Source organism: Blautia sp. AF17-9LB (assembly GCF_003479185.1).
GTDB lineage: Bacteria > Bacillota > Clostridia > Lachnospirales > Lachnospiraceae > Fusicatenibacter > Fusicatenibacter saccharivorans.
The window spans coordinates 1-57,671 of record NZ_QUGU01000022.1 but is presented as its reverse complement, the minus strand read 5'-3'; the positions used below and the strand labels follow the sequence as shown (position 1 = coordinate 57,671).

41 protein-coding genes, 1 pseudogene, 1 riboswitch and 1 other annotated feature (1 of these 44 running past the window's edge) are annotated in these 57,671 nt (G+C 48.3%); of the genes and pseudogenes, 32 read left to right on the top strand and 10 right to left on the bottom strand.

The genetic code is table 11. The annotated features are described in order from the left end of the window. From DWX00_RS17820 to DWX00_RS17780, 9 genes and pseudogenes are all read left to right on the top strand, one after another. Positions 1-923: the 3' portion of an ABC transporter permease gene (locus DWX00_RS17820; protein WP_118595919.1), read on the top strand. The gene continues 16 nt to the left of window position 1, outside the view; 923 of the gene's 939 nt are visible here — the last part of the coding sequence; its start codon lies beyond the left edge, outside the window; the stop codon is at positions 921-923. 12 nt (positions 924-935) lie between these two features. After that, positions 936-1,838, top strand: a complete 903-nt coding sequence (locus tag DWX00_RS17815) for a carbohydrate ABC transporter permease (RefSeq protein ID WP_118595918.1) — start codon at positions 936-938, stop codon at positions 1,836-1,838. A 191-nt stretch (positions 1,839-2,029) separates the two neighbouring features. Then, positions 2,030-3,772, top strand: coding sequence for a sensor histidine kinase (locus DWX00_RS17810; protein ID WP_118595934.1), 1,743 nt, complete (start codon positions 2,030-2,032; stop codon positions 3,770-3,772). Then, positions 3,750-5,345 (top strand): response regulator transcription factor, encoded by a 1,596-nt coding sequence (locus DWX00_RS17805; RefSeq protein WP_118595917.1) that lies wholly within the window; start codon positions 3,750-3,752, stop codon positions 5,343-5,345. The genes DWX00_RS17810 and DWX00_RS17805 overlap by 23 nt, the downstream gene beginning before the upstream one ends. A gap of 247 nt (positions 5,346-5,592) precedes the next feature. Then, entirely contained in the window at positions 5,593-7,812 is a 2,220-nt protein-coding gene (gene bglX / locus DWX00_RS17800; RefSeq protein ID WP_118595916.1) for a beta-glucosidase BglX, read from the top strand. A 200-nt stretch (positions 7,813-8,012) separates the two neighbouring features. Next, positions 8,013-9,367 (top strand): annotated as a pseudogene (locus DWX00_RS17795) (MATE family efflux transporter). A 117-nt stretch (positions 9,368-9,484) separates the two neighbouring features. Beyond that, entirely contained in the window at positions 9,485-10,792 is a 1,308-nt protein-coding gene (locus DWX00_RS17790; protein ID WP_117510370.1) for an alpha-L-fucosidase, read from the top strand. A 380-nt stretch (positions 10,793-11,172) separates the two neighbouring features. Further along, the gene (locus DWX00_RS17785) at positions 11,173-11,898 is read left to right on the top strand and encodes an ABC transporter ATP-binding protein (protein ID WP_055221955.1); all 726 of its coding nucleotides are present in this window, start codon (positions 11,173-11,175) and stop codon (positions 11,896-11,898) included. Next, positions 11,891-13,612 (top strand): putative ABC transporter permease subunit, encoded by a 1,722-nt coding sequence (locus tag DWX00_RS17780; protein ID WP_117761457.1) that lies wholly within the window; start codon positions 11,891-11,893, stop codon positions 13,610-13,612. The genes DWX00_RS17785 and DWX00_RS17780 overlap by 8 nt, the downstream gene beginning before the upstream one ends. A 288-nt stretch (positions 13,613-13,900) precedes the next feature. Here DWX00_RS17780 and DWX00_RS17770 read toward each other — a convergent pair whose 3' ends face one another. From DWX00_RS17770 to DWX00_RS17750, 5 genes are all read right to left on the bottom strand, one after another. Then, a complete protein-coding gene (locus DWX00_RS17770) occupies positions 13,901-14,542 on the bottom strand; it encodes an ECF transporter S component (RefSeq protein WP_022461231.1) in 642 nt (213 codons plus the stop codon). Positions 14,543-14,754: 212 nt separating this feature from the next. After that, a riboswitch (FMN riboswitch) is annotated at positions 14,755-14,883 on the bottom strand. A gap of 78 nt (positions 14,884-14,961) precedes the next feature. Then, the gene (locus tag DWX00_RS17765) at positions 14,962-17,925 is read right to left on the bottom strand and encodes a beta-glucosidase (RefSeq protein WP_118595915.1); all 2,964 of its coding nucleotides are present in this window, start codon (positions 17,923-17,925) and stop codon (positions 14,962-14,964) included. Positions 17,926-18,128: 203 nt separating this feature from the next. Continuing rightward, positions 18,129-19,847: an extracellular solute-binding protein gene (locus tag DWX00_RS17760; RefSeq protein ID WP_117804646.1), complete on the bottom strand. Its 1,719-nt coding sequence runs from the start codon at positions 19,845-19,847 to the stop codon at positions 18,129-18,131. A gap of 102 nt (positions 19,848-19,949) precedes the next feature. After that, complete coding sequence (locus DWX00_RS17755) at positions 19,950-20,813, bottom strand: carbohydrate ABC transporter permease (RefSeq protein WP_117510366.1); 864 nt, start codon at positions 20,811-20,813, stop codon at positions 19,950-19,952. Positions 20,814-20,825: 12 nt separating this feature from the next. Further along, positions 20,826-21,761, bottom strand: coding sequence for an ABC transporter permease (locus DWX00_RS17750; RefSeq protein WP_118595914.1), 936 nt, complete (start codon positions 21,759-21,761; stop codon positions 20,826-20,828). A 364-nt stretch (positions 21,762-22,125) separates the two neighbouring features. Here DWX00_RS17750 and DWX00_RS17745 point away from each other — a divergent pair, with 364 nt between their 5' ends. From DWX00_RS17745 to DWX00_RS17730, 4 genes are all read left to right on the top strand, one after another. Further along, complete coding sequence (locus DWX00_RS17745) at positions 22,126-22,839, top strand: response regulator transcription factor (RefSeq protein ID WP_118595913.1); 714 nt, start codon at positions 22,126-22,128, stop codon at positions 22,837-22,839. Further along, positions 22,805-24,565 (top strand): sensor histidine kinase, encoded by a 1,761-nt coding sequence (locus DWX00_RS17740; RefSeq protein WP_118595912.1) that lies wholly within the window; start codon positions 22,805-22,807, stop codon positions 24,563-24,565. Before DWX00_RS17745 ends, DWX00_RS17740 begins: the two co-directional genes overlap by 35 nt. Positions 24,566-24,655: 90 nt before the next feature. Next, entirely contained in the window at positions 24,656-25,747 is a 1,092-nt protein-coding gene (locus DWX00_RS17735; RefSeq protein ID WP_118595911.1) for a glycosyltransferase family 2 protein, read from the top strand. Then, entirely contained in the window at positions 25,744-28,764 is a 3,021-nt protein-coding gene (locus DWX00_RS17730; RefSeq protein WP_118595910.1) for a YfhO family protein, read from the top strand. Before DWX00_RS17735 ends, DWX00_RS17730 begins: the two co-directional genes overlap by 4 nt. A gap of 39 nt (positions 28,765-28,803) precedes the next feature. Here the strand turns inward: DWX00_RS17730 and DWX00_RS20625 are convergent, their stop codons facing one another. Next, positions 28,804-29,016, bottom strand: coding sequence for a DUF6783 domain-containing protein (locus tag DWX00_RS20625; protein ID WP_334294805.1), 213 nt, complete (start codon positions 29,014-29,016; stop codon positions 28,804-28,806). On the opposite strand from DWX00_RS20625, the gene DWX00_RS20620 reads away from it, so the two are divergent. The 4 genes from DWX00_RS20620 (at position 28,936) to DWX00_RS17710 (ending at position 31,255) form a co-directional block, all read left to right on the top strand. Beyond that, a complete protein-coding gene (locus tag DWX00_RS20620) occupies positions 28,936-29,109 on the top strand; it encodes a DUF6783 domain-containing protein (protein ID WP_308054139.1) in 174 nt (57 codons plus the stop codon). The two genes, DWX00_RS20625 and DWX00_RS20620, sit on opposite strands and share 81 nt — an antisense overlap. Further along, positions 29,100-29,492, top strand: a complete 393-nt coding sequence (locus DWX00_RS17720) for a VOC family protein (RefSeq protein ID WP_055227805.1) — start codon at positions 29,100-29,102, stop codon at positions 29,490-29,492. Before DWX00_RS20620 ends, DWX00_RS17720 begins: the two co-directional genes overlap by 10 nt. Before the next feature lie 358 nt (positions 29,493-29,850). Continuing rightward, positions 29,851-30,129, top strand: a complete 279-nt coding sequence (locus DWX00_RS17715) for a helix-turn-helix domain-containing protein (protein ID WP_055227803.1) — start codon at positions 29,851-29,853, stop codon at positions 30,127-30,129. After that, entirely contained in the window at positions 30,116-31,255 is a 1,140-nt protein-coding gene (locus tag DWX00_RS17710) for a type II toxin-antitoxin system HipA family toxin (protein ID WP_117812988.1), read from the top strand. Before DWX00_RS17715 ends, DWX00_RS17710 begins: the two co-directional genes overlap by 14 nt. A 209-nt stretch (positions 31,256-31,464) precedes the next feature. Here DWX00_RS17710 and DWX00_RS17705 read toward each other — a convergent pair whose 3' ends face one another. Continuing rightward, the gene (locus DWX00_RS17705; RefSeq protein WP_118595909.1) at positions 31,465-33,288 is read right to left on the bottom strand and encodes a S8 family peptidase; all 1,824 of its coding nucleotides are present in this window, start codon (positions 33,286-33,288) and stop codon (positions 31,465-31,467) included. A gap of 114 nt (positions 33,289-33,402) precedes the next feature. Here DWX00_RS17705 and trkA point away from each other — a divergent pair, with 114 nt between their 5' ends. From trkA to DWX00_RS17670, 7 genes are all read left to right on the top strand, one after another. Continuing rightward, positions 33,403-34,833: a Trk system potassium transporter TrkA gene (trkA, locus tag DWX00_RS17700; protein ID WP_256372476.1), complete on the top strand. Its 1,431-nt coding sequence runs from the start codon at positions 33,403-33,405 to the stop codon at positions 34,831-34,833. A 15-nt stretch (positions 34,834-34,848) separates the two neighbouring features. Next, positions 34,849-36,291 (top strand): TrkH family potassium uptake protein, encoded by a 1,443-nt coding sequence (locus DWX00_RS17695; RefSeq protein WP_118595908.1) that lies wholly within the window; start codon positions 34,849-34,851, stop codon positions 36,289-36,291. A 160-nt stretch (positions 36,292-36,451) separates the two neighbouring features. Next, the gene (gene hisC / locus DWX00_RS17690; protein WP_118595907.1) at positions 36,452-37,531 is read left to right on the top strand and encodes a histidinol-phosphate transaminase; all 1,080 of its coding nucleotides are present in this window, start codon (positions 36,452-36,454) and stop codon (positions 37,529-37,531) included. A gap of 160 nt (positions 37,532-37,691) precedes the next feature. Continuing rightward, complete coding sequence (locus DWX00_RS17685; protein ID WP_117510359.1) at positions 37,692-39,068, top strand: MATE family efflux transporter; 1,377 nt, start codon at positions 37,692-37,694, stop codon at positions 39,066-39,068. Between the two features lie 175 nt (positions 39,069-39,243). Next, positions 39,244-39,528 (top strand): HPr family phosphocarrier protein, encoded by a 285-nt coding sequence (locus tag DWX00_RS17680; protein ID WP_055227790.1) that lies wholly within the window; start codon positions 39,244-39,246, stop codon positions 39,526-39,528. A 302-nt stretch (positions 39,529-39,830) separates the two neighbouring features. Beyond that, positions 39,831-40,043 (top strand): small, acid-soluble spore protein, alpha/beta type, encoded by a 213-nt coding sequence (locus DWX00_RS17675; RefSeq protein ID WP_055220834.1) that lies wholly within the window; start codon positions 39,831-39,833, stop codon positions 40,041-40,043. Positions 40,044-40,238: 195 nt separating this feature from the next. Then, positions 40,239-42,026 carry a glycoside hydrolase family 2 protein gene (locus DWX00_RS17670; RefSeq protein ID WP_117510357.1) on the top strand — a complete coding sequence of 596 codons (1,788 nt, stop codon included), beginning with the start codon at positions 40,239-40,241 and terminating at the stop codon, positions 42,024-42,026. 187 nt (positions 42,027-42,213) lie between these two features. Here the strand turns inward: DWX00_RS17670 and DWX00_RS17665 are convergent, their stop codons facing one another. Then, positions 42,214-43,485 carry a prolyl oligopeptidase family serine peptidase gene (locus DWX00_RS17665; protein ID WP_118595906.1) on the bottom strand — a complete coding sequence of 424 codons (1,272 nt, stop codon included), beginning with the start codon at positions 43,483-43,485 and terminating at the stop codon, positions 42,214-42,216. A 390-nt stretch (positions 43,486-43,875) separates the two neighbouring features. On the opposite strand from DWX00_RS17665, the gene DWX00_RS17660 reads away from it, so the two are divergent. The 5 genes from DWX00_RS17660 (at position 43,876) to DWX00_RS17640 (ending at position 50,761) form a co-directional block, all read left to right on the top strand. Next, the gene (locus DWX00_RS17660) at positions 43,876-45,339 is read left to right on the top strand and encodes an alpha/beta hydrolase domain-containing protein (protein ID WP_118595933.1); all 1,464 of its coding nucleotides are present in this window, start codon (positions 43,876-43,878) and stop codon (positions 45,337-45,339) included. A gap of 97 nt (positions 45,340-45,436) precedes the next feature. Continuing rightward, complete coding sequence (locus DWX00_RS17655; RefSeq protein WP_118595905.1) at positions 45,437-47,050, top strand: apiosidase-like domain-containing protein; 1,614 nt, start codon at positions 45,437-45,439, stop codon at positions 47,048-47,050. Between the two features lie 175 nt (positions 47,051-47,225). Beyond that, complete coding sequence (locus DWX00_RS17650; protein ID WP_158578903.1) at positions 47,226-48,776, top strand: ABC transporter substrate-binding protein; 1,551 nt, start codon at positions 47,226-47,228, stop codon at positions 48,774-48,776. 127 nt (positions 48,777-48,903) lie between these two features. Beyond that, on the top strand, positions 48,904-49,851 hold the full coding sequence (locus tag DWX00_RS17645) for an ABC transporter permease (protein WP_118595903.1): 948 nt from the start codon (positions 48,904-48,906) through the stop codon (positions 49,849-49,851). A 10-nt stretch (positions 49,852-49,861) separates the two neighbouring features. Continuing rightward, positions 49,862-50,761: a carbohydrate ABC transporter permease gene (locus DWX00_RS17640; protein ID WP_118595902.1), complete on the top strand. Its 900-nt coding sequence runs from the start codon at positions 49,862-49,864 to the stop codon at positions 50,759-50,761. A gap of 63 nt (positions 50,762-50,824) precedes the next feature. Here DWX00_RS17640 and DWX00_RS17635 read toward each other — a convergent pair whose 3' ends face one another. Both DWX00_RS17635 and DWX00_RS17630 read right to left on the bottom strand, forming a co-directional pair. Further along, positions 50,825-52,405, bottom strand: coding sequence for a response regulator transcription factor (locus DWX00_RS17635; RefSeq protein ID WP_055266925.1), 1,581 nt, complete (start codon positions 52,403-52,405; stop codon positions 50,825-50,827). A 35-nt stretch (positions 52,406-52,440) separates the two neighbouring features. After that, complete coding sequence (locus tag DWX00_RS17630) at positions 52,441-54,156, bottom strand: sensor histidine kinase (RefSeq protein WP_055266927.1); 1,716 nt, start codon at positions 54,154-54,156, stop codon at positions 52,441-52,443. Between the two features lie 298 nt (positions 54,157-54,454). Between DWX00_RS17630 and DWX00_RS17620 the strand changes: the two genes are divergently transcribed. The 3 genes from DWX00_RS17620 (at position 54,455) to rplL (ending at position 57,564) form a co-directional block, all read left to right on the top strand. Further along, positions 54,455-56,011, top strand: a complete 1,557-nt coding sequence (locus tag DWX00_RS17620; protein WP_117801328.1) for a DUF5605 domain-containing protein — start codon at positions 54,455-54,457, stop codon at positions 56,009-56,011. A 415-nt stretch (positions 56,012-56,426) separates the two neighbouring features. Next, positions 56,427-56,571, top strand: a sequence feature (ribosomal protein L10 leader region). A 37-nt stretch (positions 56,572-56,608) separates the two neighbouring features. Then, positions 56,609-57,118 (top strand): 50S ribosomal protein L10, encoded by a 510-nt coding sequence (rplJ, locus tag DWX00_RS17615; RefSeq protein WP_055227784.1) that lies wholly within the window; start codon positions 56,609-56,611, stop codon positions 57,116-57,118. Positions 57,119-57,189: 71 nt separating this feature from the next. After that, positions 57,190-57,564, top strand: a complete 375-nt coding sequence (gene rplL / locus DWX00_RS17610; protein WP_022462823.1) for a 50S ribosomal protein L7/L12 — start codon at positions 57,190-57,192, stop codon at positions 57,562-57,564. Positions 57,565-57,671: the final 107 nt, after the last annotated feature.

Below are 57,671 nucleotides of genomic sequence, written 5' to 3'. Positions count from 1 at the left end.
TTAAAAAAGAGAAAAAGAAAAACGTGCTGAAGGAATATTGGCCGCTTTATCTGATGATGCTTCCGGCACTTCTGTATCTGCTGATCAATAACTATATCCCGATGGCAGGTATGGTGATTGCGTTTAAAAAACTGAACTTTGCAAAAGGTATCTGGGCAAGCCCATGGGCAGGACTCGACAACTTTAAGTTCCTGTTTTCCTCGAAGGATGCATGGATCATTACAAGAAACACGCTGCTGTATAACGTTGCATTTATTCTTATAAACATGGTAGTCGGAATTGCCATTGCGATTCTGATTACGGAGGTAAGAAACACAAAGCTCAAAAAAGTGTACCAGAGTGCAATTCTTCTTCCGTTCCTGATGTCCATGGTTATCTTAAGCTACATCGTATATGCGCTTCTGAGTGCAGAAAATGGTCTTGTCAACAACTCCATCCTTCCGTTGTTCCACATTGACCCGATTCAGTGGTACCAGAAACCGAAATACTGGCCGGCGATCCTGATTATCGCGAACTGCTGGAAGGGCGTAGGATACGGATGCCTGATTTACATCGCATCCCTGATCGGTATCGATCCTTCCTTCTATGAGGCTGCAAGACTGGACGGTGCAAGCAAATGGCAGGAGATCACGAAAATCACACTGCCGAGTCTCGTTCCGACCATCATCACCCTGCTGCTCCTCAGCATCGGAAGAATTTTCTATTCCGATTTCGGTCTGTTCTATCAGGTACCAATGAACTCCGGTGTTCTGTTCCCGACCACAAACGTTATCGATACCTATGTATACCGTGCCCTGATTGAACAGGGAAATATCAGTATGTCATCTGCAGCCGGTGTATACCAGTCTCTGGTAGGCTTCTGTGTCGTAATGTTGAGCAACTGGATTGTCCGCAAAGTAGACAAAGACCAGGCATTATTCTAGGAGGATGGAAGTATGACAAATTCAAAAAAAGCAAAACGTTTCCAGTTCTGGATTAATGTAGTACTCATTCTGATTACGTTATCCATTATACTGCCGTTTGTACTCGTATTTATTTCCTCGCTGACCGATGAAAACACACTGATCCGCAACGGATATTCGTTCTTCCCGGAGAAATTCAGCTTCTATGCTTACTCCTATATCATTCGCCAGGGCGAGAAAATCCTGAGAGCATACGGAATTACCATTTTTGTAACCATCATCGGTACCGTTGCAAACCTTGCGATGTCCGCTCTGTTGGCATATCCGCTTTCGATTAAAAAGCTGCCGTACCGCAGAGCAATTACCTTTTTCGTATTCTTCACGATGCTGTTCAACGGCGGACTGGTGCCGACCTACTTGATGTATGTAAAGTATTTTCACATCAAAAACACGATCTGGGCATTGATTGTTCCGGGCTTCCTGTTAAGCGCAAACAACGTGCTGATGATCCGAAGCTACTTTAGCACCAGTATCCCGGACGCGCTGTTCGAGGCAGCCAAAATCGATGGCGCCGGACACATGAAAATTTTTACCAGCATCACCCTTCCGCTTGGAAAACCGATTCTGGTAACAATGGGACTGTTTTCCGCACTTGGCTATTGGAATGACTGGACAAATGGTTTATACTATTTATCAGGAAATGACGGTCAGAAGCTTTACAGCATCCAGAACCTGCTGAACCAGATGATCACCGATATTCAGTATCTGGCAAGTGGAAAAGTAACCGGAAATATCGGCGCGGAGGTGGCAAAGCTGCCGACAACCTCGATCCGTATGGCAATCGCATTTATCGCCATGCTGCCGCTGTTTATCATCTATCCGTTCCTTCAGAAATACTTCGCAGAAGGTATCACACTTGGCGCGGTAAAGGGATGATTTTCCATGCAGGAATAAAAAAGAGAAACATTTCGGTGTTTCCGACATAAATCAGAAAAACAGTACAGACTCATGGAAACATGAGGTGTACTGTTTTTCTGCTGTATTATATTCAGAAAAAAAGATCAGTTCGTAAAATCAAACACGGAAAAATTTCGAGCGTACCGGAACAGAAAAAAGGAGGAAATATCATGCGTATTTCAAAACAGACGAAAAAAACAACACTGGCGCAGCAGGGGCGTTATCTTTTGATCTGCCTGCTGAGTATGCTGCTGCTTTTTCTGGCTGGGAGCATGCTTATTCTGAACCGGACGCAGCAGCAGGTATATGAGCAGCTGGAGGAGGTTTCAAAGCTGTATACGGATGAGCTGGACAACCGTTTTTTTCGAATCAGCCGAAATCTGTTTTCGACCGTAATGGACAGCTCCAACCCGGATTCTGCTTTCTGGAAATACATGGATCTGATGGAGAAGGATCAGTATGAGGAATATGTCATCACACAGCTGCGAAGGAACTATGTATCTGCAGCGTGGGATTTCGGAACGGATTACAATGTTTTTCTCTATACGCAGAAGGATGAGAGCTTATATCAGCTGAGCATTTCCTCCGACGGGCGTTATTCCATTGATCCGTATCTGCAGGAAGCGCTGAAGCGCCGGATCAGGAGTCTGTCCCAGCAGACGTATGCAGTCAAGAAAAAATGGACCGTGATGCGCCAGGGCAATGAGGTTTATATGCTCAAGGTAGCACAGAGTCAGGGTGTCGGATTCGGCTGCTACGTCAATCTGAAGACGATTTTGGAACCGTTCTCTGAGCTGTCTCTTGGGAAGAGCGGCTATGTCAGTCTCGTTGACCAGAACGGAAAAAGCATCGGAACACTGACGGAAAAAGGAATTGTAACGGATGGTTTGAAGCTTGATACCGGCAATTATACGTTCCGGCAGGAGCTTTCACAGGCACCGTTTGAAATTCGTACAAAAATCTCCTGGACGGGAGTCTTAAATCTGATGACGGGAAGTGTGTTTGCTCTTCTCGGCGTTGCATTTCTGATGGTGATTGCCGGTTCCGTGCTGCTGTTCCATCTGAAGACAAAAATCCTGAAGCCGGTCGCTATGTTTACGGAAAATCTTCAAAAATATGACAATGGGGATCTCACCTATCAGATGTCGGAAGGAAATCTGGTAGAGCTGGAGCAGATTGACGATAAATTCCGAAACATGATTCATCAGATCCGACGTCTGAAGATCACGCTGTATGAGCAGGAGCTGGAAAAACAGAAAATCGAGATGGACTACCTGAAAATCCAGATCCGCCCGCATTTTTATATGAACTGTCTGAACTTTATCTACAGCATGATCGACTTCGGTCAGTACGACCATGCAAAGTCGATGAGCCGTATTACGTCCGATTATCTTGCGTATATTTTCCGGAATACGAGCGAGATGGTGCCGGTAACGGCGGAGACGAACCACTGTGAAAATTACCTCAAAATTCTGCTGCTGCGCTATCCGGAAAAATTCACCTATTATTTTGAAGTCCATGAAGAAGTGAAAGACGCGGTAATCTTCCCGTTTCTGATTCAGGTGTTTGTAGAGAATGCGGCAAAACATGCTCTGACGCTGGAGACGGTTCCGCTGATTTCCGTGACGGTTTACCCGGAGGACCGCGGCGAAGAAAAGTATGTCAACATTTATATTTCGGACACCGGAAACGGCTTCCCGGAGGAGACGCTGCAAAGGCTGAAAGCAGGGGAAGATATTTCCGAGCATGGAAAGCATATCGGGATTGAAAACTGCCTGAAACGATTCCGTTATTATTATGGTGATACAGGAGAGATTCATTTCGATAACAGCCCGCTCGGCGGAGCAATTGTAGATATCCATATTCCATACAAGACAGGGGGAGAAGAACATGAAACTATTGCTCGTGGATGATGAAGAGTACGTGATTGAAAGTATCAAAAGAAACCTCGATCTTACAGAGACCGGGGTGAACGAGGTGTATACCGCGTTTTCCGTACAGCAGGCGAAGAACATCATGGGAATGGTGGACATTGATATTGTAATCAGCGATATCGTGATGCCGGGCGGAACGGGATTCGACTTTGTGGAGTGGGTCAGGAAAGAGGAGCTGAAGGTCCAGGTCATCTTCCTGACAAGCTATGCGGAGTTTGACTATGCCAGAAGAGCGATACAGCTGAACAGTGTCGATTATCTGCTGAAGCCCATTGATTTTGAAAAGCTGAAGGAGGCCGTACAGCGTGCGGCGGAATCCGTTGCGAAAGAAAAGAAAATACAGGATCTCAGGCAGGAAAGCATCAAGTGGAACCGGAACAGAAAAATTCTGCAGCAGGATATCTGGAAAAATGTGCTGAAAGACGGCTTCTCTGAGAAAAAATTCTGCGAAACGGCGGCACAGCGTCAGTTGCCATACGGACCGGGACACTATTTCCGGCTGATTTGTCTGATGCCGGAAATAAAGAGCAATAAGCGGGAGATGTGGGATACCGCGACCATGGAATTTGTGATCGAAAATGTGCTGTCGGAACTGTATGAGGAAACGGATATTGCGGTAGATACTGTTTTTTACCAGGAACCGGGCAGCTACTGGATTGTTACACAGTCAAAGGAAAAAGCATTCCCGCAGGACGGTGGACGGGATTGTGAAATTCTGCGGCAGTTTGTTGCGTGGATGAATGAAAAAATCTATCCGGAGCTGTGGTGTGGTGCCGGACAGTGGGAATCTGTGCGGGGGATGCAAAAGCAGAGCCGGAATCTTCAGAAAATGCGGGAGGGAAGCCTTTCCGTGCGAAACGAGGTGCTGTTTCTGAACGAATTTCAGGCTCCGCAGACCAGCTACGAAAATAGGGAGCTGGATGTATGGAAAGCTCTGCTTTCGGAGGAAAAACCGGAGGAGCTGCTGGAGCGGCTGCAGAAATACCTTGACCGGACGGAGCGGGAAGGAATGATTACCAGGGAGCTTCTGGTAGCACTCCGTACCGATCTGACGCAGGTGGTGTATGCATGGCTTTCGGAACGGGAGATCAAGGCGTATGCACTGTTTGCAGATGCGGACATGGAAAACCTGCATCGGAATTCCCTTTATGGCAGAGAAGAGATGATGGAATATGCCGGGGTACTGGTTCGGAAAGCAGTTCAGTACAGACAGTACATCAACAAATCAGATTCGGTTACGAGCCAGGTATGCGCTTATATCGATGCACATTACCGGGAGGAGATTCACCGGGAGGAGCTTGGGGAGCTTGTCTTTTTGAATACGGATTATCTGTCCCGGATTTTTAAAAAAGAAAAGGGTATTTCGATCAGTAATTATATCATCCAAAAGCGGGTGGAGGAGGCAAAAAAGCTTCTGACACAGAGCACGCTGCCGATCAATACGGTGTCGCTGTATGTGGGGTACAGCAATTTCTCGTACTTTACGAAGATGTTTAAGGACAATACGGGATACGCACCGCTGGAATACCGAAGAAGCTTTAGTGAAAAATAGCGGAAAGCCACCCTTCACATGTCCGGGAAATAACAGAGGATTTTATCACTTTCTTACGCACCGGAACAGCAGCAAACAGGTCGGAATAGTGAAAGAAAAAGGTCGGATCAGGGGATATTTTTTTCAGGTCAGATGTGGTAAAATTTCAATATAAGATTCAGAAAAAACGGAAAAGCGATATTTTTCTGACATTTTAGGGGTTTCTGAAGAAGCAGATACAGCAAAAACGAGGTATGGAGGAGAAAAAATGACCGAGCAGAAATTAAAAGAGCTTCTGGCCGACATGACGCTGGAAGAAAAAGTAAACCAGATGAGCCAGGTGGTGGGTGCCTTTTTCAATAAAGATATGGACATCACGGCGATGGGACCGATGGCAGATAAAGGCTTTACGCCGGAAAATGTAGCGCTTTCCGGTTCCATCCTGGGTTCCATGGGCGCAGAAACATTAAAGAAAATCCAGAAGGATTTCGTGGAGCAGCACCCGCATCATATCCCGATGCTGTTCATGCTGGATGTCATCAACGGCTTCAAGACCATTTTCCCGATTCCGCTGGGACAGGGCGCAACGTTTGAACCGGAGCTGTCCGAAAAGTGTGCGGCAGTTGCTGCAAAAGAGGCAGCCGTTTCCGGCCTTCACGTAACCTTCGCACCGATGACCGACCTGGTCCGCGATGCAAGATGGGGCCGTGTCATGGAGTCTACCGGTGAGGATCCGTATCTGAACGGTCTGTTCTGTGCCGGAATGGTACGCGGATTCCAGGGAGACGATCTGAAGGAGCCGTACAAGATTGCTTCCTGTGTGAAGCATTTCGCAGGCTATGGTGCTCCGACAGCAGGAAGAGACTACAATACGGTAGAGCTTTCCGAGCATACCTTCCGTGACTTCTATCTGCCGTCCTACAAAGCCGGCATCGATGCAGGCGCAGCGATGGTAATGACTTCCTTCAACATGGTAAACGGTGTTCCGGCAACCGGAAACAAGAAACTGATGCGCGGCATTCTGCGTGACGAGATGGGATTTGACGGCGTTCTGATTTCCGACTGGGCGGCAATCGAGGAGATTATTTACCACGGCTACTGCGCAGACCGTGAGGAGGCAGCTGTCCGCTCCGCCGAGGCAGGCGTTGACATTGATATGATGACCGGTATTTACTGCGAGAACCTGTGCCGCCTTGTAAGAGAGGGCAAGATTTCCGAGGATCTGATCAATGAGTCCTGTATGCGTATTCTGGAACTGAAAAACAAACTGGGACTGTTTGAAAATCCGTATAAAGACGCAGATGAGACGAAAGAAAAAGAGGTCATTCTCTGCAAAGAGCACCGCGCCCTGGCAAGAGAAGCCGCAAGAAAATCGTTTGTCCTGCTGAAAAACGAAGAGAAAATCCTGCCGCTTGGCAAGGAGAAAAAAATTGCCTGGGTCGGACCGTATGTCCACAGCAGAAACCTGATGGGCGCCTGGTCCTTCATCGGAGATGCAAAGGATGTGACAAATCTGGAAGAGGCCGTAAAAGCGCAGGCAGATACGACAAACATGAGCTTCCATGCAGGTTCCCCGATGCTCGGCTCCGACATCCGTCTGGAGGGCTTCGGTGAAGCGATGGAGCAGTCCCACACACCGGAGGAAGAGGAGGCAATGCTTCTTGAGGCTGTAAACGCAGCAAAGGAGGCCGAGGTTGTCGTTCTTGCGATCGGTGAGGACCGTCTGCAGTCCGGCGAGGCAACCAGTAACGCGAACATTCGCATTCCGGAAATCCAGCAGAGACTGCTTGAGCGCGTTTCGGAGGTCAATGAAAACATTGTCGTTGTTCTCTTCAACGGCCGTCCGCTCGACCTGCGCGATGTCGTATCGAAAGCAAAAGCCGTTCTTGAAGTATGGATGCCGGGTACCGAAGGTGCCAATGCAATCGCAGACGTTGTTTTCGGTGCATACGCTCCAAGCGGCAAGCTGACCATGAGCTTCCCGTATTCTGTAGGCCAGGTGCCGGTTCACTACAACGAGTATTCCACCGGAAGACCGCATGTGCCGGGCAAGGACAAAGACCGTTTCCGTTCCAAATACCTCGATATCCCGAACGCACCACTGTTCCCGTTCGGATATGGCCTTGGCTACACCAGCTTTGCAATTTCAGATGTGAAACTGGACAAGGCAGAGCTTGGCATGGAAGATGAGATTAAAGCCTCCGTAATCGTGAAAAACACCGGCGATACAAAGGGAACCGAGACCGTACAGCTTTACATCCACGACGTAGCCGCATCCGTGGTACGCCCGGTGAAAGAGCTGAAAGATTTCTGCAAGGTAACCCTTCAGCCGGGAGAAGAAACCGAAGTCATCTTCAAAATCACAGAAGAAGAGCTTCGCTTCCTGACAGAAAATGAGCGTGTAGAAAGTGAAAACGGTGCTTTCGAAGTCTTCATCGGAAGCGACAGCACGACAGAGAATAAGGCAGAATTTGTGCTGAAAAAATAAGAAGCAATACTGGGATGTAGCGTAAGCGGAATCAAGATGGGGGTCTGAATCGCTACGGAAAGATAAAAGAAAAGCCAGCCACAAAAAGCGAAAAGAATTTTGCTTTTGCGGCTGGCTTTTTTCTGCCGGTACCGTATTGACCCTTCTGTTAAAACAAAGTAAAATAGAAATTGGTATTGGGACGAAAGAGAGGAAAAGAAATGGGGTACTTAGGAAACAAGTTACAGGGGAAATACCACAAAGACACATTCCAGACCGCCGTCAACATGGCGTGGCCGGCGATCGTGGAGTCGTTTTTTATTGCATTTGCGGGTCTTGTGGATTCGCTGATGGTAAGCTCGCTTGGCTCTTACGCAGTTGCCGCGGTCGGCCTGACGACACAGCCGAAGCTGCTTGGCCTGGCGTTTTTCTTTGCACTGAATGTGTCGATTTCCGCCCTTGTTGCGCGGCGGCGAGGGGAACAAAGACAGAGTGCGGCGAATGAGACTCTGGTAACTGCGCTTGTATTTATTATCCTTGCGGCAGCTGCATTCAGTGTTGGATTTGTGGCGTTTGCAAGTCCGATCATCCATCTGTGCGGCTCAACGGCGCAGTAACATATTTCCGTATCATCATGGGCGGTATGATTTTTAACTGTATCCAGATGGGGATCAACTCGGCACAGCGCGGTGCGGGCAATACAAAAATCACGATGCGCACAAATGTAACATCAAATACGATTAATATTATTCTGAATTATCTTCTGATCAACGGCCATTTCGGGTTCCCGGCACTCGGCATTCAGGGTGCGGCACTGGCAACCGTCACAGGAACGGTTGTCGGATGTGTGATGAGCATCCTTTCCATCACAAAGCAAGACGGATTCCTGAATCTTGGCTATATTCTGAAGAACAAAATTAAACCGACGATTGCAGCGTTCATCAGCCTGGTCAGGGTCGGGTACAGTGTGTTTTTCGAGCAGGTTTTCATGCGGATCGGCTTTATGATGACGGCGATCATGGCGGCCAAACAGGGAACCGATGCGATGGCGGCACACCAGGTCGGCATGAATATTATGTCGCTTTCGTTTGCGTTCGGCGATGGCCTCCAGTCCGCAGCGGTTGCACTGATCGGCCGGAGCCTTGGCGCAAAAAAGCCGGATCTTGCGAAAGAGTACGGCAGAACGTGCCGTCTGATCGGCGCGGGCATCGCAGTATGCCTCGTTGCCATTTATCTTTTCGGCGGAAGATGGCTGTACAGCCTGTTTTTTGAAGAACAGCATATCATTGAAATCGGTGTCAGCATCATCCATGTCATTATTTTCGTCGTCATTTTCCAGATCTGTCAGGTTATTTACATGGGATGCCTGCGCGGTGCTGGAGATACGCTTTATACGGCAGTTGCATCTATGATCAGCGTTACATTTATTCGTACGATCGTTTCGTATCTCGGCGGTTACACGCTGGGGCTTGGCATCGTCGGAATCTGGTTCGGCGTGCTGGCGGATCAGATGTCACGGTTTATCTTTGCGACGATCCGATTTAAACAGGGAAAATGGGTGAAAATTAAGATTTAATCGAATCAAGCAGCGAAGCGGATTGCGAATATCCGCTTGACGTAACGATTCAGAGCCATGCGAAATGGTACTCTGAATCATTACCAATATAAAACTAAAACAGGAGGAAGCAAAACGATGTACAAATTTGACAGAGAAGCTTATGACAGGCGGATGGAGTGGTACCGCGACGCCCGTTTCGGCATGTTTATCCACTGGGGGCTTTACGCCATCCCGGCGCGCGGAGAATGGGTGCGGAGTACCGAGCAGATTCCAAAAGAAGATTACATGAAATATTTTGAGGAGTTCAATCCTGTTGATTTCGAGCCGCGGAAATGGGCCAAGGCGGCGAAAGAGGCCGGTATGAAATACGTGGTTCTGACTGCCAAGCATCACGATGGATTCTGCCTGTTTGACAGCCAGTATACCGATTTCAAATCCACCAACACGAAATGCGGCCGCGACCTCGTTGCAGAGTACGTTGATGCCGTCCGCGCAGAAGGACTGAAGGTCGGTTTGTATTTCTCCCTGCTCGACTGGTTCCACGACGATTTCCCACATTACGGCGACCGGAACCACCCGATGCGGAACAACCCGGCATACAAAAACGATGACCGCGATTTCGACCGCTACCTGACCTACATGCACAATCAGGTACGCGAGATCTGCACAAACTACGGAAAGCTCGATGTGCTGTGGTTTGACTTTTCCTACGATACGCTGCGCGGCGAAGCATGGAAAGCGACGGAGCTGATCAATATGGTGCGGAAGCTCCAGCCGGATGTCATCATCGACAACCGTCTCGAGGTGAGCGGAGAGGGCTACGGTTCTCTGGCGGCCGGAAATCCGACCCCGTACCACGGCGACTTTGTGAGCCCGGAGCAGATGATTCCGCCGAATGGCATCCAGGATGTAAATGGAAACGATATCGCCTGGGAATCCTGCGTTACGATGAACAATCACTGGGGCTATTGTGCCAACGACCACTTCTTCAAACCGGCACCGATGCTGATCAAAAAGCTGGTCGAGTGCGTATCGAAGGGTGGAAACCTGCTTTTGAATGTCGGCCCGGACGCCAGGGGAAATATCCCGGAGGAGTCGATCGAACGGCTGGCTGAGATTGGAAAGTGGATGAAGAAAAACGGAGAGAGCATTTACGGCTGCGGAAAAGCCGGTATTGAGAAACCGGACTTTGGCCGTGTGACGCGCCACGGAAACCATCTGTATTTTCATGTCTATGAAAATACCGTTGGGCCGCTGCCGCTGCCCGGCGTGAAAAAAGAAGAAATTCAGGCGATCCGCTACGTCGCAACCGGCGCGGAAATCCCGGTTTCCACAAGCTGGGTACACAGCGATTATCCGACCATGGCATTCGCCGATCTCGGCGAAGACCCGGTATTGCCGGATGGAGTCGATACAGTCATTGATGTGATTCTGAAAAAGTAGAGGGTAAAATCGGATTTGATCCTGGAGCGTGTCTGAAAAAGCATTTCCGCAATCTGCAGGCTTCACTTTGCGGTATCTTTTTTTTCAGACACGCTCTAAAAGTCTTACAAGTTCTTACAAAATTCTGTATTTTTCGTTCCGCTGATTGACAGTTCTGGCAGAAGAATGCATACTGAAAAAAACACAAGATCACAGCCCGTGCTTCGAAATTTAACCGAATCAAGCAAGTAGCGAAGCGGATTGCGAATATCCGCCTGACTCCTTTTCCTGCGCAGGGAAGGATAAGAGCTTTCGGAGTGAGAAAAGGGCAGTCTGTTTTTAGAAACGAAGCAAGAGAGTCACAGTTTCGTTTTACAAGAAAAAAAGAGGGGGAATAAAACATGATTCGTCTGAACCACGTCAGCAAAATTTACGGCGATGGAAGCAAAAAAGCCGTCGATGATCTTTCCTGGGATATCGAAGATGGAAAGATCACCGGATTTATCGGCCCAAACGGAGCCGGGAAAACGACAACATTAAAAATGATCACCGGCATCCTGGCACCGTCCGAGGGAACGATTGAAATCAATGGAAAAGATATCCAGAAGGATCCGCTCGAAGCCAAGCGCCAGTTCGGTTTTGTGCCCGACGACCCGGATGCGTTTCTTCGCGTCAGGGGAATTGAATATCTGAATTTTATGGCAGATATCTACGGTGTCGGAACGGAAGAACGTCAGCGTTTTATCGAAGAAACCGCAAAACGCTTTGAGATGGAAGAGAACCTTTCGAGCCGTATCATGAGCTACTCGCATGGCATGCGTCAGAAAATCATGGTGATGGGCGCACTGATCCACAAGCCGCCGGTCTGGATTCTCGATGAGCCGCTGACCGGCCTTGACCCGCGCTCCGCGCACGAGCTCAAACAGATGATGCGTGAACACGCCGATGCCGGAAACGCCGTGTTGTTTTCCACCCATGTGCTGGAAGTAGCGGAAAAACTCTGCGACCGCATCGCCATCATCCATCACGGCCGCCAGGTATACCTGGGTACCCTGGAAGAATTAAAAGCGGCCTATCCGGATCAGACACTTGAAAATATCTTTCTGGAGATCACCGAACATGCGTAACTTATGGATTCTCACCCGTTTCCTTCTGAAAAGCGGACCAGGAAAAAGCAATCAGAAGAGCGGAAAAAAGAAAGCATTTTCGGACGGAGGACGTATCGTTGTATACCTTCTGCTTGGTGTCTGCCTCCTTCCCGTGTCGGTCTTACTGTTTCTTCTGGGATATTCCGGCTATACCTTCCTGCAGCCGCTCGGGCTGGAAACCCTGCTGATCGAGTTCGTCTGTGCCATCGGCATGATGGTCATTTTCTTCTATGGCCTGCCGCTGTTTCTGAGCGAGTATTACATGGACTCTGACCTCGTAAAGCTTTTGCCGCTGCCGTTTACCCCGGCGCAGATTGTCGGTGCGAAAGGCTTCTGCTGTCTGCTGAACGAATACTATCTTATTGTACTGCTGTTCTTTCCGTTTCTGTTAGGGTACGGGATCAGCGCCAAAATGGGCATTTTTTACTGGATCAATATGATCCTCGCCTGCCTTATTTTCCCGGTTGTGCCGCTCGTCTACGCCGCAGTTTTGACGATGCTCGTGATGCGTCTTTTCAAAAATATCCGAAACAAGGATTTCTTAAGCTACCTCGGGTTCGCCGCATCCCTGATTTTTGCGATCGGCATCAACGTATTTTCGCGCAGTATCGGAAATTTTGAAATGCAGGATATCATGAACCTGATGGAAAGCCAGAAGGGCACTCTGCGCGCCTTCCGGACCATTTTTCCGAACCTGCCCCTGATGACCGGAAGCCTTGCAGATGCATCCTTTCTCAAAATGATACTCTACATCGCTACAACAGCCGTCATCCTTGCTGTCTTTTTCGCTCTCGCCTGGAAAATCTACCTCCCGGCTGTCCTCGGCATGAGCGAGACCACCAGCGAAAAACGCATTTTATCCAAAGAAGAAGTGACCCGAACCGTCAAAAGCAAAAATCCGGTCCGCACCTATGCGATGATTGAATGGAAAAAACTGTACCGCACACCGGCCTGGTTCATGAATTGTGTTCTGATGCCTCTCATCTGGCCGGTCTTCATGCTTGGTATTGCCCTCATTTCAATCATTTCCAGCCTTGGCATGGCTAAAACCACCGGCCTTTGGACCCGGCTTGTCGCCGATGGCACCATATTCCGCCTCCTGAAAGGGGAACTGCCCGTCGCAGTTGCCGTCCTTACCGCCGCCGGAATCGCCGTCATGATGTCCATGTTCTGCGTAATCTCCGCCACAGCGATGTCCCGAAAGGGCAGCGAATACATCTATATGAAATGCATTCCGATGAGCTATCACGACCAGATCCGTGCCATGCTGGTAAGCGGCATCCTGATCAGTCTCCTTGGCACCTTGCCGTACGCTCTGGTCTTCAACATGATTGCTGTCGTCTTCGGTCTGCACCCGGCGACCCTTCTTTACACCACGGTGATCACGGTTTTATTTACCCTGTTCGTCAACTATGAACAGCTCCTTTTTGACCTTGCATTTCCGAAATTAAACTGGGAAAACGAAACCGCCGCCATAAAATCCAACAACCGCTCCCTGATCTCCGTCCTCATCGACCTCACCGTCGGCGCAATCCTGATCGGAGCCGGCTACCTGCTGTACGGAAAACTTCACCTCAACATCCACATCACCACGAGCGTGATGATTCTGCTTACCGCAGTCCTGACCTTCGCCATGCGAACCGCCCTTTTTAAATGGGGCGTTCAAGTGATGGAACATCTGGAAAGCGCTTAACAGTTTCGAGACATAATAACAATATTAAAATGTGATAGAAAAGAGATTTCAGCCAATGTGCGGATCTCTTTTTTTTGCGCTCCTTTCCAATTTCGCTGCGTATTTTCTTTTATCGATTATGCTTCATTGTACTACTAAAAGACCTGTGTGGGCAATCCATTGCCGCCATTCCCCGAAAATTTTAAAAGACGGACAAAAAACAGAGGATTTCTCTCTGCATTTTGTCCGTCTCTCTACAACGTATTTATTGGATTCTCCGTTTACGGAAATGATTTCGGAAATGATGAACTAATTCATCGCCTCACCCTTCAGCAGTCTGCTGATGTGCTTGTACAGAAGCATGGTTACCAGTGATACCACAACACCTTTGATGATATTAAACGGTACAACGGCAAACAGAACAAAGGTCGGAAGGCTTGTAATTGCTTTGTTGACTGCAGATCCCATTCCCACAAGGGCATCCATCGGCATTCCAAAGGCTGCTGCATAAGCCGGAAGCAGTACAAAAGCGTTCAGAAGACCGCCGGCTGCTGCCAGAAATACGGTTCCGACTGCCATACCGATCATGGCATTTTTCTTGGTTTTTTGTGTTTTGTAGATCCATGCGGCCGGCATAACATACGCACAGCCAATCAGGAAGTTTGCTACTTCGCCAACACCTGCGGTGGTACTTCCTTTCATGACAAGGTTCAGCAGAATCTTAATCAGCTCAATCGCAGCTCCGGCAAGAGGTCCCATCGCAAAGGCTCCGATCAGCACCGGAACTTCGCTTAAATCAATCTTGTAGAAACTCGGGGCAAACGGAAGCGGGATGTCAAAAAACATCAATACGACTGCGGCGGCGCCGAGCATTGCCACCTGTACCATGTAACGGGTTTTTCCGATTTGCGACATCTTTGATGTCTGTTTTGCTGTTGTCTGTGCATTCATAACTGCATTTCTCCTTTTTTCTGGAGATCTTGACCGGTTCTGCCGGAAGTAACGAGTCCAAATACGCTCCACGAATTTGAACTCGTTTTCGCGGCAGTCGCCAAGGTCTCGTGCAAGCACGGACTTTGGCTCGTTGCCCGCGAAAAAAAGTGCCCTGAATTCCTTTTCTTGAATTCAGGGCACCAAAAATATTTCCATGCAAATAAATTTTATTTCATCTTCTTTCATCCAGACTTTAACTGTTGGTCCCGGAGTTGCACCGAGTCAGCCGCTGTTTGATATCGCAGCGGGTCGCGGACTATACCGCCAGTAGGGAATCACACCCTGCCCTGAAGATCTCCGTATTTTGTTTTTACAAGAACATTTTATTCATATTCACACAATTTGTCAATACTTTTTTCAGACAATACGTTATCTGGTTAGTTTGCTACGCCCATCTGAATTTTTCCTGTGCTCTTATTTTTCAGCACACGCAGATAGCAGATCCGCATATCTCCCTTCAGGACGAGACGGATCTCAGATGCGCCGTCCGTCTGCGGTCTGTCTGCGAGGGAAATTTCAACATCCTCATAAACCGGCTCGCGGTACCGGTTGCGCTCTTTTACTTCTTCCTCCGCATAGCGGTCCAGTTTCGGGGCGCTGCGGAACTCACAGGTTCTTGTGTCACCGGTAAAGCTTCCCATCGAAACACCGTCCACAAAGGCTTCCACACTGCCGCCGCGTTCACTCTTCACATGAAGCGCCAGAACAGCAGCATCGGAAAGATCACAGTCACGGTAAACGAGAACGCCGTCTTTCGTCTCATCCTGTACGCGGACTGCCTTGAAATTGAAGTGGCCCTCCGTCAGATACATGTTCTCGTAATCATCGTAGTGGTCTGCCGCGGTAAATGCACTCAGATCGCGTACTCCCCTTTTTCCGCCCGGAATAAAGATTTCTGCGGAAACGGCTTTATCCTTGCAGGATGCGCCCGCATAGATTTCATACGTTCCTTCTTCTACCATCAGTCTGCGGCTGATGACATCGTAGAAGCGAAGCTCCTCCACCGGGATTTCCAGTGCGATGTGTCTCGTCTCGCCCGGGGCAATGTTTTTCACACGGACAAAATCAAGCAGCTGGCAGATTGGTTTCTTTACGCAGGATTCCAAAGCGGAACCGTAGATCTGGACGACCTCGTCGCTTGCGGTATCGCCCGTATTTCTCACATCGAGAGAGATCTGCAGCAGACGGTCATCTTTTAAGGAAATCTTATAGTTCTCATACGCAAATGTGGTATACGTCAGGCCATAGCCGAATGGATACAATTCCTTCCCGTCGAAATAGCGGTACGTTCTTTTTCCTTTGATGATGTCGTAATCGTCAATGTCCGGCAGCTGATCGATACTCTCATACCAGGTCATATTCAGACGGCCGGCCGGTGCATAGATTCCAAGCACAGCCTCTGCCATTGCGCTTCCCATATCCTGGCTTCCCGTTGCAGACATGATGATCGCCGGCAGTTTTTCCATCGCTTTCTGAAGTGTGTACGGATAATTCGTAAACAGCACCAGAACGGTATTCGGATTGACCTCTGCGATCCGGTCAAGCAGCATCTCCTGCTCCTCTGGCAGCTCCAGTGTGTTGCGGTCGATCTCCTCTTTCGCATTGATCACGGAGTTACAGCCGAGCGCAAGTAAAACCTGCTTTTTGCCCCGGACTGCAGCAACTGCTTTTTCAATTCCGTTTTCGACAACCTCCATCGTAATCGGAATTCCCTCTGTCTGCTCGAAGGAGAAAAATCCCTCTGCATCCTTATAAACCGGGTAATGGAAACGGTTGGTCAGCACAACGCTGCCATCCTCCTGTGGCTCCACGTGGAAAATCTCCATCACGAACCAGTCGAAGGCTTCCTCCCGGTCTGCCGCAATCTGTCCCATTTTCGGCTTTTCTCCCTGCGACTCTGAGAGTCTTGCGCCGAGGTATTTTCCGGTACGGACACTCTTGAACGTATAGCTTCCCTCACCCCAGTATTCCTTGATAAACACATCTGGCTCATCTGCCATCTGAAGTGTTCCGTCTTCTGCTACGGCAAGACTTTTTCCATCACAGCGGAAAACAACGCGATCCAGACCATCCGCGAATGTAATGTTCTCCTGCTTCAGTACTTCCATCCCCTGCAGGAAGGTTGTGCGGTATGGTGCCGTTCCGCCGTACCAGTCCTGATACCATGCATCACCAAGCGGTCCGACAATGGCAATATCTTCTGCTTTCAGGGCTTTGTCAAGTGGCAGCGCTCCGTTCTCATTTTTCAGAAGTACGATCGATTCGCGGCTCAGCTCTTTACAGATTTCACGTGCCTTCGGGGAATCGATATCGTCCTCGGTCACACGGTCATACGGATTCAGATTTTCCCGATCATAAACGCCGAGACGAAGCTTCGTCTCCATCATACAGCGAATAGAGCGGTCCATATCCTCTTCTTTCAGAATGCCAAGCTCATATGCCTCGCGTGCCGCCTGCTCTACCATACGCGGATCGTCAGACATGGCATCCACACCGGCTTTCAGCGCCGTTGCGATCGTCTCCGCATGCTGTCCGAAATAGTGATGCAGATTCACGACAAGTCCCATCGCACCGCCGTCGCTGACAACGTGACGGAGACCGTACTGTTTTTTCAGAATATCGGTCACTTCCGGATTCAGGATACCGATCGTTCCGTTGATCTTGTTATATGCCGTCATAATGCCCTCTGCGCCGCCGTCCTCAATACATCTGCGGAATGGCTCCAGATACAGCTCATATTTGTTCCGCGGGTCAATGGAAGAATTTTTCCATCCGCGGCCGACCTCCGTGTTGTTTCCATAGAAATGCTTTAAGGTCGCTGCACAGCGCAGATACTTCAGATCATCGCCCTGCATTCCCCGGATATAAGCACCGGCCATCTTTCCGGTCAGCACAGGATCCTCTCCGTAACCTTCTTCGTTTCTTCCCCATCTCGGATCGCGCTCAAGATCAACGGTCGGAGCCCATCTGCTGAGTCCATGGCCCTCATGGCGGTGCCATACGACGCGCGCCTCGGTTCCTGTTATTTCACCGGCCTGTCTGATCAGCTCCGGATCCCAGGATGCACTCATACCGATCGGCTGTGGGAAGGATGTTGTCACATCCGGTTTTCCAAGACCGTTCTGATCGTTTCTGCCCTCAACGCCGTGTGCCGCCTCACCGCCCACAGAGACACCCGGAATGCCAAGGCGCGGCAGATCCGGGGAAGAGCTGGCGAGGTATCCCAGTTTTTCTTCGACCGTCATTTCTTTTAACAGCCAGTCGATTCTTTCCTGATCCGTCAGTGATGCATCCCAGAACGGTGTGTTTTTGTTTACCTGAAACTCCTTCTTTTCTGTCATTTTCCAAAAACCTCCCGATGATTTTGTCTCATGAAATTGTTTGCAGATTTTCCATATACTGTTATCTTTTTACAATGTTTCACATTTCCCATTACTGTCGCTGTATTTTAAAACATGGCCTGACATTTAATAATATCAGACCATGTTTTTGTGCCGCCTTCCGTTCAACGGCAAAACCTTATGTTTTTATGTTTTTGCTTTACTTACTCTACATCAACAAGTTTGGTAGCAAGGAACTCTGTCATAGCTTCTTCTGCATCTGCCAGACCATTGTCTGTCAGCTCCTGTACCATGCTCTCCCAGTTTGCATCAAACTCATCTTCTGTACCAGTTACGCACTTAACCAGTCCTGGCCATGCAATTTCATCCAGAATAGTCTGTTTCTCAGCCAGTTCCTGTGGCTGCTGATATGCCCACAGTGCAGAGTATGGAAGAAGGTCAAACTCCTCCGGCTGTGCAAACATGTCGGTCAGCATTTCAAATCCCATCGCTTCGCATCCTTCTTTTTCTGCTGTATTGTAGTTTGCAATAACAGACTCTTTGGTAGTTGGAGTGTATGGGAATCCGTCTTCAGAGTAGGAACCTGTTCCGTAGATCGGGAATCCAGTGTAGTTGTCAATACCGGTGTTCTTTGCATAATCCGGATCAGACTGAGCTTTTGCTACTTCTTCGTCAGTACGATATGGCTGTCCATCATCATCAAGGAAGTAGTTCTCGCCTTCGATACCCCAGTGATACAGGATCTGTCCTTCATCGGAGCACAGATAGTCAAGGAATTTGATGGCACGAACCGGATCTTCACAGCTCTTGGTAATTCCAATACCCCAGCCAACGGTAGTTCCCTGATACAGAAGGGCTTTTTCTACCTGATCTTCTCTTAAGGTTACAGGAAGTCCAACATAAGTCTGATCTACTTTTCCATCTGCTACCAGAGTAGCTTCGCACTGGCTGTAATGCCACTCAGCATCGGTGATGGCAACAACACGGCCGCTGGCAACTTTTGCAATATAGTCATCATCTGTCTGCGTTGCAAAGTTCGGATCCAGGATACCTTCGTTGTACATACGGCACAGCCATTTGAAGTATTCTTTCTCTTCATCTGTTACATGTTTGTAATGTACGTTGTACTCGTCGTCAATGATCCACTGTCCATTATCCGGGGATGCATCAGCGATCAGTCCTGCCGGGTTTCCAAGGGTAATCATCCAGTGCCAGTCAGAAGCACTCATGGTGATACCGATCATATCCAGACCATCTTCTGTTTTTGGATGTGCTGCAAGATAGCTCTTGATCATTTTTTCATACTCATCCAGTGTCTTCGGATATTTATAATCGTTCTCTTTTAATGCAGCCCACTGAATCTGGCAGCTTCCGCCTGTTGTCAGGGTTTTCTGGTTTACACCTGCGTAGGAAAGCTGATAGATTCCAGGATCATCCTGGCTCCATTTCAGTTTTTCCATCTCTGCTCCGTACATTTTTTTGATGTTTGGACCATATTTTTCAATCAGGTCTGTCATATCAATCAGCGCGCCTGCCTGATACAAATCCGTTGCTGAGCCTTTTGCATAAATCATGTCCGGATACTCATCATTTGCGATCATCAGCGCAATATCTTCTTTTGCATCACCCTGGGATGCTACCGGATAGGAAACATCAAGTGTAACGCCTGTTGCCTCTGTGATTGCTTTTGCTACCGGGTTATCCCAGTTGCCGTTTTTACCATCAGCGTTAAAATACTCAAAGGTAATCGGAGATTTGTCATCTGCATCATCTGCTGTCTCGCCTGAAGAACTTGCCTCTGCCGCTGATCCAGTCTCTGTGCTGGATCCTCCCTTGCTGCTGCCACTGTCGGAACCGCATCCTGCGAGCATTCCGGCCACCATAGCAGATACTAACATGAGTGATACTACTTTTCTTTTCATAAAAGCCCTCCTTAAAATGGTTTATGTCATCCTGCACTCTTGCTTTCGCCTGGCAGGAATAAACATCATCTTTTTCTAAAAATTTTTTAATACTGTTTTTTATCAGTCTTTAACAGAACCAAGTGTCATACCGCCGATAAAGTATTTCTGAAGGAACGGATATACAATAACGATCGGCACAGTTGCTACAATCGTTACGGCCATACGTACGGACATTGGTGTTACGGCCGTCTGTACATTGGTTCCTGCATGAACGTCCATTTTCATGGTCGCCTGGTTCATAATCTCATACAGTTTGTACTGCAGAGTCGGGAGTTTTTTCGCATACAGGTAAGTATCCATGAAGGAGTTCCACTGACCTACTGCATAGTACAGACCTACGGTTGCGATAACCGGTTTACAAAGCGGCATAACGACTTTATACCAGATCTGAAAATCGTTTGCTCCGTCGAGCTTTGCTGCCTCCTGCAGAGCCATCGGCAGTCCGTCGATATAAGAGCGGACCAGAATCATATTATAAACCCACATCAGACCAGGCAGAATGTATACCATGAAGTTATTGCCCAGCTTTAAGGTACGGATAATCAGAAGGTATTCCGGAATCATTCCGCCACCGACATACATGGTAACAACGAACAGAAGCTGGAATGGTTTGCGGAGTACGAAGTCTCTGCGGCTTAATGTGTAAGCAACCATCGAGGTACATACAATACCTACGATTGTTCCGATGATGGTTCTTGTTACAGAAATCACAGCCGGCATTGCAATGCCGCCGTCTTTAAATACATATTTATAGTTGCTTAATGTAAACTTTCTCGGAATGATGAAGTTTACATTCTTAATGGTATCCGTAGAATCGTTGAACGAAATCGCCAGTACGTTCAGGAACGGATAAATGGTGATGATGACGAGGAATACGAAGATTACCGCCAGTACGTAGTCAAATTTTTTTGCTTTCTTGTTCATATTCGCGTCCTCCTACATAAGTTTATCTTCGCCTACCAGACCGGCAATCTTATTGGCGATCAGCAGCAGGGTAACGCTGACTGCAGACTGGAATACACCGATTGCGGTACCAAGACCGTAGTTGCTGTTTCCGATACCTCTCTTATAAGAGAACCAGGAAAGTACCATCGTGTGATCCTCAACCAGCGGGTTACTAAGAAGCATCTGACGCTCCATACCTACGTTCAGGGCGCCACCGATACTCATAATCAGCAGTACGATGATGGTCGGTCGGATACCCGGCAGAGTGATGTGCCAGATCTTCTGCAGACGGCTTGCACCGTCCATATCAGCGGCCTCGTAAAGACCAGGATCAATACCTGCCATGGCGGACAGATAAATAATTGCGTTCCAGCCAACCTCTTTCCAGCAGTTAATCAGGATAATGGTTACCCAGATAAGTGGTGAGTTGGAACTCATCAGGTGCAGGTTCTTGCCGAAGATACTGTCAACAACACCGCCGTCGTTGAAAATATTCTTTGCAATACTTGCAATAATAACCCAGGATACAAAGTGCGGCAGATAAGAAATGGTCTGCGTTACTTTTTTGAACTTCATAAAGAACATCTCGTTCAGAAGAACCGCAAATGCGATTGCTGCGATCGTTCCAACCGCGATGTCAAGGAAGCTTACTCCCAATGTGTTGATTAATGTCTGTGTGAACAGACGGTCTTTGAATGCATCTGTAAAATTTTGAAATCCAACCCAGGTTCTCTCCCAGATCGGAAGTGCAAATGTCGCAGGTTTTACCTCCTGAAATGCCATGGTCCATCCCCACAGTGGAATGTACTTGAAGATAATCAGCCAGACTACAAATGGTACTGACATCACAAGCAGCCAACGCTGTTTCCACAAGATTGCAGGGGTAATTTTCTCTCCTTTTTTCTTTTTCATTTTTTCCTTCGCCATACTCCCCATCCTTTCCGTTGTTTTGTGCGTTTTTATTACGCATTTTCTTTGATTATTTGTGATGTTTACACTATATCAAATAAAATCCCCGTTTGATATTGTGTATTTTGTCCACTTATATTGACTTTTTTTATCTTTTTCCACATTTTCAGTTGCTATGGCAGGCATTTTTACTAATTTATATGCGTTTGTTTTTATTTTTTACACCAGCTTACAATTCTACCAATCAGTGTTTTTTTTTGTAAAAAAAGCAGGAAAACGTAATGGGGGATTACATTTTAAGAAAAATGTCAGTTTTTTATCCAAATAATCTCCGTTTTCTCTGCTATGATAAACACCATAGAACCAAGAGGGGAAAAACGAGATGAGCCAATACAACATATTAGTCGTAGACGACGACCGGGAAATCGTAAGATCTCTCGGCAAACTATTAGAACTGGAAGGCTACAGGGTAAAAAAAGCCTACAACGGCATGGAGGCACTCGACATCCTCATGACCGAACAGATCCATCTGATCCTGCTCGATGTCATGATGCCCAAAATGAACGGCCTTTCCGCCCTGATGAAAATAAGAGAAAAAAACAACATCCCGATTATCATGCTTTCCGCGAAAACCGAAGAGAGCGATAAAGTCATCGGACTTTCGATGGGCGCCGATGATTACGTGACAAAGCCGTATAATACCGCCGAACTCATGGCCCGTGTTAAATCCCAGCTCCGCCGTTACTTCTCCTTAGGCGCCGCAAACGGAACCACACAAAGCCAGGATATCCTGAAAAACGGCGGTCTGCTGCTGAACCGGAACACCAAAGAACTCCTGGTGGACGGTGAACCTGTTCGCCTGACCGCAACCGAGTACAAAATTATGGAGCTTCTGATGGAGCATCCCGGCTATGTATTCTCAGCCGAAGAAATCTACAGCCAGGTCTGGCAGGAGGATGCTTACAGCGTAGAAAATACCGTCATGGTTCATATCCGGCGCATTCGTGAGAAAATCGAAATTACGCCGAAAAATCCAAAATATTTAAAGGTGGTGTGGGGAATTGGATACAAAATTGAAAAAATTAACGGAGACTGAAAAACGCATCCTGCTGTGGATGCTTCTCGATCTTGCTATGGTACTGATTTTGTGCGGAAGGCTTCTGCGGAAATGGGCCAGTGAATTCGAATGGGGAATGTGGCGCAACATCGAATGGGGTATCGGCATTGGAGTGACGGTAGTCGGCGTTTTGGGCATAGCCGCAGCCTTGTATCTGGTATGGAAATTCCGAAAAAATACCGGGAACTCGAAAATGACTGCTTTTGCCGGCAGCGAACCGGAAAAAGCGGGAAAAACAGCAAAAAGCAGCGAAGGGGCAGCCGCAGATAAGTCCGAGACAGATGAAATAGAAAAATCCCGGCAGATGCAGTTTGAGGCAAGAGCCGCTGCGGAAGCAGAGAAAGAGCAGCTGTTTCTGAAAAAATCCGAAAAGGTGCCAAATGAGCTTCTGGTTCTTGTCGGAGGATTTGCTTTTTTCGGATGGCTTCAGCCGCTCCGGCACAGCTATGCCAGATACCGCATTGTTGCCGAATGGGGTACTGTAATAGAGTGTGTGCAGACAGGTCTTCTGTTTTTTGGAATCTGTGGCGTTTTCCTTCTCAGTGCCGGCATTCTTGTCTGTCGCTATGAAAAGAAACAACTGAGAGAAATGTCCTTTTTTTGCAGAGAAAGGAAGCGTTACAGAGATCGGACCAGCCTGGAACGGCAGCTTGCCGGTCAGAGTAAATGGCCGTTCCGTGTGGCACTGATTGCGGAACTTCTAATCGTGATTACCATGATCACCGGACTGATAAACGGAATGGATGGCGAGGTGCTGTTTGTCATTCTTCTCGGGCTGACCACGCTGATTTTAATTCTGTTTGCCTGGAAAACATACCGCAGTCGCCTGAACCGGGAGATGGGCCTTTTGATGGAACAGATCCATACGATGGCAGAAGGCAGCATGGAAAGCCGGATCCATGAAATATCCGAAAAATCCCTGCTGTATCCGGCGTTTGCAGAGCTGGAAAATATTGAGAGCGCTATGCAGAAGAGCGTAGAAAAACAGATGCAGGCGGAGCGTCTCAAAATTGACCTGATTACCAATGTATCGCACGATCTGAAAACACCGCTCACCTCGATGGTCGGCTATACGGATCTTCTGAAAAAAGAGGATCTGACACCGGCGGCACAGGATTACGTCGAAGTGATTTCTGTGAAACAGGAACAGCTAAAGGAGATGATCCAAAGCCTCTTCGAGCTCTCCAAATCGACAAGCGGAACCGAAAAATTCCAGATGGAAAAAATGGATATGAAACGGTTGATCGAGCAGACCCTCGCCGATATGGACGATGCGATTGCGCAGAGCAATCTGTCGTTCCGCACGGCGCTCGGAGATGAGCCACTGCCGTTCCTTGGGGATAATGGGAAAATGTACCGCGTGATACAAAACCTCGTGGAAAATATCCTGAAATACAGCCTGGGCGGAACGAGAGTTTACATTGACGCAGGGAAGGAAAAAGGGGAGATTTTCGTGACGATGAAAAACATTTCCGCCTATGAGATGAATTTTGAAGCGGAGGAAATGATGGAACGCTTTGTGCGCGGCGACGAATCACGGACGAGCGAGGGGCACGGCCTTGGCCTTGCGATTGCATCAAGCTACACGGCCAACATGGGCGGCCGCATGGAGCTTGCGGCAGACGGCGATCTGTTTAAAGTCATCCTGCGTTTCCCGGAGGCAGGCGAGGATTCTGCAGCGGGAGAAACAGCCACAAAAACCTGACTTGCATAAGAATGAGACAGAAGCGGGATTGCAGCAGGAAGGATCTGCAGAAGGATTCTGAGAGAGTATGTAATCCCCGGGAGGAAAAAAATGGAGACAATCAGTATTATCATACCATGCTACAACGAAGAGGAAGCAATTCCGGTTTACTACGAGACGATGGTACGTCAGATGGATGAGATGGAAGAACAGCAGAAGGTTCAGTTCGAGCTGATCTTTGTTGACGACGGCTCGAAGGATCACAGCCTGTTTGAGATGCGCCGGCTTGCGCAGAAGGATATGCGCTGCCGTTACCTCTCGTTTTCGAGAAATTTCGGAAAAGAGGCAGCCATGTACGCCGGACTGCAGGCGGCCAAAGGCGATTACGTAACGGTGATGGATGTCGACCTTCAGGATCCGCCGTCCCTTCTTCCGAAAATGTACGCGATGCTGCAGAGCGGCACCTGTGACTGTGTAGCGGCACGCCGCAGTTCACGGGAGGGCGAGGGAAAAATCAAATCCTTCTTATCAAATGCCTTCTACGGTGTGATCAACCGCCTTTCCAGAACAGAGATTGTAAGCGGTGCACGGGACTACCGTCTGATGAGCCGCAAAATGGTGGATGCCGTGCTGGAAATGAGTGAGTACAACCGCTTTTCCAAAGGGATTTTCGGATGGGTCGGTTTTCACACAGAATGGCTGGAATTTGAGCACGAGGACCGCTGCGCCGGAACATCAAAGTGGCCACTTCGAAAGCTCCTTGCGTACTCAATCGACGGCATCACAGGTTTTTCCGTAGCCCCGCTGTCACTTGCATCTGTCATGGGCGTGCTTTTTTTCCTGATTTCTATGATTCTGATCGTGTTCATCATCGGAAGAACGCTGCTGTTTGGCGATCCCGTTGCGGGCTGGCCGTCGATGGCATGCATCCTTTTTCTGGTGAGCGGTGTACAGCTTTTCTGCACGGGCATTGTAGGCATTTATCTTTCCAAGACATATCTTGAAACAAAGCACCGTCCGATCTATCTCTTAAAGGAGACGAGTGAAGAGACGGTCAAGATGCACAGTGTGCAGCCGGTGAAAAAGCAGGAGAGTGCTGCAAAGAGAAGAAAAGATACCCATACGGCAGAAAAGAAAAACGTGTATTTTCCAGAGTATGCCGACAAACGCCATGCGTCTGAAAGAGGAGAAATCCGGGCATGAAAAAGGAAATCTTAAAGGAAATAAGAGAGCCGGGAAAATCACGGAAAAAGAAAGGCCAGCCGAAAGGACGGCGGAACGGCTTCTTGGAAGGTCTTACCGGAAAGGATTTTACGGCGGCTGGTCTGTTTTTCTTTTCTTTGCTTTTGTGCCGGCTGTTCGTCCTGCAATACGGCGTATTCGGCTCCTCGATTGACTGGATTAGCCAGCACAGCACCCTTGCCGATTACTTCCGGAAGCGGTTTTACGCGACCGGAAACCTCTTCCCGGATTTCGCATGGAATCTGGGAGGAGGTCAGAATATTTACCATTTTGCCTACTACGGACTGCTGAGTCCGACCATGCTGTTATCCTACCTTTTCCCGTTCATCCCGATGGACCTGTGGGTGATGGGTTCCTCCGCGCTGCTGTATGCGGCGGATGCAGTGCTTTTTTATCAATGGATCAGCAAAAAGGGTCTGCATTACGGCAACTGTCTTTTTACATCACTTTTCTTTACGTGTTCTACCGCACTTCTATATCATTCCTATAATCAGCTTATGTTTGTCAATTATATGCCGTTTCTGCTGCTGGCTCTGCTGGGCGTGGACCGCCATTTTCAGAAGAGAAAGAGCGGTCTTCTGATTCTTTCCGTTCTTGGGATGATTCTGACCAGCTTTTATTTTTCTGTCGGCGGGCTGCTTGCGCTCACGGCGTATGCGGTGACGGAGTATTTGAAATGCGGTACAGAAAATGCTGCGTATGAAGCGGAACAGGAGAATCGAAAAGTGTCGCGGAATCAAAAGGCCGGGGTAGAGAAAAAGCAGATGGCAGGTGAAAAATCTTCAGGAACAGTTGAAGCTTTGGCGGGTTTGCGGAGCTTTTTTGGCGCAGCAATCCGCTTTGCACTTCCGGTCCTCGCAGGAATCCTTCTTTCCGGTATTCTTCTGATCCCATCGGCTGCAGCCTTGTTCGGCGGCAGCGGCGGGGGCGGACGCGGCACTGCAGCGGGCGGCATCGCAGGACTTTTTACCGATCCGGCGATGTGGAAACCGCAGTTTCTGATCCTGCGTCTCTGCTACACGCCGTATGGTATTGGCCTCTCCGCATTTGCGGGGGTGGCGCTTTTTGGCAGGGTGATCGGAAAAAGTCGGTTGCGTGAGAAACTGTTGTCCTTCCTTTTGCTGGTATTTTTTTGTATTCCCCTGTTCGGCTATCTGCTGAACGGCGGCCTGTACAGCAAAGATAAAGTATTCATCCCGTTTCTTCCGGTCCTCTGTGCAGAAGTCGGGCTTTATGTGGAAAACCAGCTTATCCGGAAGCGGGAGTGTGGAAAAAATCAAAGCACCGGGAATTTCAAGGGGAAAGCCATGACAGAGTTGCGCGAATTACTTCCGTATCTCATAGTCCTGATTCTGATATGGAATGCAAAGCAAGAGACGTACTTTGAACAATACTGGCATCTCGGCATACTGGATGTGTTCTGTGTGACAACATGTTATCTGGCATGGCGGTGGTTTCCGGTAAAAAAACGGCTGCGGGGCAGAGAGCTTCCGTTTCTGCCGCTCGTCTTTAGTGCTGTGATTCTTGTATTCGCCGGAAAAGCAATCAATCAGGAAAAGAATGTGATGATCCCGCGCAAAACGTATGAAGCTCTGACAGACAGCAAAATTGCAGCGGCTATTCGCGAGATCCGTGCGGAAGATCCCGGCTGGTATCGCATGGAGCAATATGGAGACGGCGGACAAAACCTTGCGAACGTCAACCGGATCTGGGATATCGGGCAGAATGTTTCAACGATTTATTCCTCGGCATACAATGCAGAATATAAGAGATTCCGGGACGAGACGTATGGGATTAATGAAGCCTTCCGCAACCGCATGATGCAGACGGTTTCTGATGATCCGCTGTTCTGGCAGTTCATGGGCGTGAAATATGTTCTGGCAGAAACACGGCCGGAAGGGTATGAACTGTACCGGGATTACGGGGACTTTCAGGTTTATCGTGCCATATCCGCAGCGCCGGTTGCCTACGTGACAGACCAGGTGGTTTCCGAGACGGAATACAAATCGTTACCTTATCCACAGAACCAGGAAATACTGGAGACGGCAGCCGTGATCCCGGATCAGGAAATGCGGAAGACAACAGCGGCAATCCCGGATCAGGAAAAATCGGCGGAATCTGTGGATAATTTCAGAGCCGCTGCAGATTCAGATACAAAGAATGGTTCTGTAGGACCCCTGTTTCACAGTTGTTTTCAGAAAGTGAACCTTGAAATTCCAGAGACCGATCAGGAAGATCTGCGCATTCAGAAGACAGCGGACGGATATGAGATTGAGACGAAAAAATCCGTGACCGTCTCAGCAACGCTGCCGGGTGCCGCAGAGGGAGCGACGCTGCTCGCCGTTTCTTTCGAGGTGGAGAATCAGAAAGCGAGTCATGATATGTTCATCCGCATCAACGGCCAGACCAACCGCCTGACCGGCATCAACCATACGTATGCCAATGGGAATACACAGTTTAACTATCTTGTAACGATGAAAGAAGATGGAACTGCATTCATTCGGATGGGAAAAGGCCATTATATCCTGAAAAATTTTGAGACATGGACTGGTATGGCACAGCCGTTGGAAAAAACGGAGCAGTTGTACAGTCAGGCGGTTACCCTGATTGGCGGAACAACAGCAACATACGGCGGCGACGGCATCACAGGTGTGGTTTCCGCGGAAAGAGACGGATACCTCATCACCAGCATTCCATACGATGAAAATTTTGTGCTGAAAGTGGATGGGAAAGAAACAATGCTGTTCCGCGCAAACACGGCATTTCTCGGCGCAAAAATCCCATCAGGCGAGCACAAAATTGTTCTTGTGTACCATGCGCCCGGACGGGCGGCTGGCAGTTGGTGCAGCCTGATGGGAGGAATGCTGGCACTCATCCTTGTGATCTGTGAAAAAAAGAAACAGCAAAACGGCAGCGAACGGGCAGGAGAGAGCAAAATGTTGCAAAAACAGCGGAAATATTATATCATCAGAGTGTAAAAATAGTTGTAGTGACACTTGGTGGAATGGAGCATATCTTTACAGCCGCAGGAAGAACTGGCAGCGTTTGCCCGGTTTGGAAACGCCGTTGCAAGCCTTTGTGTGGAGAAAAAAGGTGCTAGAGCGTGTCTGAAAAATCATTTCCGCAATCTGCAAGCTCCACTTTGCGGTATATTTTACCCTCATTCGGTTGCCGTAGCCCGCTACGCCGCCCTTATTCGGATAAAATCTCCCACGAACTGGGACTCGCAGCTCACGAAAAGCCTTTTTCAGACACGCTCTATTCCGGCCATGCCGGATCTGGCACAGGTAGAAAAAAGACTGGGGGATAAGAAATGGAATTAAGAGAGCAGTTAAATGGAATCCAGCATGTCGGTATTCCGACCAACGATATTGAGATGACGATTGCGTTTTATGAAAAGCTTGGATTTGAAATTGCATTCCGCACCGTAAATGAGGCGGCGGATGAGAAAGTGGCATTCTTAAAGCTTGGAACACTTGTGATCGAAACGTACGAAAACAAAGCTGCAGCACTGAAACCCGGAGCAATCGACCATGTGGCGATTGACGTAAAGAATATTGAAAAGGTTCACGAAATGATTACCGGGGCCGGTCTGAATACGACGCAGGATGAAGTACATTTCCTTCCGTTCTGGGAAAATGGCGTCCGTTTCTTCACGATCGAAGGACCAAATAAAGAAAAAGTGGAATTCAGCCAGTATTTGTAACGATTCCAAGCCATGCGAAATGGAAGAAAAATCGCGAATCATGCTTGCATGAATATCCGTTTGACCAGCAAAGCCTCTGCCGGAAAGCAAAATTTTTGCCCGGCAGAGGCTTTTTTACTTACTCTGAAACAAATACTACCGGATAGTCAAAAAAGCGCAAATTATCCCTATAGAGTAAAGGAGATGCAAAATTTATCTGCAGTTACAAAAACGGGGTGGAGTTTTTATGGAAACAGGGCAGGAAATCATTGTGCTTTCTGCACGTGAGTGGTAAAATAGAATAGATAATATATAATCTGTTTTGAATAAAAACAGGATATTTTAGATAACATATAATCTGTAACAAGAAGGGGAAAAAATGGAACAATTTATATGGGAAACTCCGGAAGAACTGGATCAAAAACTTGCGCAGCGAGTGAGAAAAATCAGAAAGAGACGTTCAATTACGCAGGAAAAATTAGCATCTATAAGCGGAGTGAGTTACGGCTCAATCAAAAGATTCGAAACGACAGGACAAATTTCCCTGTTATCTTTAACGAAAATTGCAATCGCACTGGATCTTGCAGATGAGCTCAGAAATATTTTCACGCAGGTACCGTATAAAGATATTCAGGAGGTTATCAATGAAACAAGATAAAGTACTGCAGGTGTGTTATGAGGATCAAACGGTGGGAACATTAGCTATGACGGCAGACCACAAAGTGGCATTTCAGTACAGTGATGAATGGCTGGAAACCGGATTTTCGATCAACCCATTTTCATTGCCTTTGCAAAAACAGGTATTTGTTCCAGTTAAGGATCATTTTGAAGGATTATTTGGGGTTTTTGCGGACAGTCTTCCAGATCATTGGGGCAGATTACTGTTGGATCGCCTGTTACGGGCACATAAACAAAATCCGGATGAACTGACCGTACTGGATCGTCTGGCGATTGTGGGCACATCGGGGATGGGAGCGTTGACATATCACCCGGAAAAGAATTTTCCAGAGGAGCAGAGCAGTGCAGATCTGGACAAACTAGCGGAAGAGTGTCAAAAGATACTGAATACAGAGTATTCGGATAAACTGGACGAATTGTATCTGCTGGGAGGTACCATCGGCGGAGCAAGACCTAAAATCATGACACCCATTGATAATGAAGAATGGATTATCAAATTTCCAGCGCATGTGGACGGAAAAGATGCAGGAAAAATGGAATATGACTATTCCTGCTGTGCCAAGGCCTGCGGAATTATGATGAGTGAAACGAGATTGTTTCCATCAGAAAAATGTAAAGGATATTTTGGAACTAAAAGGTTTGACAGGAGAAACTGTTTGAAAGGGAAAAAGAAAGTGCACATGTTGACGACAGCTGCAATTCTGGAATTGGATTTTGAGCAGCCAAGTCTGGACTATCATGGATTAATGAAACTGACAAAAATCATGACACGCAATTGCGATGAAGATGTTGAAAATATGTTCCGCCGAATGTGTTTCAATGTTTTTGCACATAACAGAGATGATCATTCGAAGAACTTCACGTATTTGTACGAAGCAGACGAAGATAAATGGCATTTAAGTCCGGCATATGATCTTACTTACAGTAATACGTATTATGGCGAACATACTACGTCAGTAGATGGAAATGGAAGAAATCCAGGCAGAAAAGAGTTACTGGCGGTAGGAACTGGTGCAGGGATGAAAAAGACAAGGTGTGAAGAGATCATAGACGAAATTGAGAAAAAAGTAAAGGAAATGTTGGAAGAATATCTTTTGGGTAAGTGATTCTCTTTGCATTCAAAAAATTTTAAACAGCAAGTTATTAACAGTTAAATAAAAAAGAGTTGCCAGACAAATGAACACTATAAGTACCTTGCTACGAGTTTTATTTTCGTAGCAAAGTACAAGATAGTACAGAGATAAAAATATGTCTCATTTGTCGTTTAACTCTTTACATTGCGCTTTTATTTCTTCTATCGAATCCTTCAATAACTTTAATCTGGCAGGCTACTTTCTAAACAAAGTCGTCCCCATCCCACCCGCCTGTTCGGGTATTCGCTCTCGGATGCGATGGGTTTTGTGCCTGCGATGAGATAAGCTTTCAGCTTTTCACCATATAAAAACGGGTCATTTCCGCGCAGAATGCCCCATTCCATCATAAGCGCGGCGCTTCCCGATACAAAAGGCGTGGCAAACGAGGTGCCGGTGAAGGAAGCATAGCCGCCGCCGGAACGGGGAGCTGGGATATTGACACCCGGGGCGGCGAGATCAGGTTTAATTTCGTGGAGAATACGGGTATAGCCGCGGCCGGAGAAGCTGGCATAGGAGGAAAGGCGGGGATCGTAGGCACCGACCGTGATGGCGGAGCGGGCGGTGGAAGGGATGGTGAGTGTGGTGTCGGCAGTGGGGGAGAAGAAGCGGGTCTGTGAACCGACGGCGTTTCCGCCGGGAAGCCAGAGGTCAAAGGAACCGGAGATCAGGCGGCCGGGGGTGAGACGCAAGGTCCAGATGCCGTTTTCGACGGACAGATGGTTTCCTGCGCCCTGAAAGGTCAGGTAAATTTCCTGCGCCTGGCTGTAGGGGGATGGCATGCCATAAAACAGGAGAAGTTCTGTCGGACCAAGCGTCAGACGCGCCGTGCCGAGGACAGGAGAGAGCGTGCCGGAGCGGATGCCGCCGGGGGAAATCAGTTCGATCGAGATTTCATCCCCATAAACCTTCCAGATCTGGAGACTGAACGAGGATTCATAAGCACCGACCTGAAATTCAACGGAGACAGCGCGGTCAGCCGTTGCCGAGACCGCAGACGTCGCAGCCGGATCAGATGTCGCACGGACTGTTTGCGTCTGACCGGACGACTTGCGATCCGACTTTAGGTTCCCGGCATAATGGCGTCCGGTATCCCCTTCATTTCCTGCCCCGATACAGATCACGTTCTGCCCTAAATTTGACACTGCATTCAAATACGTTTCAAGTAAGGAATCCCCGCTGTGCGAACCGTAATTATTCCCGAAGCTCAAATTAGTCACAAGCGGCCGCTCCACCAGAAGTGCATATCTTACGCAGAAATCCACCGCCTGCAGCAATTGCGATGTCCGCGGCAGATCCGCCGGATCAGGATTCCCAAGCTTTACGACCACGAGTGTTGCTTCCGGTGCCACGCCCCGCATGGCCGCATCTGCCGAGGATCTCCCATTTCCCGCTGCGATTCCGAGCACCGCTGTCCCATGCCCCGTCACATCGCGGGACGGCACGAGGGCAAACCGTTCTTCCGGCGTAGAAGATGCAAGTGCCTCATTGATCTGCTGCCGTGTATATACCGACCCAAGAGCATACCCCATCGGAGGATTCCCCGGAATCGTCTGATCCCATAAAATTGCAATTCGGCTTGTCCCGTCCGGTGCGCAGAAATCAGGATGCGCATAGTCCACGCCTGAATCAATGCATGCAAGCAGCACCCCATTCCCAGACAGACCCATAACCCCCTCCTGCACAGGCGTAATACAGGATATGCTCCGCACAAATGCATCTGCGAAATAAAGTAATTTCGGTTTCTCCAGATAGGTAATCTGCGGCAGTCCTGTCACGTAATCCATCAGGGACTCCGGAACCAGAAGAATGGCATACGAAAACAGCAGCAGCGTCACACGAACTCCCTGCTCCTCCAGAAAAGCCAGGTCTCCCTGATACTGTACAATTACTTCCCATGTTTTGCTGTAAGAGTTATAACCTGCCGAAAGCTCCGGCACACGCCGCCGTTCGACTTCCGTTGCGGCCAGCGCAAGGTTCAACAGGTTTTCCCTTTTTTGATCAATCATTACAAAAACTCCGTCCAAAATGTTGTTAAAATCTATTCCGCTTTTCCTGGAAATATGATATAATCGCCATCGTACAATAGGGGTACAGATCTGCTTTTTGGAGTGCATCGAAAAATGGTTTTACGATGCCGCCTGGCGGGTCTTTACTATTTTACGCGAAATGCTTTTGCATTGAAGGGAGAGAACATGAAAATTATCATTGTGGGCTGCGGAAAAGTCGGAACCGCACTGACCGCCCAGCTGAGCCGCGAGGACAACCTTGTGACGGTCATTGACACAGACAGTATTGTCGTCCGCAACGTCTCCAACACCTACGACGTTATGGGAATTGTAGGAAACGGAGCAAGCTATCAGGTGCTTCAGGAGGCGGATATTGAGCATGCGGATCTGATGATTGCCGTAACCAAAAGTGATGAAATGAACCTGCTTTGCTGTGTCATCGCCAAACAGGCGGCAGACTGTCACACCATCGCCAGAGTCCGAAACCCGATGTATCGGGAGGAGAGAGAATTTATCCGTAAAAAGCTGGGTCTGTCCATGATCATCAACCCGGAGCACGCGGCCGCCATGGAAATGGCAAGACTGCTGCGGTTCCCATCTGCGATTGAGATCGACAGCTTTTCCCGCGGAAGAATCGAAATGCTGCGCTTTAAAGTGCCGGAAACATCGAAAATTGTCCATATGTCGCTGCGTGAGCTGGCCGGAGCGCTTCAGTACAGTCTGCTGGTCTGTGCTGTTGAGCGAAACGGCGAGGTTTACATACCGGATGGAAATTTTGTGATCCAGGCAAAAGACAGCCTTTCCATCATTACCACACCGCAGAACGCAGAGAGCCTGTTTAAGAAAATTGGTGTTCATACAAACAAGGTACACAATACGATGATTGTTGGCGGCGGTGAAATTACGTATTATCTCGCAAAATCACTGGCAAATATGAACGTCGATGTCAAGATTATCGAGAAAAATAAGGATCGCTGTGAGGTTTTAAGCGAAGCACTGCCAGATGCAACCGTTATTTACGGTGACGGAAGTGACCAGGAGCTCTTAAAAGAGGAGCGCATCCAGAATATGGATTCCTTTGTGGCCTGCACCGATATGGATGAGGAAAACATCATTCTGTCGCTGTATGCGAAAGAGAAGGTATCCTCAAAGGTTGTAACGAAAATCAACCATCTGGAATTTAATGATGTTATCCACAGCCTGAACCTGGACAGCCTGATCTACCCGAAACACATCACCGCAGAGTACATTCTGCAGTATGTCCGGGCAATGAAAAACTCCATCGGAAGCAACGTTGAGACGCTGTATAAGCTGATGGAAGACCGTGTGGAGGCTCTTGAGTTTATCGTGAACCAGAATTGCCGTATGATCGGCATCCGTCTGCAGGATATGAAAACACGGCCAAACCTTCTGGTAGCAGCGATTAACAGACAGGGAAAGGTCATCATTCCGGGTGGACAGGATTCCTTTGCGGCAGGAGATTCCGTCATTATCGTAACAACGGAAACCGGTCTTCAGGATATCCATGAGATTCTGGCAGAGTAACGGGGGAAGCGGATTATGAACTATAAAATGATTCGTTTTGTCATCAGCTGGGTGCTGAAAGTGGAAGGTATGCTGATGCTGCTTCCGGCGCTGGTCGGAGCCATGTATCAGGAAAAGACAGGTTTTGCGTATCTTATCTGGGGACTGCTCTGCGTTGCGGCCGGTCTGATCCTCTGCTTCAGAAAACCGTCCAATATGGAAATCTATTCCCGCGACGGATTTGTCTGCGTTTCGTTAAGCTGGGTTGTCCTTGGTGTTTTCGGAGCGGTGCCGTTTGTAATTACGGGGGAAATTCCGTTTTATATCAATGCGCTGTTTGAGATCGTTTCCGGTTTTACAACGACAGGAGCCAGCATTTTGAGTGATGTGGAAGCACTTTCACACGCCAGCCTGTTCTGGAGAAGCTTTTCCCACTGGATTGGCGGTATGGGCGTTCTTGTGTTCATTCTTGCATTGCTTCCGATGAAGGGCGGTTCCGTCATGAACCTGATGAAGGCAGAGAGCCCGGGACCGACTGTTTCCAAATTTGTTCCGAGAGTGCGCGGAACCGCTAAAATTCTGTATCAGATTTATCTTGGCATGACACTTTTTACCATTGCTGCCCTGCTGCTTTCCGGCATGAAGACATTTGATTCTGTCACACTCGCCATGGGAGCTGCCGGAACAGGAGGCTTTGCCGTGTTGAACAGCGGCTGTGCAGTGTACACACCACTGCAGCAGTGGATTCTGACAATCGCCATGATTGCGTTCGGTGTGAATTTTAACTTTTATTATCTGATGCTTTGCAAAAAGGGAAAGGCCGCCATTTCGTCCCAGGAGGTAAGAGCGTATATCCTGATTATTCTTCTGGCAGGAGGCGTGATTTCCTGGAATACCTATCCGATGTACCATTCCATCGGTGAGACAGTACGGACCGCCTTTTTCCAGGTCGGATCGATTATCACGACAACGGGTTATTCCACGACGGACTTTGATCTCTGGCCGGAGCTGTCAAAATGTATTCTGGTGATGCTGATGTTCATCGGAGCCTGCGCCGGTTCAACGGGAGGCGGAATCAAGGTTTCGCGAATCCTGATCCTCTTAAAAACCGTGAAAAAAGAGCTTGGTTCGATCGTACATCCGCGCAGTATCAAACGCATCCGTTTCGATGATCACCCGGTAGAGCATGAGGTTCTGCGGGCGATCAACGTATTTTTGATTGTTTATCTTGTGATCTACAGCTTTTCCATGCTGATCATCAGTGTGGATGGATTTTCCTTCGAGACAAACTTCACGGCAGTTGCCGCAACGCTGAACAACATCGGACCGGGTCTTGACCAGGTAGGACCGACCAGCAATTTCTTTGGATACGGTCCGGTTTCCAAGCTGATTCTGATTTTTGATATGCTGGCAGGCCGTCTGGAACTGTTTCCGATGCTGATTCTTTTCTATCCGTCTACCTGGAAGAAGAGAGGATAAAGCGGTTCACCGGGAAAAAGAGGGACTTTGCGTCGGCGGGAAACTGCCGGAGCAGAAGGAAAAGAAAAAATGGTTACGATTCACAGGGTTTTCCAAAAAACAGAAAGACGGAATAAAGTCAGGGTGCATTTCCTGACCACAGGCAGAAAGGAAGGAACTTATGAGTAACTGGGAAAAGAATGTAAGAAAAGTTGTGCCGTATGTACCGGGCGAGCAGCCGCATGAGGCTGACATGATCAAGCTGAATACGAATGAGAATCCGTATCCGCCGTCACCAAAAGCCGCAGAGGCGATCAGACGGGTAGCAGAAGAGGATACCCTCCGTCTCTATCCGGATCCGACCGCGGCAGAACTGGTGCAGGCGATTGCGGATGTCTACCACGTAAGCACAAAGCAGGTTTTTGTCGGCGTTGGTTCGGATGATGTTCTGGCGATGGCGTTTATGACGTATTTTAACTCTGACAAACCGATTCTTTTCCCGGACATTACGTATTCCTTCTACGATGTCTGGGCGGAGGAATTCCGCATTCCGTACGAGCAGATCCCGCTCGATGAAAATTTCTGCATTGTGCCGGAGCAGTATTTTGCAGAAAACCATCCAAATGGCGGAATCGTGTTCCCGAACCCGAATGCACCGACGGGTGTGGAGCTTTCACTTTCTGCGATCGAATCGATATTACAGCACAACCCGGATGTGGTTGTAATTGTGGATGAGGCATATGTGGATTTCGGAGCAGCCACTGCGCAGCCGCTGCTGGAAAAATATGAAAATCTGCTGGTTGTGCAGACAACATCAAAATCCCGTTCGCTTGCCGGCATGCGCATCGGCTATGCAATCGGAAATGAGAAGATGATTTCGTATCTGAATGATGTGAAATATTCCTTCAATTCGTATACCATGAATCAGACCACGATCGCAGCCGGAGCCGCAGCGATCCGCGATGTGGAATATTTCCGCAAGACGGTGAAAAAAGTGATGGAAACGAGAGAGTGGTCGAAGGAGGAGCTGAAAAAGCTGGGATTTTCTTTCGAAGATTCGAAATCGAACTTTATTTTCGCAACGCACAAAAGCGTACCGGCCGGGAAGATTTTTCAGGCACTCCGGGAACGCCATATTTATGTGCGGTATTTTGAGAAACCCCGCATTGACAATTATCTGCGTATTACGATTGGCACGCGGGAAGAAATGCAGACGCTGTTTGATTTTTTGAAAGATTACTTAACCGAATCAAGCAAGTAGCGAAGCGGATTGCAAATATCCGCTTGCCAAGAGGGATGAAGCAGCTGAAAATATAAAACAGAAGAAGAGTATCTGCAGAGGAGCAGAAGAAAATTTTAAAGGGGGACTGCCGTCGGAATCAGCCATGAGATCCGGCGGCAGTTTTAGAAGGTATTTGGGTATGAACAAAGAGAAGAAAGAAGTAGTAAAGGTAAATCAGATTACAGAGGGTGTTATCTGGCAGCAGATTCTGATCTTTTTCCTGCCGATTCTGTTCGGAACGTTTTTCCAACAGCTTTACAACACGGCAGATGCCATGATTGTCGGACATTTTCTCGGAAAACAGGCACTTGCGGCGGTCGGCGGAACGACAGGTACGCTGATCAATCTGCTGGTCGGATTTTTCGTCGGCCTTTCGAGTGGTGCGACGGTTGTTATTTCACAGCATTACGGAGCCAATAAAGAGGACAAGGTGCAGTGGGCAGTGCACACGTCCATTGCCTTTTCCATTCTCGGAGGTATTGTGCTGACAGTAGTCGGCATTGGCTGTTCGAGATGGATGCTCGATCTGATGAACACGCCGGATGATGTTGTAAATTATGCGCTGATTTATATGCGTGTTTATTTCCTTGGAACCATCGGAAACCTGATTTACAACATGGGTTCCGGTATCCTGCGTGCGGTCGGCGACTCGAAACGTCCGCTGCTGTATCTGATCATCTGCTGTATGACCAATATCGCGCTTGACTTTTTATTTGTTGTCGGTTTGCAGATGGGTGTTATGGGCGCGGCGCTTGCGACCATTCTGTCGCAGATCATCAGTGCGGTTCTTGTTATGGGCTCTCTGATGCGGACCAGAGACATTTACCGGCTTCATCTGCGGAAAATCAGCATTGACTGGATTATGCTCAAACGGATTATCCGCATTGGTTTTCCGGCAGGCGTACAGTCAATTCTGTACTCGGTATCGAACGTGATCATTCAGTCTGCTGTCAACTCGCTGGGAACCAACAATGTGGCTGCGTGGGCGGCTTACGGAAAGGTGGACGGTCTTTTCTGGATGATGATCAATGCGCTCGGTATTGCGGCGACAACCTTTGTCGGTCAGAACTACGGTGCGAAAAAGATGGATCGTGTACACCGCGGTGTGCGCACCAGCATGATCATGGCATTCCTGATGACGGGTCTGATGGTTGTGTTTATGTGGTTTATCGGTGATACACTGATTTCTCTGTTTACCACAGATACGGCGGTGCGTGAAATCTGTCACGGACTGATCCATTTCCTGGTGCCGACCTTCTTCACCTATATTTCCATCGAAATCCTTTCCGGTGCACTCCGTGGTGTCGGAGATGCATGGATTCCGATGTTTATCACCGGAATAGGAATCTGCGGAGTACGTATCGTGTGGATGACGGCGGTTTTGCCGCATTTCCACTCCTTAAAAGGAGCGGCCTTCTGCTATCCGCTGTCATGGGTGATCACAACGATTGCGTACTTTATTTATTACCTGTTCTTCAGTCAGCTGAGTAAGAGGAAAGAATTGAGGAGTATCTAACAGAATGTTCAAACTGTATTAACAAAACTGTGCTATCATGAAAATATCAGTGTCAAAAGGTCAAAAAACCGATGCAGGAGGATTTTTGAACTCGGGACACGGCAAAAAATGAGTAAGTAGCCATTTTTCAAAGAAAAATGAGCGGATTACAAAGGAAAGACAGGTGGAACGTAAGATGGTAAGTGAAAAAGTAACGATTGTCAATCCGTCAGGTCTGCATCTTTTAAACGCGGTAAATTTGTCAAACAGTGTAAGCCGGTACAAATCTTCCATGTCGTTTACCTATGAAAACAACGGGATGCAGGGAACGGTTAATTTAAAGAGTATTTTGAGTATCGTAGCTGCAGGAATCAAGCAGGGAGAAACCATTGAGATCTGCAGCAGCGGGGAGGATGAAGAGGAGGCACTTCGGGCGGCTGTTGCCGCAATTAAAAGCGGGCTCGGAGAGACGCCGGAGTGAGGAGATAGGAACATAGAATAGAAATAAAGAAAAGGACCTCGCTTTTTGAAAAAACGGAATGGGAAACCGGACCGTATTTCAAAAAGCGAGGTTTTTTTTGTGGCGGCAGATAAAAGATTCCTGCCTTCGGGGGGGATTTCGAAAGCAGGGATGAAAAGATAAGCTGCGAAGCAGCTCTTCGGCTATGAGCAAGCAGCGAAGCGGATTGCTCATAGCCGTTTGACAACAGGAGGTATAAGGCCGGAAAAAAGTGTCTACACTCTGGATAAAGCAAAAATGCAGAGAAAAGGAGTGTAGAAAAAATGGCAAGGCAGAAGAAAATTGATCTGGAACATATGACGGAGAAGGAGAAAATGAAATACGAAATCGCAGGTGAGCTGGGGCTTTTAGAACGCGTGCTGAATGACGGCTGGCGATCACTCACGGCAAAAGAAACGGGACGGATCGGTGGCCTTGTGACACGGAGGAAGCGGCAGATGGCGGCGGAAGGAAAGAACGAAAACGAAGAAAAATAAGCGGTACCGCAATTTTTGCAATATCCTCAACAGTTTTGACCATAGATTTTTCCTGTGAAAGCGTTATAATAAAAACAAGGAATGGGTGGTGCCGCGCCAAAGTCCGTGTCTGCACGAGACCCGGCGACTGCCGCGATACCCTGAGAAACTCGCAGAGCGTGTTTCGGATCGTTTGGAGAAGTGAGGGAAAAGTTTATGGAAGCAAAAAAAGAGAAAAAGTATATGTCGGATATCCATCTCGAGGATTATACCGAACAGTACGAAACGGGATTTGCCACAGTGGACACGATGATATTTGAAGGGGGAAGAAGAGAGGAGCTGCTGAACGGCGGCTGGCATTATGCAGTCGATCAGTACGATACCTGTCTGCGCCAGAAATGGTACAAAGAGAGATACCGCGACGAAAAAGGCTTCACTGTGCCAATCGACTATTCCTTTGACGAGTGGCCGGTGATGCAGCTTCCGTGCAGCTGGAATACCATCGATCCGATGTATCTCCTGTATGAGGGAAGCATGATCTTTACGAGAAAAATTTCCTATATCGCAGAAAGAGAGGAAACAGTTTTTCTGAAGGTGGGCGCAGCCAATTATCTGTGCCGCGTTTTCTTAAACGGAAAATACGTCGGTATGCATCGCGGCGGATCGACACCGGCGTTCTGGAATATCACAGAATACCTGAAAGCGGAGAACCGCATCGTGCTTGCTGTTGACGGAACGAGACGGCCGGAGCAGGTGCCGACCGAGAATACCGACTGGTTCAACTACTGCGGCGTATACCGCGATATCGCACTGATCCGTGTTCCGAAATGCCATATCAAAACTTTTAAAATTGCGCTTGTGCCGGACGGAACATTTGGACATGTTATGGCGAAAGTGACACTGTCGGAAAAAATCACAGCCAAGGCAGAGCTTGTCATCGAGGAGCTTGGCGTGAGCCGGAAAATCCAGCTGGAAAACGGAGCCGGAGAAGTTGTTTTTGATGCAAAACCGGAGCTTTGGACACCGGAAAAACCGAAGCTGTATGATGTAAAAGTAACCTGTGGAACCGATACCGTCAGCGATCGGGTCGGCTTTCGTGAAATTCGCGTGAACGGCAGAGACATTCTGCTGAACGGAGAGCCCGTTTTCCTGCGTGGTATCAGTTGCCACGAAGACAGCGTGGAAAACGGAAAAGGCCTGACAAGAGAGGAACGGATCGAAAATATCCGCATTGCGAAAGAACTGGGATGCAACTTCATGCGCCTTGCACATTACCCGCATAACGAAGAAATGGCAAAACTCGCCGACGAGCTTGGGCTTCTTTTGTGGGAGGAAATTCCGGTTTACTGGGCAATTCGTTTTGAACGTGAAAAAACATATGAGGATGCCAAAAATCAGCTCCGCGAACTCATCAACCGTGACTGGAACCGCGCGAGCGTGATCATCTGGTCTGTCGGAAATGAGAATGCCGATACGGATGAACGGCTGAAATTCATGAGCGCACTGGCAGAATGCGCGCATCGGGAAGATGAGACGCGAATGGTGTCTGCGGCCTGCCTGGTTAATGCTGCGAAAAATAAGATTGAGGACCGTCTGATGGAATACCTTGACATCATCGGCATCAACGAGTACTGCGGCTGGTACACCCCGGATTTTGCGATGCTGCCGGCACTGATGGAAAACAGCCAGCCGGACAAGCCGGTTATCGTAACGGAGTTCGGCGCAGACGCGCTGCCGCATCACCATGGAACCATCTCGGACAAAGGAACCGAGGAGTGCCAGGCGGATGTGTACGAAAAACAGATTGCAACGCTGCGGAACATTGACTACATCAAGGGCATGACCCCCTGGATTCTCTACGACTTCCGCTGCCCGCGCAGAACAAGCCTGATCCAGAAATATTATAACCGGAAGGGGCTGCTCTCTGAGGACAAAAAGTACCGCAAACCGGCATTTTATGTGCTGCAGAAATTTTATGAAGAGCTGAAAAGAAAAGAACAGTAGGGGCAAGAGCTTTTCGAAAAGATCAGCCGACTTGCACGGTTGATGATATCAAACGGAACAGAGAAAAAAAGACAAGAACAGACAAAAACAGATGGTATGAAATCAGCTTTGAAGTCCGATTTCATACCATCTGTTTTTTTTTCACTGCAACAATCCGCCGTAGGCGGAGAATCCGGCAAGTGCTGTGTTATGCTTTTTTCTGTGCAGCCATCCACTCCAGAATCGGAGTTTCTTTTCCGTCCGTCATAACCGGTTTGCCGTCATAATCGAGGACACACTCATCGTTCAGCATCGGGATCCAGGACCAGTGGCCGATGTATTCGAATGGGGTGCCGTCTGCATTTTTCTGGGTTCCGGTGTGATCGAGTACCTTGTCCCAGTAGGTGAAGTGTGCATTCGGATTGACCTTTGCCAGACGCTCATAGGTCGGAACGACAAAGTCATCCGGAACGACAACCGGGTCGGTTTTTGCGTGTGTAAACCAGATCGGCAGATCTTTGAGCTTCAGAATATCTTCATCGGAGATAAATGCATCCGCCAGAGCCTCGCAGACCGGATATGCGGCAGCGTAGCGGGACGGGTTGAAAATGAGCTGTTTCATGGTCATAAAGCCACCGTTGGAGCAGCCGCCGATGTAGATGCGGGAGCGGTCAATCTGCGGATGGGCATCCACGAAAGCACCGATCAGGGCATCGAGAACTTCGGTATATTTGGAAGAACCGTCTTTGGTATATTCGCCGGTTCCGTCATCCATCCACATGGTTGGAGCCTGTGGAGCGAGCAGGTAGGTCTTGCCGCCGAAAATTTTCTGAATCTTTGGGGAAATCAGGTTTACAACTTTATTTCCGATTGCTGCAATCAGCGGTTCCTGTCCGCCCTCACCTGCGCCGTGCAGCCAGATGATCAGCGGGATTTTCTCATCCGCATCCATTTCCGGCTCGTAGTAAACGTAAGAGAGCGGAATCTGCGGATCATCGTAGCGGTCTTCTTTGAGCCATTCACCGTAGATGACGCGGTTTCCGCCGTCTACGTCGAACGTCTGCGGAGAAATGGCATCATCGTCTGTTGCAATTTCAGAGGTCTGTGTCACATCGTAAGCAACATTGACAAATACATTAAAATTACCGTTGAATTTGATGATGGAGCCGATTCCTTCCATGATGAAACACGGCAGCTCCAGCGTCAGACAGGTACCGTCCTCGCACGGTGCACCGGTTTTGTCAGAAACGTAAACGTTCGAAACGCGGCGTGTGCCGTCCATGGAATCATCCGGTTTGTCACCCATGAAATTCGGCCAGACAAAGTTCTCACCCTCGGTGGATGTACGGGTAACGTGTACCGTAAACTGCTCCGGAGATGGGGCCGCACCCTTCATGCTTTTGCCATAATCCAGAATTATTTTCGAAATATGCGGACCGAAATCAAAAACTTCGGTAATGGTATAATAAGTTCCGTTCATTTGTAAAAACCCTCCTTTGGTACGGAATGTACGCTCAGAGTCTTTCTGCACTTGCTTTTGCGACTGACAAAAATCATCTCACAAAATCAGGTACAGAAAAAGCTTGAGAGTACAGTTGTTTGCATGGGCAGAAAAGACGGTATTGGGAATAGTAGAATTTTTTTCTGCCCGACAATACCAGTTTACTACAGACATTCCGAAAGAAAAAGTACAAATCAGAGATAAAGTTGCACAGAGATGCTTTTTCTGTGTTTTTGTTTTCGGAACGGAAAAAGTCTGATCGAAACAGAAACAGCAGAAAAGTGTCAAAAAACAGCAGAATCGTTGTTTTTCGTATTGGAGCCGTATGGAATAATAAAATCATACAAGGAAAAAGGGAGGTTTTATGAGATGATTACAAGACTAGAGGAGATTCCGGTAACGAAAGAAAGCTATCCGTTTGCCAGTGCGGAGCGTTACCTGAAGCTGTCGGAGCGCGGCTATGTGGAGAAGGAATATTATATGTATGGAACGGCAAATGTCTACGAGACAGCCGACGAGCGCGGCGGCGTCTGTGTGCGCACTGCAGATGCACCATACACAAACCGCATCATCGTCCGCGCGCCGCAGGACACTGCAAAATGCAGCGGAAACGTTGTAGTGGAGATCATCAACCCAACGAGTTTTATGGAGATTGACCGCATGTGGATTCTCGGCTGGAAGAAATTTGTACGGGACGGCGATATCTATTTGGGAATCACAAGCAAACCGAATACCATCGCTAAAATGGTAGAGTTTGATGAAAAGCGTTACGGCCGTCTTTCCTGGGCCAACCCGACGCCGGATGTGCCGTTCTCGGAGCGACTGCAGGTCACAGGCGGACTCGGCGATCTGAATCATGATTACGAAACGGGTCTTTTCTGGGACATGCTGACAGACCTGGCGTGGCTGCTGCGCGGCGATGAGGAGCAGAATCCGATTCGGGAATATAAGAGAGAATACGTCTATTTGACGGGCTGGTCACAGTCGGGTTCGTATCTGTTCCGCTATCTGAACAGCTTTGCGTATCGTCCGGAGGTGGCACGCGGTGCGTGTGTATTTGATGGCTACCTTTCCGGAGGAGGAGTCCATTCCCTTGGTATTCCGGTCAACCAGTATGAAACCATGGCTCCGTACCATTACAGTCTGACACGTGTGGAAAAGGCGCGCGAGCCGTTTATCGCTGTGCAGACAGAGAGTGAAAACGGAAGAATGGAAGCATGGCGCATTGCCCAGCAGGACAGCGATGATCCGGAGTTCCTGTTTCGCCAGTATGATGTGACGGGTGCAAGCCATGACACTTCCTATAGCTACGTGGATTACTATCAGAACGATCCGGATCTGGTGCGGATCAACCATCTGCCATTCTATATGGGAAAAAATGAGGAAGGAAACGACTATCCGTCCCAGATTCTTTTTGCGGCAGCATTTCGGAATCTCTTTACCTGGGTACGGACAGGCGCAGCTCCGGCGCACTGTGACCGGATTGCGGTTGACAGCGACGGAGAAAACAAAAAGGATGCGTTCGGAAATACGATCGGTGGACTGCGTACCTGCCTCCTTGACTACCCAACCGGAAGATACAGCAATACCAGCGACATTGAAAAAGGCCAGAATTTCCTGGATCCGGAATCGGAAAAGGAAGGATTGTTCGGTTATCAGCAGGCGTTTTCGAAAGAAATGATAAAAGAGCTGTACGGAACATTGGCACATTACCGGGAAATGGCGGAGAAAAACACGAAAGAGCAGGTAACGAAAGGCTTTGTCTGCCGCGAGGATGCGGCGGAGCTGGTTGAGATTGCCGTGCAGCTTGCAAAGAAACGCGGACTGGAATAAAAAACAATAAACAATAAACAGTTACAGTAAAATCAGATTCGAGGAGCGTGCCCGAAAAAAACCGGGCGCGCTCTGCGCAGATAAAGGAGAAAATAAAATGGGGATGAAAGCAGAACAGTGGCGACAAATTATTTTATCATTTGAGAGCAAGAAAACATACAACAATCCATTCCTCGATGTTTCCATCTGGAGTGTTTTTACGGGACCGTCGGGAAGAAGGATCAGAAGAGAAGCGTACTGGGACGGTGGAAGTACCTATCGGATTGCCTTTGCGCCAACCGAAACAGGAATGTGGAGTTATAGGCTGGAAGCACCGGAGGAGACGGGACTTTCCGGAGTGCAGGGAACGATCGAATGTATTCCATACGAAGGAGATCTTGCCATTTATCGGCACGGATTCCTGAAAGTGCATCCATCAGGAAGATATCTGACATATGCAGACGGAACACCGTTTTTCTGGCTCGGTGATACGCACTGGGAATTTGCCTTTGGTGAGCGGTGGGACGAATCGAACCATCCACAGATGACGAGCATGTTCCGCGGCATGGCGGACCGCAGGAAGGAACAGGGTTATAACGTTTATCAGACAAACCTTCGAAGCGACAGCTGGAAGGAGCACAAGAGCCGTTACTGGAAAACGGATGCCGCAGATGATGCGCCGGATGTGGCATTTTACCAGAACGAACTCGACCGCCGCATGCAGTATCTCGCTGACCTCGGCTTTATCAACGCGCTCGGTTTTGCCTGGTCCGGCTCGATCGAGCAGGGCGTGGAGCACCAGAAACATCTGGCGCGCTATATCATTGCCCGCTATGGCGCCCTTCCGGTTGTGTGGACGCTGGCAGGCGAAGTGGCAGGCTATTTCCCGGGAAAGCCGCGGGAAACAGCCATCAAAGGCTGGCGTGAGGTCGCAAAGTATGTGGAAGAAATGGACGGCTATGGAACACTGCAGACCGCACATTATACGAATGAGCGTCCGTTTGCAGATTACTATTATGATGAATCATGGTTTGATTTTGTGCTGAATCAGGCCGGACACGGCGATTTTCCGATCAATCCGTCCTGGTACCGTACCTATCGGAAGGAACACGGAACAAAACCGTTCATTGAAGGCGAGTCTCTGTATGAATACTGTTCCACACTGGAAGAAAACGGAACCCGGCTCTGCACCGATGCAATGCTGCGCCGCGTGGCATATATGGCAGTCCAGACCGGCGGCTGCGGTTATACGTACGGTGCGCAGGGAATCTGGGATAATATCTGGGAGGTAAGCGACATCAACCCGGATTTTAATGCATTCAACAAATTTGGCATCACCTGGGCGAAAGCCATTGACGGCCCCGGAGGCGCACAGATGGGATATCTGAAACATTTCTATGAAGAACATCATTTTGAGGAGATGGTGCCTTACGATCCGGCAGAAGCAGAGGAGAGTATCAGCCCGTTTGCCAATAAGCTTGCGGCTGCCACGATCAGCCGGGATAAAACGAGAGCACTGATTTATTACGGAGAGATGGATGGCATGAGTACACCGCTCGCGGGCCTTTGCGACGGAATCTATGCAATTTCCTGGTTTGATCCGAGAACGGGACAGACAGAAAAAGCAGAAATCCAGGTGGAAGTGCGTGGAAAGTCGTGCATTATGCCAAAGAAACCGGCGGCGGGAGACTGGGTGCTGATAGCAGAATGCATAGAAAAAACTGAAAAGTGATCATAAACTATACAAAATGCGGAAAGAAACCGCAGAAAAGTGCAAATTCATCGCAGGATTGTTCTTTTTTGGAGGTAAGAAAGCAGATATAATAAGATCATCAAATGAGTCACGGCCGAAACTCAGAAACGAAATAAAGCAGCAAGACAAAAAGATAAAAAGCGAGGACGAAAGAATGAAAAAGAAAGTAGCAGCGATTTTCATGGCATCCATTATGGCATGCTCCATGGCCGCATGCGGAAGCAGCGGCGGAAGTTCAGATTCCGGAAAGACAGATTCTAAGGATAAGAGTACCGCATCCAGTACAGCAGAGAACGGAAGCGGAGAAGTGGAAAAAATCATCGTAAGCTTCCCGACCTGGACGGGTGCTCCGGCAGATACGGAGAAAGTACAGGAAGCCATCAATGATATCACAAGAGATAAGATTGGTGTTGAAATTGAGCTTTCCATTACTGATTACGGTTCCTTTAACCAGAACACGACGCTGGCGCTTTCCGCAAATGAGGAAATTGATGTACTTGCATGTGTAGGTTTCCCATATGCAACCGGAATTCAGCAGGGATACCTCTCCGACCTGGAAGAAAATGATCTGATTCAGACTTACGGACAGGGAATTATTGATGCGGTTGGACAGGAAAATGTAGATGCCTGCCGTGTAAACGGAGTTTTATATGGACTTCCAAGTAACCGAGACATTGCACAGGGACGTGGATGCGCAGCGATCGCAACCGAGTATCTCGATGGTATTGGCTACGAAGCAAACACAGACGATGAGATCGTAAAAATCAGTCTGGATGAATTAAATGACATTTATGCACAGCTGCATGAGAAGTATCCGGACAAAGAGGTTTATCGTCCGACAACAGGTTCTATGTCGCAGTTCTCTAACGTAGACTCCCTTGGAGGAAATGTGTTCGGTGTGCTGCTTGACTATGGCCAGAACCTTGATGTTGTAAACCTCTTTGAGAGCGATTTCTACAAGGATTATTGTGCAAGACTGTATGACTACAATCAGAAAGGCTATATCAGTGCCGATGCATCGACCGATACAACAGCAGTCGGAGAGCTTGTAAAAGCCGGAACTCTGATGAGCTATACCACAGGCGGAAAGCCTGGCATCAAAGCGCAGGAGACTACACTGACCGGTCGCGATATGACCATCTTCCAGACACTGGATGACTATATCAGTTCCACATCTGTGGCTAGTATGCCTTGGACCATTCCGATCTCTGCACAGCATAAAGAAGCAGCCATGAAATTCCTGAATGAGTGCTACACAAATGCCGATATCGCAAACCTTCTGGCATGGGGCATCGAGGGAACACATTATAAAATTGGCGATGACGGACTTGCTGCTTATGCAGACGGTGTAGATGCATCCAACTCCGGATGGAATCATTCCATGGGATGGATGATGCCGAACCAGTTCCTGACCCATGTATGGGAAGGAAATGATCCGGATCTGTGGACAGAGATGAAAGAGTTTAACACCAATGCAAAGGTTTCCAAAGCAAGCGGTTTCTCCTTTGACAGCACAAATGTGGCAAACGAGCTCACAGCAGTACAGAACGTATACAACGAGTATCAGACCAGCGTAGAGTACGGCTTTGTAGACCCGGAGACCGGAATTGCTGAGATGAATGATAAGATGATGACTGCAGGCCTCCAGAAGATTATCGACGAGAAAAAGGCACAGTTGGAAGCATGGCAGGAAGCAAACAAATAAAGTTTAAGAATTTAGATCAAAAAATGACTGCGCCGTCCCAAAAACAGGACGGCGCAGGTTGTAAGAAGAGAAAAATCTGTCAAAACCGGAACGCTTTGGGACCGGCTGCGGATAAGAAAAAAGGAGAATGAAAAACATGGCAAGAGTGAAAAGTCAGAAGAGCCAGAAAAGACGAAAAACATTTGTACGCTTTCTGCCGATCTATATTCTGATGCTGCCGGGCCTCATTTATCTGTTTATCAACAATTATATGCCTCTGCCGGGCCTTGTAATTGCATTCAAACAGTACAATGCCGGAAAGGGCATCTACGGAAGTCCATGGGTAGGACTGAAAAACTTTGAATATCTGTTTACGACAAGCGATGCCTTTGTTATTACACGAAATACGATTCTCTACAACGTGGCCTTCATTGTAATCAATACAACACTGGCAATCGCAGTAGCTATTATCTTGAGTGAACTGGAAGGAAAACGGAAGAAAGTTTACCAGAGTGCAATTCTTCTTCCGAACCTCCTCTCCACCGTTATCATCGGATATCTTGTTTTTGCATTCTTCAGTGTAGAAAACGGATTCATTAACAACACGATTTTAAAGGCGCTGGGAAAAGATCCGGTTTCCTGGTATTCGGAACCGAAATACTGGCCGTTTATCCTGGTTTTTGTCAGTGCATGGAAGTCGGTTGGCTACAACTGTATTGTGTATCTGGCAACACTGATGGGATTTGATAAATCCTTCTATGAGTCAGCCAAGATCGATGGTGCAACGAGATGGCAGCAGATCAAATATATTACCCTGCCGCTTCTGCGTCCGACCATTATCATGCTGACCATGATGGCAATCGGAAGAATTTTCTACTCTGACTTCGGTCTCTTTTACCAGGTGCCGATGAACCAGGGAGCTCTGTATTCCACAACAAACACAATTGATACCTACGTATATCGCGGACTGCTTCAGATGGGCAATGTTTCGATGTCTGCCGCAGCCGGTGTTTACCAGTCGATCGTAGGATTTATTCTGGTGCTTGGCGCCAACCTGCTGGTACGTAAAATTGACCGCGACAGCGCGCTGATCTAGGAGGAACGGTATGAAAACAAGAGAAGATAAAATTTATAGCTTTTTCGGCCATCTGATCATGACAATCCTGACACTGCTCGCGATCATTCCGATTCTGTTGATGTTCATTTCCTCATTGACTGACAATGCAACTCTGTTACAGAATGGATACTCTTTTCTGCCGAAAAAGTGGAGTACCTATGCTTATGAGTGGGTATTCACATCCAGCAGTTCCATGGTAATCAAAGCCTACGGAATGTCCTTTATCCTGACCGCAACCGGCGTTGTCTGCAGCCTTGCCCTGACAACCTGTCTGGCCTATGGTCTTTCGAAAAAAGGTCTGCCGGGACGCAATGTCCTGACCTTTCTGGTGTTCTTTACCATGCTGTTCAACGGAGGCCTTGTACCGACCTATATCAACTACACAACCGTATTTCATGTGAAAGATACGTTTTTCGGATTGCTGGTTCCGTCTCTGATGATGAGCGCATTCAACGTTCTTCTGATGAAGAGCTACTTTGTCACCGGTGTGCCGGATGAAATTCTCGAGGCTGCCTATATTGACGGTGCAAACGAGTTCCAGACTATGTGGAAGATCGCAATTCCGCTGTCCAAGCCGATTATTACAACAGTTGCCATGTTCTCTGGTATTGCCTATTGGAATGACTGGAACAATGGTTATATCTATCTGACAAAGAGAACGGATCTCTACAGTATCCAGAACCTGCTGAACCGTCTGATGCAGAATATTCAGGCGCTGACGCAGAACGCCAACAACATGGCGCAGGCAGTCGAAGGCCTCTCCCAGATCCCATCCGGAACGGTTCGTATGGCGATGGCAGCACTTGGTATTCTGCCGATCATGATCATTTATCCGTTCATCCAGAAAAACTTTGTAAAAGGTATTACCCTTGGCGGCGTGAAGGGCTGATAAAAAAGTAAGTGAATCCAAAAAATCCGGCTTTCCGATATGCAAAAGGAAGGCCGGATTTTTTTAATTTCTAAACTGCCGTGGTGTCATGCCCGTCGATTTTTTAAACTGGCGGGAGAAGTACGAAATATTCTGGAAGCCGCAGGTGATGGCAATGTCGCGGATGCTCATTTCGCCCTTTGCGAGAAGCTCCTTGGAGCGAGCAATCCGGCGGTCGATGATGTAGTTGATGAGAGAACTTCCCGTGTCTTTTTTGAAGAGATGGGACAGATAATCGGCGTTCAGATACACCATGGCCGCAAGCGTATCGCGATCCAGCTCGTCGGAGAGGTGCGATTCGATATATGCCTTCACGGTGGCAACAGCCGTGTCCTGGGAAGCGGCTGCCTGACGGCTTTGTGTGAACAGCAGAAGACTGTTGGAAATCCATTCTCGTAAAGCACCAAACGAGGAGAAGGTCTGCTCCGGGGAAGCAACGGTAATCTGGCGGCGGAAGGCTTCGTCTTCGCTGCCCGGATGATCCATCTGGCGAAACAGCAGCTGCAGGAACTGATAGTAAAAGCCGGTCAGAAATTCCCGTGTAGCAGTGCCGGAGCTTTTCGTCTGATTTAAGAAAGCGAAAACCTCAATCTGAAGCTGTTCCGTTCTTCCGGATGTGAGAAGATCGGACCAGCGGTCAGATGGAATCGGCTGAAAAGGCGTCTGAACAGGAGCTTCGGTTTCAGCGGCAAGATCGAAAACGTGATTTTCGTAGGTGACGTTCTTTCCGGCGAAGGCTTTCATGGAAAGAAAAGCTTTTCGCAGGTCTTCCGGGAGACAGACCTTCTGATCAACGAAAAAGTTGATCGAGAACGGAAAGTGTGTCACAAAGTCGGTCAGGGCCTGACGACATCGGCCAATCACGGCGTCCCGAGAGTGTGTGGAGGCCGGGAGAAGCAGAAGATAAAAACCATCAAGCACACGGATCGTCAGCGGCAGCTCGCCGGGTTCAAAAAAATATTCCCGGGCAATATTTTTTAAGGCAAATTCATACAGGGTACGGTTGTCGGTCGGAGAAAAGGAGTTCGTCTGTCCGGTCTGGATCAGAAGCGGACAGAAGGGCTGATGAATCAGTTCGACATTCAGACGGCGATAGCGGATTTCATCCATCACTTCGGAAGGAGCAGAGGAAATACTGCCATTTAACAGGTCGAGGAAAAACTGTTCCGCAAGCGGGAGCTCACTTTCCTTCCAGTAATTGGCATGAAGGGTGTTGACGTGGTCCTTCTGCTGCTTTTCACATTGCGCACAGGCTTTGTCAAGAGCTTCCAGAAGAGCATGGTCGTCCAGCGGCTTCAACAGATAGTCACTGCTGGAAAGCTTCATAGCGCGGGAAATATATTCAAATTTTGCATAGGCGGTCAGAAAAATGCAGACGGTTTCGTAGTGTGCCTGGCGGATCTGGTCAAGCAGTTCGAGGCCGGAACCGCCGGGCATCTCGATATCACAGATCATCAGATCAATCGGATGCGCGGAAAAGGCTTCCAATGCCTGTGTCAGATTGTAGGCACAGAAAATCTCAAAAAAGTCCGGGCGTAGTGTGCGGATTTTGTTGGAAATGCTTTCGACGGTATAATATTCATCGTCTACAATTAACAGGTTCATAATAACCTCCCAAAACATATTTTTAGCTGTTCCGGTTATCCGTCGATGCGGAAAAAGGGAACGTAAGGAAAATCAATGGTAATCTGAGCGCCTGCGCCGGGGCGGTTGCCAAAAGCAAAAGCTGCGTCGGGAAAAATCTGGCGGAGGCGGAGCACCACGTTTGTGATGCCGATGTGTTCCTGCTCGGAGTTTACATAGGTATCAAGCTTTTGCAGCACGGCAAGTATATCCTCGGAAAAACCGCATCCGGTATCCCAGATACAGATATGAAGACGGGTACACTGATTTTCTTCCTGCGCGGTGATATCGATATGCATGTCCAGCACTTTCCCCATAACGACCTCATATTTGATCGTGTTTTCCACAAAGTTCAGGAGTATAAGCGGCACAACCGTTGCATTTTGCAGCGATTCTTCGCAGGAAGGGAGCAGGCGCAGCGCGCCGGGATAGCGGATGGAGGAAAGCTCCACGTAGTTTTTTACAAGGTTTAGCTCTTCTAAAAGCGAGACGGTCTGGCCGGAGGAAAGCGTATAGCGCAGATGTACACTCAGGTTCTGAAGCATCTGCCGTGCCAGGTCCGCATGGTTATTTTCAGTCAGCTGATAAATGGTGTTCAGGCAGTTGATCATAAAATGCGGCGTGATCTGCTGCTTCAGGTAAAGCGCTTCCAGCTTCTGACGGGCGAGCTGTTTTTCGTAATTCGCGATTTTCAGATCATCGATCTCTTCGACCATATCGTTGAAAGCGGTCGTCATTTTCCGGAATTCGTCGAGCATAGCGTCATCCGGAATCCGCACCTTGAGATCACCGCCGCGGAGCTGTTCCAGCGCATGCGTCAGCATGTGAACCGGGTGAAGAACCCAGCGGTGCAGGGAAGCAGACAGGAGCAGCCAGATTACGAACAGACCGAGCGAAACGATCAGGGCGAGAAGATAAAAGCTGCTCTGATATTTGGTGTATTCCGAAGCCTTTAAAAGCAGGGTCAGCGACAGCGGTGTTTCGTTCAGTTCATGTGAAACAGCCATCCAGGAGGTTCCATCAATGTCGTAGGAAGGATATCGTCGCCATTTCAAGCGGGGAGCCTCCAGGCGGACATCGTTTGACGGGGTGCGCAGAAGAAGGGGACCATCGGAAAAATACAGAAGACTGTCCTGCGTTTTTGTATCGACCAGAGTGCCAAGGAGTGTATCCGTGGAAATGTACGCGCCGAGCAGATATCCGTTCAGGTTCAGAATACGGACAAGGTAATATTTCCCGTTGATTTCGTTGAGATTCCATACAGAGGACGGATCCTCTGTTTTGGCGATTTCACGGATATAGTTCCAGAGGAACGGTGTCGGGTTGGTGGTCTGGTCATAGAGGACCAGGGCATCTGTGGCTTCCTGATAGCAGAAAAAGCCGTCTACGGTATAGTTTGGCGTTGCGTTTTCAAAGCTTTTTTTGATTCGGTTTAATGTGATATACCAGTTGGTTGTCTGTGGTTCTGCTGCGCGGAGGGAAAGAAGATCGGCATCATTTAATGCGAAAACATAGAGGTAGGTTTCCGTGCGGGAAAGATTTTCATCCAGGCTTTTCTGGTACAGAACCAGTGTATTTTCCGAGTTCTCATGGATCCGCTCAAGCATCAGACCGAAAGCGGCTGTGTTGTTGTACGCGACAAGCGCGCAAAAAAGGACGATCATGACTGCAAGCAGAACAAAAATACGAAAACCAAGTGAGTGTATGGAAATTTTGGAAAAGCGTTTTTTCAAAGGACCATCTCCTCTCCTGTACATGTTAGATATATGCTGAATTTTGAGCCAGATAAAAAGAAAATGCCGGAACTGTTCAGCAAAAGGTCCGGCAGACTCTATGGGAAAGTTTACAATAAAAGTGAAAAAACGTCAATAAATACAAGGAAAAAAGAAATAGATATCGGCAAAAGTGATAAAAAAATAACTGAATTATTGTTTAAAAATTTAATTTAAAAAGATTGACTATTCAAAATACATTTAGTAAAATTAAATTATCACGATACGAAGCAATACTTATTTTAGAAAGGTGGAACGTATGTTACAGTCTTATACCGAATATGTAAAACGATATGGAATTGCAGAACTGGTTTTCCGGGGACCGTCCGAGGGAAATCCGTTTGCGGAGCAGTGGGTGAAAGGAACGATGGCAGGCCAGGCAGAGGAAAAGCATGCCGAGGGCTTTTATGACGGAAACGGCGTATACAAGCTTCGCTTTATGCCATCCTGCGAAGGAACGTATGAGATTACCGCAGTAACAAGCTGGGGCGATGAGGCAAAGGTGACGGTGGAGGTCAGCGCAGCCGATGAAAACTGCCACGGTCCGGTCCGGGTAGCAAACACCTACCATTTTGCTTACGATGACGGAAAGGAATACTACCCGTGCGGTACGACCTGCTATGTGTGGGAGCTGCAGAGTAAGGAGACTCAGGAGAAAACGTATGAAAGCCTTGCTGCTTCTCCGTTTAATAAGATCCGCTTCTGCGTTTTCCCGAAGCACTATGTCTACAATTTAAAAGAGCCGGCACAGTATCCGTTTGAAATTCGTGAAAATTCTCCGTGGTCTCCGTCTGACTTTGAGACAGAGAAGCTGGAAAAAGCGCCGCGCAATATGTTCGGCGGCATTGATGCCATGATCGAAAACCCGGATGAAGTATGGGATTATACCCGTCCGAATCCTTCTTATTTTGAACACATTGAAAACACGATCGCACGCCTTGGCACCATGGGAATCCAGGCCGATCTGATTCTGTTCCATCCGTACGACCGCTGGGGCTATTCCCGCATGAATCTGGAGCAGCAGAACTTTTATTTAAGATACGTTGTCAACCGTTTCAGTGCATACCACAATGTATGGTGGGCTATGGCAAATGAATTTGACCTGTTCCGCTGGAAACCGGTATCCGAGTGGGAGTCCAATGCAGAAACCGTCTGCCGTCAGGATCCGTACCGCCATCTGCGCTCCATTCACAACTGTATGACCATGTACGATCATTCCAGGGGATGGATCACGCACTGCAGTCTGCAGAGAATCGATCTGTACCGTACCGCAGAAAATGTGGAAATCTGGCGCCCGCAGTATGGAAAACCGTGCGTACTCGATGAGATTGCATATGAAGGAAATCTTCCGTTCGGCTGGGGAAATATCAGCGGCGAGGAGATGACACGCCGGTTCTGGGAGGCATATACCAGAGGTGGATATGGCCAGCACGGCGAGACGTATGAAAATGAAAACGGTGTGATCTGGTGGTCACACGGCGGAGAGCTGAGGGGCGGCAGCCCGGCGCGTATTCAGTTCCTGCTGGACATTATGGAAGAAAACGGAGGCTATATGGAGCCGCTTCCGGCATTCTTTGATGAGACTTGCTGCACGAACGGCGCAAGCCATCCGAGAAAAGACTGTATCATGTACTATTTCGGAGCCAACCGCCCATGCCGTCGCCCGTTCCACATGCCGGAAGGCCAGGAGTTTGATGTGGAAGTCATCGACACCTGGAACATGACCATCACCCCGGCAGGCCGCCACAGCGGAGAATTTACGATCGACATGCCGTCAAGACCGTATATGGCTGTGCGACTGGTGAAAGTGAAATAAAAATGTGGGAGAGGAATCTTGAAATTCGGTTCTGCATATGATATAGTATATGTAGCTGATAAGAGAAATAAGTGACATGTGTTCACAAAGCGAACCCCCAGCAGCGGCAACTGCTGGGGGTTCTTCCCTATTTTACGGAAGGGCATCCGCCTGGGCTAATTGTCACCATGTTTTCCGTCTAGCCACTTGCAGATATAGTAGCTGATTACACCTGCTACAACGGAAACGATAAGAGAAATAAGTATAGACATGCGCTCACCCCCTTCCTGTTGCCAGTTTGGGAGGCGACAACAACGTAAGTATAACATGGTATAGGAAGAAACGGTTTGAAAAAATAGAACGCATATTTTGATGAAGTTGCACAAATATGAAAAAAGTTTATTTTGATCTTGACAACTCGCCTCACATATGCTATCATACCACCTGTATCACGCCGAAGACAGCAGGTGCCGCAAGGCGTAAGTTTCAAACGCCTGCCGAGGAGAAGTTACACAAGGTTCATGTTATGGAATTTTGAGATCTCTTCGCCAATCTTCGCGAAGAGCTTTTTTTATACTTCCAAAGCGTAGGTACGAAATACTACAAGGAGGTGCAATCATGGCAATCAATGCAAAAATCGATCTGAAGAAGCCGGTCCTGGAAGAGATCAGCGCACAGGTAGAAGGCGCACAGTGCGTGCTGCTGGTAAACTACAGCGGATTAACCGTTGCTCAGGATACTCAGCTGCGTAAAGAGTTAAGAGAAGCAGGCGTTCATTACAAAGTATACAAAAATACAATGATGAAACGTGCATTCGCTGGTACTGCTTTCGAGTCTCTTACCAAAGACCTGGATGGCACAAACGCTATCGCAATCAGCAAGGACGATGCAACAGCTCCGGCAAGAATCATCGCTAAATTTGCAAAAACCGCTCCGAAGCTGGAGATGGTTTCTGGTGTTGTAGAAGGAAACTACTACGACAAAGCTGGAATGGAAGCACTGGCAAACGTTCCGTCAAGAGAAGAACTTCTTGGCAAACTGCTTGGAAGCATCCAGTCCCCGATCGCAAACCTGGCTCGCGTCCTCAACCAGATCGCAGAGTCCAAAGGCGGCGCAGCAGAGGCCTAAGCCTCAAGCGGGCAGCGTGAAATACGCAGCCTGAGAACATTATTCAGAAAATATCCAAGGAGGAAAATAAAATGGCAAAGTTAACAACCGCAGAGTTTATTGACGCTATCAAAGAGTTATCTGTATTAGAGTTAAACGATCTTGTAAAAGCATGTGAGGAAGAGTTCGGCGTATCCGCAGCAGCAGGCGTTGTAGTTGCAGCAGCAGCAGGCGATGCAGCAGCAGCTGAGGAGAAAGACGAGTTCGACGTAGAGCTGACAGAGGTTGGCCCGAACAAAGTTAAAGTTATCAAAGTTGTACGTGAAGCTACAGGACTTGGCCTGAAAGAAGCTAAAGAAGTAGTTGACGGTGCTCCGAAAGTCCTCAAAGAGGGTGCTTCCAAAGCAGAAGCTGAAGAGCTCAAAACTAAACTTGAGGCTGAAGGCGCTAAAGTTACTCTTAAATAATTTAAGCGTAAATCAGAATCTATGGACGCACGGCGGGATTTCCTGCCGTGCGTTTTTTTGAAAACTGCGCGTCGCATTCTCGTTACTTCAGCCTGCAAATAAAAAGT

What these genes read in the sequence shown, in the direction of transcription:
- DWX00_RS17655 (WP_118595905.1), top strand. Translation starts at nt 45,437, where the DNA reads ATGGGGATGAAAGCAGAACAGTGGCGACAAATTATTTTATCATTTGAG.
- hisC (WP_118595907.1), top strand. Translation starts at nt 36,452, where the DNA reads ATGAGTAACTGGGAAAAGAATGTAAGAAAAGTTGTGCCGTATGTACCG.
- DWX00_RS17705 (WP_118595909.1), bottom strand. Translation starts at nt 33,288, where the DNA reads ATGATTGATCAAAAAAGGGAAAACCTGTTGAACCTTGCGCTGGCCGCA.
- DWX00_RS17785 (WP_055221955.1), top strand. Translation starts at nt 11,173, where the DNA reads ATGATTCGTCTGAACCACGTCAGCAAAATTTACGGCGATGGAAGCAAA.
- DWX00_RS17635 (WP_055266925.1), bottom strand. Translation starts at nt 52,405, where the DNA reads ATGAACCTGTTAATTGTAGACGATGAATATTATACCGTCGAAAGCATT.
- DWX00_RS17765 (WP_118595915.1), bottom strand. Translation starts at nt 17,925, where the DNA reads ATGACAGAAAAGAAGGAGTTTCAGGTAAACAAAAACACACCGTTCTGG.
- DWX00_RS17755 (WP_117510366.1), bottom strand. Translation starts at nt 20,813, where the DNA reads ATGAACAAGAAAGCAAAAAAATTTGACTACGTACTGGCGGTAATCTTC.
- DWX00_RS17750 (WP_118595914.1), bottom strand. Translation starts at nt 21,761, where the DNA reads ATGGCGAAGGAAAAAATGAAAAAGAAAAAAGGAGAGAAAATTACCCCT.
- DWX00_RS17680 (WP_055227790.1), top strand. Translation starts at nt 39,244, where the DNA reads ATGGTAAGTGAAAAAGTAACGATTGTCAATCCGTCAGGTCTGCATCTT.
- DWX00_RS17745 (WP_118595913.1), top strand. Translation starts at nt 22,126, where the DNA reads ATGAGCCAATACAACATATTAGTCGTAGACGACGACCGGGAAATCGTA.
- DWX00_RS17780 (WP_117761457.1), top strand. Translation starts at nt 11,891, where the DNA reads ATGCGTAACTTATGGATTCTCACCCGTTTCCTTCTGAAAAGCGGACCA.
- DWX00_RS17730 (WP_118595910.1), top strand. Translation starts at nt 25,744, where the DNA reads ATGAAAAAGGAAATCTTAAAGGAAATAAGAGAGCCGGGAAAATCACGG.
- bglX (WP_118595916.1), top strand. Translation starts at nt 5,593, where the DNA reads ATGACCGAGCAGAAATTAAAAGAGCTTCTGGCCGACATGACGCTGGAA.
- DWX00_RS17650 (WP_158578903.1), top strand. Translation starts at nt 47,226, where the DNA reads ATGAAAAAGAAAGTAGCAGCGATTTTCATGGCATCCATTATGGCATGC.
- DWX00_RS17815 (WP_118595918.1), top strand. Translation starts at nt 936, where the DNA reads ATGACAAATTCAAAAAAAGCAAAACGTTTCCAGTTCTGGATTAATGTA.
- trkA (WP_256372476.1), top strand. Translation starts at nt 33,403, where the DNA reads ATGGTTTTACGATGCCGCCTGGCGGGTCTTTACTATTTTACGCGAAAT.
- DWX00_RS17790 (WP_117510370.1), top strand. Translation starts at nt 9,485, where the DNA reads ATGTACAAATTTGACAGAGAAGCTTATGACAGGCGGATGGAGTGGTAC.
- DWX00_RS17620 (WP_117801328.1), top strand. Translation starts at nt 54,455, where the DNA reads ATGTTACAGTCTTATACCGAATATGTAAAACGATATGGAATTGCAGAA.
- DWX00_RS17770 (WP_022461231.1), bottom strand. Translation starts at nt 14,542, where the DNA reads ATGAATGCACAGACAACAGCAAAACAGACATCAAAGATGTCGCAAATC.
- DWX00_RS17710 (WP_117812988.1), top strand. Translation starts at nt 30,116, where the DNA reads ATGAAACAAGATAAAGTACTGCAGGTGTGTTATGAGGATCAAACGGTG.
- DWX00_RS17760 (WP_117804646.1), bottom strand. Translation starts at nt 19,847, where the DNA reads ATGAAAAGAAAAGTAGTATCACTCATGTTAGTATCTGCTATGGTGGCC.
- DWX00_RS17645 (WP_118595903.1), top strand. Translation starts at nt 48,904, where the DNA reads ATGAAAAACATGGCAAGAGTGAAAAGTCAGAAGAGCCAGAAAAGACGA.
- DWX00_RS17715 (WP_055227803.1), top strand. Translation starts at nt 29,851, where the DNA reads ATGGAACAATTTATATGGGAAACTCCGGAAGAACTGGATCAAAAACTT.
- DWX00_RS17720 (WP_055227805.1), top strand. Translation starts at nt 29,100, where the DNA reads ATGGAATTAAGAGAGCAGTTAAATGGAATCCAGCATGTCGGTATTCCG.
- DWX00_RS17695 (WP_118595908.1), top strand. Translation starts at nt 34,849, where the DNA reads ATGAACTATAAAATGATTCGTTTTGTCATCAGCTGGGTGCTGAAAGTG.
- rplJ (WP_055227784.1), top strand. Translation starts at nt 56,609, where the DNA reads ATGGCAATCAATGCAAAAATCGATCTGAAGAAGCCGGTCCTGGAAGAG.
- DWX00_RS17665 (WP_118595906.1), bottom strand. Translation starts at nt 43,485, where the DNA reads ATGAACGGAACTTATTATACCATTACCGAAGTTTTTGATTTCGGTCCG.
- rplL (WP_022462823.1), top strand. Translation starts at nt 57,190, where the DNA reads ATGGCAAAGTTAACAACCGCAGAGTTTATTGACGCTATCAAAGAGTTA.
- DWX00_RS17670 (WP_117510357.1), top strand. Translation starts at nt 40,239, where the DNA reads ATGGAAGCAAAAAAAGAGAAAAAGTATATGTCGGATATCCATCTCGAG.
- DWX00_RS17805 (WP_118595917.1), top strand. Translation starts at nt 3,750, where the DNA reads ATGAAACTATTGCTCGTGGATGATGAAGAGTACGTGATTGAAAGTATC.
- DWX00_RS17640 (WP_118595902.1), top strand. Translation starts at nt 49,862, where the DNA reads ATGAAAACAAGAGAAGATAAAATTTATAGCTTTTTCGGCCATCTGATC.
- DWX00_RS17675 (WP_055220834.1), top strand. Translation starts at nt 39,831, where the DNA reads ATGGCAAGGCAGAAGAAAATTGATCTGGAACATATGACGGAGAAGGAG.
- DWX00_RS17735 (WP_118595911.1), top strand. Translation starts at nt 24,656, where the DNA reads ATGGAGACAATCAGTATTATCATACCATGCTACAACGAAGAGGAAGCA.
- DWX00_RS17685 (WP_117510359.1), top strand. Translation starts at nt 37,692, where the DNA reads ATGAACAAAGAGAAGAAAGAAGTAGTAAAGGTAAATCAGATTACAGAG.
- DWX00_RS17660 (WP_118595933.1), top strand. Translation starts at nt 43,876, where the DNA reads ATGATTACAAGACTAGAGGAGATTCCGGTAACGAAAGAAAGCTATCCG.
- DWX00_RS17810 (WP_118595934.1), top strand. Translation starts at nt 2,030, where the DNA reads ATGCGTATTTCAAAACAGACGAAAAAAACAACACTGGCGCAGCAGGGG.